This is a genomic window from Rhizobium laguerreae (genome assembly GCF_019778565.1).
Taxonomy (GTDB): Bacteria; Pseudomonadota; Alphaproteobacteria; order Rhizobiales; family Rhizobiaceae; genus Rhizobium; species Rhizobium laguerreae.
Genome location: NZ_JAAXQT010000010.1, coordinates 342,364 through 383,924, shown reverse-complemented (window position 1 = coordinate 383,924; position 41,561 = coordinate 342,364). Strand labels below are relative to the sequence as shown.

Below are 41,561 nucleotides of genomic sequence, written 5' to 3'. Positions count from 1 at the left end.
GTGTCTCGATCGCCTCATATCGAAGTTTCTCGCAGGCATCGGCCGCATTCGAAATCAGCTCACGCAGAAACACATCTCTATCCGAATAAACGGAGTGGACCATCATGTGCAGAAGGCGGGCAACGTCAGCCTCAAAGACGTGGCTTTCAGCAGTCTGTTCTGCAATCTTTGTCATGTGCTCGGGTTCTCCAGGAAAGCGAATTAGCGCCGATCAAATGGCGAAACAGGTTTGAAAAATCAAGGTGGGAACAGCCCTGATCGTGATGGAATCGCGAGCCGACCGATCCTCGCAACGTCTCTTCGAGAACCGCCTGGCGAACGCGGGCTCCAGAAGGCGTTAGCGCCCTTCACCGGAGCGGTGCAGTGTTCCGACACATCGCCGTTGCCTCCATCAACCGAGCCATCATGGGAACTCGCAGCTAGCGCCTTTGTTAATGCCGTAATGAGCCCAATGATCGAGCAAACATGAAAGGAGCCGCGTGTGGACGAGGACAGTAAGGCCCAGTTGGCTATCGAAGGGGCGGACAAAGAGCTGAACCAGGCAAAGAAGAACCCTCAAGCCGGGCCACATGCTCAAGATCATCTGACCGACGAGAGCAAAACGCCAGGCGCCGGAACATTGCCGGAGCGGGATGAAGAGACGGTCACGCCGGGATCCGGCTGATAGTACCAAAACCAATCTGGCCGCTGTGCCCATGAACCTGGGTGCGCGGTCCAGGCAGCTGTCGCAAGCGGTGCTCTGGTCGCCGATCGCCTGGTGCTGGCGAAACCTGCTTGCCGAAAACCGCGATCGAACACCGGTTGTGAGCGGACCCCGCGGCAACAAGATCGTTCGCAAGAAGAAATATTGAAAGTGTTGAGGTTTGGGACGGTGCTCATCGGCGTCAGCCATGATCCGCCACCTGAATTGGTTGGGCTGTCGAATAAGGGCAGCGCTCAATGATTGCGTTTGTGGTCAAGTAGACCCTGCAAGCGGCCGCTCCCGCTTGTGAGGGATATGTCTTTGAACAACCGCGATATGAGGCGGGGTCGCAAGCCTTGCCTCTCATCGATGAGGAGGAATGACATCCTCTTTATCTCGATCGTGATCACGCCTGCATTGTCATGGCGACGATAATTCCCGGAATCCATCGCATGGAATCCATTTTCCACCGCCCAGGCGGCTATCATATCCGCGTTCATCAAGATCCTGCTTTAGGAGATGCGGACGTGCTGTCTCTAGCTGTCCTGCTCGCGCAAATCGCTTCGCAGTCTTACGGATACCGCAGCTGAATCGCTCTAATCCAGCCAAATCCGTCCAAGATTACAGTTCCCGCTCAGGTGTTGCGAGAAAGACTCGAAACAATCATTGTAAATCGGCACGACTCAGCCGAGGCCCCGCCCGCTTAGTGCTCTCGAAGGGATCTAATTTCGAACTGTTGCGGGACATCGACCGAAATAGTGTCCCGAGCATTGCTCACCCCTCATCGACAGTGTGTTGCATAACATTGCGCAAAGGGTGGTCGACGAATCGCCATCGGCAACAAAGCTGCTACATCGTTGATGTCGACATCGACCGTCTGGCGCCGAGAGTCAAAATTGCGACAAAAGCTCGAGGCGCTTGCCTCCTATAAGACATTCATCGCGGAGAAGTCGGAACTGTTTTGCTGGGCACTCGTTAGAAAGCGCGGCGGGGAACCAGAGATGACCAGATCGAAATTTGAATGGCCTGCGCGGGCCGGATATAGCGCCCGAGGTATTGTGTTTTTGCTCGTTGCTGCGCTGGCAGTATTTTCGAGCTTCGGCGGCGGTAAGGCCGATACCAAATCAGCGCTCGACGCTGTTTTGGAGCAGCCATTCGGCCGGCTGTGGCTGGGCTTGATAGGGCTCGGGCTACTCGGCTTTGTAGCATGGCGGCTTGCCCAGTCCATCGCAAACGCAGACAACCATGACCACAGTGTGAAAAGCTACCTGATCCGTGCCGCCCTCCTCGGGAGCGCCGCGACGTATATGGGGTTGGCGGTATATGCCTTTCAGGAATCCTTTGTCGCGGCGATTTGAGCGATATCTCACGCTCGGTCAAAGCCGACCTCTGTTATTGGTTTGCGTCTATGGGCTTGTTTCCCGTGGGATCGTTTTCGTGATCGTCGGCATCTTCTTTTGCTATGCGGCCTTCACCATTGATCCGGGCCAGGCGGGAAGCATAAGCGATGCATTGGCCTTCGTGAGACAGCTTCCTTTCGGAGCTGTTCTCTACCTCGTCGTGGCTATCGGCTTGGCTGCGTTCGGTATCTATAATTTGGTCGAGGCACGATATCGAACCGTGTCGACACCAAAACTCTCGATGGTACTCGGAACTGGCAGGATCTCACAACTAAGAAGCAATTGAGACAAGTGATGTCAACCGTGATGTCCATGACGGCTTTGACTTCGGCGGCTCTGGTGCTCGTGCGTCCAACCCGCGCTTCTGCAGCGAGCGCTTGCGTTTTGAATGCCGCGGCATCGGTTTACGGGTGGTGGGACTTTTTCATTTAGGGGGATCAAACTTGAGTGCCGCGACCACGCGCCAGGATTTCAATAGCAGCAGATTTTTTTCAGGCATCGCGCGCGGTATTGCTGGAGCATTGCTTTTCGCGCTGCCCATGTTCATGACCATGGAAAGGTGGGAGCTCGGCTTCTACATGGACCGCAGCCGTCTGTTTCTCTTGTTGATCGTCAATATTCCCCTTCTTAGCACGCCGCGCGAGGCCGTTCGGTAACTGATAGCCGGCGCTCCGACAGGAGACGTCGTTATTCTCGGAGTTCTTTCGGTCAGGCCGTTCGTCCAAGGGTGGAAAGTGCATCCTGCAGTCTAAGCGCAGCTAGCGCCTCGGTTGCTTCATCCGAAGACCATCCCGCTTCCAGCGCCGCAGACAGGACCAGCGATTCCGTTTGAAGCTCGAGCTTCTCATAAAGCGGCTCGATGGCTTCGCGGGCTGTTACAACGTGCTGGTCTGGTGGGGTGATGGGTGTGGCGGCAACCGTAGGCATGAAATGCTCCTCCTATTGAACGCTAAGGTTCGAAACCCGTTAGGGGCATCCTTGTTCCATTCATATCGCCTTTTCGGTCTTCGAGCGGCGATGCGAAAGATGACGACGCCAGATATGGCGAAATTTCCTCCATCGCAGGAACGCGCGAATAATGATTGCCGGCGGGATCTTCTTGTGGTCGCCGACAGTTCCCTGCCTGGTGATAGATGCGTTCGGGTCGAGCAGAAACGCGACCAACGTGCTTGCACTCTGCGCCTCTACTTCGAGCTTGTCATCCGATAAATGCAGCCCCTGCTCCCCTTCTGCAAAGGTCTGGGTATCGACGACAACGAAACCGCTAAAGACATAGAAATAGAGCTCTCGGCCGTGTTTCTGCGGGAATTCCACCCGTATACCTGCGTCTAGCCGCATGTCGAAGATGTCGATCGCGCTTCGGACATAGAAGGGGGCGCCCTCTCCTTCCGGCCCGACCAGGTGTCGCCAGACGTTTGCAGCAGCAGCTGGCATCGGCCCGTGCTGGATCCTTGGCTCCAGATCGACCGCATAAGGGCGAACGAGGATCTGCAGCATTCGCAGAGGCGGGTCGGATGCCAGCGTCTCTTCGGAATGCCAAAAGCTTGCTCCGGCATTCATCACCACCAGATGCTCACGGTCGATCACCAACCGGCCAGCGGCCTTGTCGTCGTGACGCATGACGCCTTCGTGCACCCAGGAAATAATCTCGTCGTTCCGGTGCTCGTGCATGGCGATCTGGCGGCCAGGATCGAGGATGGATTCAACGACCATGGCGAGAGGGCCGTGGCCGTGATCGGTCGGCTTCGGCTTCAACCAGCCCGGCATGTTGACATGTGCGACGAAGCCTCCGGCATCCCGCACCACGAATGTTCGTTCGCCCTTGATCAGCATCGCATCCTCCATGCTTGCAAGGTAGTGACGACACACCCGGCCATTAGCCATCTGCTGGAAGGGCGCGTCAATGGAAAGGATGTTTGTCGGACCACGATTGACGCCGGGCAGGAAATCCGCTGAGACGTACCGTCCTAATCAGGAACCATGGTCGACGCATTCGTCCAGGCGAATGCTGCAGCGTCCTTTGCGCGTCTAAAATACGCGGCGCTGTAGTGGCAATTTGAAAAATATCGGGCGCAATCGATTCTTTGACGGGATCTGCAATGACCACCGAAGCACGTAATTCGCATCCCATCTACTTCATCGGAGCTTTTGCCACGGGCGGGCTCCTGACTTTCATGGTGCACCTCAACGGCGAGTTGGCCCGTTATGGCAATCCCCTGTTCTCATCTTGGGCGGCGCACGGCACAGGCATCATCGCAGCTGTCATTCTTCTCCTGGTGGTCCACCGCCGGCGCACGCCGTTGGTAGGTAAAGCGCCCAATGCACCTTGGTGGGCTTATCTCGGTGGGATATCCGGCGCTGCAACGGTTATTCTGACCTCGACCGCGGTCAACTCACCGCTCGGGCTCTCCGGCACCTTGGCTTTGGGTTTGGCAGGCCAGGTCGCCTTCAGCGTCGCGGCCGACAGCTGGGGACTGTTCGGTCTGCCAAAGCGGCGTCCAGATACACAAGACATCGTAGCGCTCGGCTTGGTCGTCACGGGGGCTGCGCTCATCATCCTGTTTGGGCGAGGTGCGGCGTGACAGTGTTCATTCTCCTGGCCTGCCTGGGCGGTGTGCTCGTCGGCCTCAGTCGTCAGCTCAATGGGCGGTTGAGCATATCGACCACGCCGCTGATCGCATCCTTCTGGAACCATGCCATAGGCTTTGCTGCCCTCACCTGCCTTGGTCTCGTTGTCGGAGGTCTGCTTCCCGCGGGTGCTGCCGAGGCGCCTTGGTATGCCTATCTGGGTGGTCCTATCGGCGTCATCTTCGTGGCGGCGGGCAGTTGGGTCATTGCTCGAATCGGAGCGGTGAATTCGGCTCTGCTGATCATCGGTGGCCAGATGGTAACAGGGGTAGCGTTTGATTATATCAGCGCCGTTCCAGCATCATTTTGGGCGAACGCGGCCGGAATTGTTCTCATCGTCGGCGGAATGATGGTCAGCCGGAGACGACGCAAAGCCGGCGGCTCGCAATAGCCAAGCGCCGTGCTGCGATTACGCTGCCCTTGCGACCGGGCAATTTCATCGGCCGGTCGCAAGGGGCGGATGGACGGTGGGGAATGGCTCCCCCCGCATCTGCTCGTTCACTCAGCCGTTAATTGCCGGGCCACATTCATAAGCATCCTGTCGGCGCTCCTTGCGCCGAACAAGGAAAGCGAAACATTTCCCGCGCAATTGACAATGGGGAAAGCCAGTTGTGGGCAACCGCCAAGGCCCGAGAGACACAAAAGCTTGATGCAGGCGGAACGAAATGCGGCAAAGCGTTCCGGTTCTGCATCGCGCCTTGGCGGGTTCATGGCCAAGGTCGGAAGAGCGACAACCACATTTTCACGGAGCAACGCGTCGATCTCCGCGGAAAAAAGTTCGCGGATACTGCCTGCCTCACGCACCTCTTCGTCGTCCAGGCGAGATCCTGACAGAAGACGCGCCGCAATATCGGGCGCAATGGCTTCAGGGCTCCGCTCGAAGAGTGTTCGGTTGCTTTCCCAGGCTTCCCTTTGCAGGATGGTGATGAACGCCAAAGCAAGATCGGAAAGGCTGACCGAGGCGATAGTATTGGTCCTGCGAACAGGCATGCCCGCTGATCGAAGGCTGGCGATCATCTCGTCGGCGACCGCGTCATTAATGGTTGCAAAGATATTCTCGGCAATGAGAATAGATGATGGTTGGTCATTTGCCGCGGACATCCCGACGGCGCTCATCACCGCAGCCATTGGTTCCAGGCTTCTCGTCATGAAGCCCGGCACGTCGAAGCTTGGCGCCAGCGGACGCAGCGCCCTGTCGTCGAGGCTTCCATGTGTCGGCCGCCAGCCGATGAGGCCGTTGACGGCGGCGGGCAGACGGATGGAGCCGGACGTGTCTGTTCCAAGGCCGATATCGGCGAAGCCTGCGGCAACCGCGACGGCTGAGCCCGACGACGATCCGCCGGGAATGAGGTGGGGATCGAGCGGATTGATCGGCATGCCGAAATGGATGTTGCCGCCGATCAGGGAATAGGCGAGCTCATCCGTATTGGTTTTGCCGACGAAACAAGCGCCGGCATCAAGTAGCGTCTGGACCAGGGGCGCCGTTGATGTCTTGATGCCGGAGGCAGCAAGCACCGCGGCATTGCCGGCCGCGGTCGGATAGCCGGCAACGTCGAAGAGGTCCTTGACCGCCAGGCGAAGGCCGGAAAGCGGACCGACCGCCGGGTGCCCGACATCCGCATCCGGATAGGGCATGAAAGCGTTCCATGGGTCCCGCACTTGCCCCGCTCCTTAAATCTTCAGATGTTGCAGGACACGGCTGCGGCTATCGGGACCATTGGGGCTTTCGTCTTCGATCGCCCCCAGTTTGAGAACGGCCCAGCGGTCCGCCACCGAAAGGGCGAAATCCAGGTTCTGTTCGACGAGAAGAATGGTCGTGCCGCGCTTTTCGCGGTCGTCCCTCAATGCTTTGCCGATGTTCTGGACGACGGAGGGCTGCAGGCCCTCGGAGATTTCGTCGATCAGCAGCAGTTTTGGACGCAGCATCAGCGCCCGCGCCAGGATCAGCATTTTCTGCTCCCCGCCCGATAGCGTGCCGGCCTTCTGTGCCAGCCGGTCCTTCAGGAACGGGAAATAACCGTAAACCCGCTCCAGTGCGGATGTCAGATCCCGATCGCCCTTGAGCGCCAAGCGCAGATTGTCGCGGATGGAGAGATCCTGAAACAACGGCAATTCCTGAGGAGCGTAGCCGATGCCGGAAGCGATCAGCTCCGCGGGCTTCCTGTCGGTGATACCAGCACCGTCCACCTCGATCTTGCCTTTGCCGACACGCAGGAAGCCAAGGATCGTCTTCAGCAGCGTCGTCTTGCCCATACCGTTCTTGCCCATGAGAGCGAAGATCTCGCCCGGCCGGATGGCGAGCGACACGCCATTGACGACATCGACCGTGCCATATCCGCTCGATACGCCGCTGAGCTTGAGTTTGAACGCGTCAGCCATGGGCGCCTCCTGCGTAGATGGTGCGAACCGTTTCGGAATTGACCACGTCATTCACCGTGCCGTCGAGAACGAGCTTGCCGTGGTGGAGAACCACGATGCGGCTCGATATGTCGCGCACGAAATCCAGATCGTGTTCGACCAAGATGGCGGCGAAACCCATTTCGTCCGTCAGTTTCTTGAGGATGGTTCCGATGGTCATGCGCTCGGTCTTGGTAAGACCCGCAGTCGGCTCGTCGAGAAGAATGATTCGTGGTTCCAGAGCGACGACCATCGCCAGTTCGAGAGCCTGCCTTTGACCGTGCGACAGCAGCGACACCGGCTTGTCCAGCATATCCGCCATGCCGGTGAGCGTCAGGATGTCGGCTGCCGCTGCCGGCAGCACGATCTCGCCATGCGATCGCATCGCGTTAGGTCTCTCGCGGCTGAAACGCGCCATCTTGAGGCATTCGCCGATGGTCATGCTGTCGAAGATGCTGGCAACCTGAAATTTTCGGCCGACGCCGAGGGCGACGATCCGTTCGGGTGCACGACCGGCGATATTCGTGCCGATGATGTCCACCTGACCTTCGATCTGCTGGGTACCGTCCGACAGACAACGCATCAGCGTGGTCTTGCCGGCGCCGTTGGGGCCGACCAGGCTGACGAGTTCGCCGGCGCCGATTTCAAGGTCGATGCCCTTGAGCACGGAGAAGCTGCCGTAGGACTTGCCGAGACCGCGGATCGACAGAAGGCTTTTGCCTGCCAGGGCACCATCCTTGGCGACGATGCGCGTTGACAAGGATTTCAGTGTGCTGCTGGAGTTCGCCGACTGCAGGAAACGCGTCACCAGGGAGGCGAGGCCGCCCGGCAAAAGAATGATCATGGCGACGAAGAGCGCGCCGATGATCAGTTGCCACAGGAAGGGCAGATCGCCCGAAAGGCTGGCGCTCAGATAATCGATGCCGATTGCGCCGAACAAGGGTCCAATAATCGTTCCCCGGCCACCGAGCGCCGTCCAGACGACGAGTTCGGTTCCGAATACGAAGCCGGTGTTCTCAGGTGCGACGACACCGGATGCGTTGGCAAAAAGGAAGCCAGCCAGGCCGCATACGCCAGCCAGAACGCCCGTCAGGACGATCTTCAGCCGGGCGGGGTTCATGCCCAGATAGGCAACGCGGGCTTCATTGTCGCGGATTGCGACGAGCAGACGGCCGGCGTCCGAACGGACGAAGACGATGGCAAGAACGGCCAAGACCAGCAGGCACGCGCCCGACAGACGGAAATAGCCGGGAAGCCCGAGCGGGAGGGTTTCGTAACCGACAAGGCCGCTCGAGGAACCGGTCCAGGTACCGCCGGAAAAGATGAGTTGCGTAACGACGATCGGCACGACGAGCGAGATCACGGTGGCATAGAGCGGTGTCGATCCGTGATAGAACGACAGCCAGCCGACGGCGAGGCCAAGCACGAGCGGAACGAGCACGGCGGCGACAAGGGCGACGACGAAAAGCGCCGGGCTTGCGCCGATATGGGTGAGAACCATGGCGGTGGCATAGGCGCCGACGCCAAAGAATGCAGCCTGCCCGAAGGTGAGAACACCCGTATAGCCCCACAGCAAGTCGACGGTGATCGTCAGCATGGCGTAGATCATCGAACGCGTCAGCACGTTGAGGCTGAAGCGGCCGAGAAACATCGGTCCGAAGACGATCAGCAGGAGAGCTGTGAGCGCCAGCGCCAGAAGAAGGACAAGTCGGAGTTTTTGTCTGTCACGCACGGGCAAATCCCTTCGGACGTATGCGCAGGGTGATGGCGCAGAGGACGGCCACGGTGATGCCGCCGAGGATTGGGCTGAAATAGGTGCTGACGAGCACCTGAGCGGCCCCGAAGATGAGGCAGGCGGCAGCAAGCGCAGTGAAAGAAGAGCCTGCGACCATCACCAGCATGAAGGCGCCCGTCAGCCAGGCGACGCCCATATTGGGATCGACGCTGGTCAGCGGCGCGAGCAGTACGCCGGCAAGGGCCGCAAGGCCGGTGCCAATCATGAAGGTCGCGAGCCGCACCTTTTCGGTATCGATACCGAGTCCGCGCGCCAGCGTTTCATTCATGATGACTGCCCGGGCGGAAAGGCCAAGCCTTGTCCCATCGAGCAGCAAGGTGAAGCCGAGTCCCAGACCGACTGCCGCGACAATGGCGAAAAGACGGTAGGCCGAGTAGCCGGTGCCAAAGAGATCGAAGGTGCCGGGCAGCAGCGCCGGCGTGAACTGCACGTCGCGGCCAAACCAGAGCGTGATCAGCTGGCCGATGACGATGCCAAGGCCCCAGGTTGCAAGAATGGCGTCGAGCGGGCGGCGATAGAGAGGCCGCACGATGAACCGTTCGGCAACACCGCCGAGGATGGCTCCGACCAGAAACGCGAAGGGAATGGCAAGCCACGGATTGAGGCCGACCCCGCTGACGACGACAGCGCAGTAAGCCCCGATGGTCAGCCATGCGCCATGCGCGAAATTGATGATCTTCAGCACGCCGAAGATCGCAAGCAGCCCGGCGGCAACGATGAAGAGAATGGCCGCGGTGCTGACAATATCGAGAAAGAGCGTCATTTCTAGAACTCCGATGCTGGAGGCGGGGCACCCTGCCCCGCCACGCTGGTTTCAGAGATTCGGGCACTGATCGCCGGGATCGACGTCCTTGAAGCTATCGACGACTGCAACGCTGCCATCGTCCTTTACCTGGCCAAGATACATCGTCAGCGGCGCGTGGTGCTGTTTGTTCATGGAGATCTTGCCGCGCGGACCGGTGAAGGATACGTCAGGGAGGGCTTTGAGCACGTCCGCCGTATCCGTGCTGCCGGCCTTTTCGACGGCTGCCTTGTAAAGGTAGATCGCTTCATATTGCGGCACGGAAAGATCGTTCGGCGTGCGCAGTTCCTTGCCGAACTTCTTGTCCATGGCCGAGAGAAAAGCCTTGTTTTCCGGGCTGTCGATGCCGGTGACGTAGGATGCCGAGAGGAAGATGTCCTTGGCATCCGCGCCCATGCTCTTGGCGGTCCCTTCGTCAACGGCGAGATTGCCGTAAGGCAGGGTGACGCCAGACGAGCGCAATTGCTTGGTCAAGGTCACGTTCGGTGCGCCGCCGGCTGTCGAGGTGATGATGGCGTCGGCGCCGGAGGAGCGGACCTTGGAGATGATGGCCGTCCAGTCGCTGCCGTCCATCGGCAGATATTCCTCGCCGACGATCTGAGCGCCGGCCTTTTCGATATAGCCCTTGGCGAAGGTCAGCATGCCGCGTCCGAAAGCGTAATCCGAACCGATCAGGAAAAACTTCTTTGCGCCCTGTTTGCTGATAAAATTGTCGACGACAGGCGGCACCTGCTGTTCAGGAACCCAGGCATCGACGAAAAGATTGGCATTGCAGGATTTGCCTTCGTAGAACGACGTGTAGATGTATGGCACGTCACCCTTGGAAATGATCGGCAGCCCGGCATTGCGCGCAGCGCTCGTCTCCATCGAGATGACGACGTTCACCTCCTTCTGAAAAATCAGGGAATCGAAGGCCTTTTGCGCGCCGGCCGCCCCTGATGCGTCGTCGGCGATCTCAAGCTGCAGAGGCCGCCCGAGCACGCCGCCTTTGGCATTGATCTCTTCGACGGCAAGCTCGGCAGCTTGGACGACGGACGGCGCGACCACGCTATTTGCACCAGACAGCCCGACCGGCACGCCGATCTTGATCGGTTCCTCGGCGAAAGCTGCGGTGGCGAGTGCCGCAGATGCCAGCGTCAGGATTATGGTTTTCATTTGCATTTTGTTCCCCTTTCTTGAGTGGGTCGTTGTTACCCGTAGACATCGGCTCGGCGGTCGCCGAGCAGATGATTGAAGCTGTTCAGCGTGCGGGTTTCCGTCACGCTCGACAGATCGATTTGCGCAAGGAGGATCTCCTCGCGATCGGCACTGGCCGGACCGGATACGGGCCAGCCTTGCGGGCCGACGATAAGGCTGCGGCCGATGAAGGACTGGCCGCGCTCGATGCCGATCCGGTCGGCGCAGGCAATGTAAAGACCATTGGTGTGGGCGGCCGCCTTGTGCAGGATATTGGCCATCGGCTCGGGAACGCTTTCCGCACCGGCCATCGGTACCCAGTTGGTGGGGACGCAGACCAGGTCGGCGCCGGCCAGGGCCAACTGACGAAACGTTTCCGGAAACCACCCGTCGTAGCAGATAGCGATGCCGATACGGCCGAAGGGCAGGTCGAATACCGGCAGCCCGAGATCGCCTTTTCTGAAAAGGCGGGTTTCGTTGTTCCACAGATGAAGCTTGCGGTATTTGCCGATATATCCCTCGGGGCCACAGAGAAGAGCGCTGTTGTAAAACCGGTCGCCATCCTGCTCGGCAACGCCGCTGACGACGTAAAGGCCAAGCTCCCCCGCAAGACGGCAGAGCGTCTCAGCACTCGGGCCGCCGGGTACCGGGCCGGCCAATGCCGCAACCTCGTCGCCGTCACGGAAGTTATAGCCGCTATCGGCGAGTTCCGGCAGAACGACGATCTCCGCGCCCCTGGTCTTTGCCGACCTCACCAGCCGATCGATAGCCGCAAGATTACCGGCGCGATCACCGACGATCGGTTCGAATTGGACGGTTGCGACGGTTACCGTCCGTGCGGCTGAGGTCTTGACGGTCAATCTTGTCTCCAAACGCAAAAAACCTCTGGCACGGAATTCAATCCGTGAACCAGAGGCTACATAGCCATGATGTGAATGCGGCAGCCCTGCCGCCGAGCAAACCTGCTCGTTGTCTTTAGGCTTGCACGAAAGAATGTGACCGTCAAGCCGCTTTAGCAGGCATTTTCAGGGTGCACAGGTTCGGCGACTTAAGGTTGAGTTTTTGCGCCGATGGAAAGTCCGAGGCTTTTCATGGTGTCTTGCGCGGCAATGATGGATTCGGCAATCGTCGCCATCGGAACGCGCTTTGACGTCGCCTGATCGCGCAACAGCTTATAGGCCGCCTCCTCGTCAAGACCATTCATCACCTGCAACGCCGAAACGGCTTTTTCGACCAGCCGGCGACTTTTCAAGGTTTCCTCGAGTTTCTGCACCTTGCCGGCGAGCCGTTTTTCGTAGCTATGCCGATAACGTGCAAGCGCAAATTGCGTCAGGATGCCGAGCGGCCGCAACGGTTTGCTGATAACGCCGTGGGCATTGAGATCGATGATCGCCTGGAGAGCGGTCGGGCTCTCATAGGTTACGATGGCGATGATCGCCGTCTGCTGGAGGTCGATGATCTCAAGCGCGTGCTCGACATGCACATCCTCGACGTGCAGGAATACGGTGTCTACGTCAGGAGGCAAGGCTGGCGGAAGCGGCCAGATCGCCCGGACCTCGCAGCCAAGGCGCTTGAGGTGGGCGATCAGCACGTCGCCGTCCTCGTCGCGCGGATGGACGACCAGAACGCGTGCGCGCCGCAGATCCTGAACGATCCTGCTCGGTCCCGCCATCTCAGGCCTCCAGCCAAACGTCTTCGAACCGCGAAGCCGTCAGGTAGGGATCCGGCCGGATCGGGCCAGGCGCCTGCCAGGCAATGTCGAAAAGTCCATCGGCGCGCGCCACGCCAATGCGGGGATGCAGCCAGAGGTGGCGGGTATCGGCGTCGAAATTGATCCGGCCCTCCGGAGCAAGAAAATCTTCCAGGAGAATTTCTTCGGAAATGCGATGGGTTTCAAGCGAGCCGGCCCGGGCAAGCGCGCGGGCGAAAAGGTGAACCTGCGCATAGGCCGGCTGCGACCAGACGCTCGTGGTGAAGTCCTGACCGAAGCGGGCTTTGAATGCCCCTACGAAGCGCTCATTCGCCTCGTTCTCCACCGTCTGGAAATAGGTCGCCGAGAGAATATGGCCGGTGCAGGCGTCGGCTCCGATCTCGCGAATCTCGCTCTCGGCCATGGTAAGACTGGCAATCGGGACGCGCGTTCGATCGATCCCGGCCTCGGCATACATGCGATAAAAACGCTGCGCCGGCCGGCCGATGATCGTCGAGAAAATGGCATCGGGCTTGAGACGGACGATATCGGAAATAACCGAACGCAAGGTTTGTTCGTCGGCATGAAGAGGAAGATATCGCTCGCTGACGACTTCACCGCCCTTTGCCTCGACCACGTCCCGCATCACCCGATTGGATTCGCGCGGATAAATATAATCCGCACCGACAAAGAGGATCCGGCGTCCATGGTGGCGGAGAAGGTATTCCGCGAGCGCGAAAGTATTCTGATTGAGGGTGGCGCCGGTATAGACCACATTCTCCGAATATTCGAAACCTTCATACATCGACGGATAAAACAGCAGTCCGTTGTGCCGCTCGACGATCGGCAGGACCGCCTTTCGGCTGGCCGACATCGACGCACCGAAAATGATGTTGACGTCGTCATCGGCCAGAAGTCGCCGTGCCAGATTGCGATAGGCGGTTTGATCCCCGCCCGGATCATAAGCAATCGGAACGATGGGCTTGCCGAGCACGCCGCCCGATGCATTGACTTCCTCGATCGCAAGTGCGGTGCCAAGAAAGTGCTCGGTTTCCGTAATTTCGCTAATTCCGCTTCTGGAAAACAGCACTCCCACCCGCCATTCGGAGCTTGTCATCTTTGCCTTTTCCGAGGTGTTGGAGGTTCGAAAGCGGTGAATGCCTCAGTTCCGCGCTTTCGACTTCCATACCCTTAGTGCTTTTTCATGGGATACTGCAAGCGGGTGCGATGCAGGTCGCTGTCACAGTAGACGCAGACGGGTACTACCGGCTGTGAACCGTCGCGGGCATCACATCGTCGGGGATCGGGCACACATAGGCTTTGCCGCTGGTCTTTTCCCGCCACTCGGCCTTCGCGGCTGCCAGAAGGTCGGATGACGACATCAGGGCGAAGCCCGTCGTGGCAAGCGTCTTGGCCGCATGCGCCATGGCTTTGTGTGCGGCCGGGCTTTTTCCCTGCGCGACGACCTGCCAGGTATGGGGATTGGTGCCGATTGCCCAGGCTGGCGCCCAGCATTGCGCGGTCGGCGTCACCCAGCTGACATCGCCGACATCGGTCGATCCGGCCCGAAAATGCGATTGTCCCTCGAAATCGCGCAGACCGGTGTGCAAGGGCGTCGAGCCATCGACCTTGGCGTTGGAGAACACATCGCCCTTGATCTGATAGAGGCGGATGCTGCTCCGGATCGCTTCGGGTGTGAAGGTATCCTGGATTCTCTTGGCGAAGGCGATGTCGGCCTCGTCGAAGGCTATCGGCCCGAGCGCGACCATATTCTCGTGCATCGCCGTTTCGAGCGTGATGTTGGGAAGAAGGTTCGTCGAGGCCGTATCGAACACGATCTCGACCGCGGTTTCGGTCATCATCGCCGCACCGCGTGCAACTTTCTCGACGCGCCCGGCAAGCTCAAGCGCCTGCGGCATGTCAGGCGCCCTGATCAGATAGAGAACCTCGGCGCTGGCCTGCACGACATTGGCGGCCCTGCCGCCGGCGTCGGTGATCGCGTAGTGAACGCGACAATCCTGCGGCATGTGTTCGCGCAGGAAATTGACGCCGACATTCATCAGTTCGACCGCATCGAGCGCCGACCGGCCGAGATGGGCGCTGTTGGCAGCATGGGCCGCGACACCCCTGAAGCGATAGTAATATTCGAGAACGGCAAGATTGTTCGTCGAGCGAACACCGTTGAACGGAGCCGGATGCCAGGTCAGGGCGGCATCGACGTCATCGAATGCGCCGGCACGAACCATGAAGGTCTTGCCGGAACCGCCCTCTTCTCCTGGGCAGCCGTAATAGCGCACCGTTCCGGGCAGCTTGTTCTCCTTGAGGTGGCGGGCAAGCGCAACCGCCGCCATCAGCGATCCGACGCCAAGCAGATTGTGCCCGCAGCCGTGACCGGTTGCTCCCGCCGCCTCGGGAAGAGGCTCGGCCAGGTCGGCGGTCTGGCTCATTCCGGCCAGGGCATCGAATTCGCCGAGGAAAGCAATCACCGGCTTGCCGCTGCCGGCTTGGCCGATGAAGGCCGTTTCCATGCCTGCGACGCCGCGGCGCACGGCAAAGCCGTTTTCCTCGAGCGTCCTTGCCAGCAATTGCGACGAGCGCCGCTCCTCGAACTTCAACTCTGCGAAATTCCAGATACTGTCGCTGAGGGCAGTATAGTCCGGCTTCATCTTTTCGATCGTCGCGGCAATGGAGCTGATCGCGTCAAGATTCATGGTATTCCTCGCTGTCTGCCCCGCCGCCACAGGGATGTGTTGCACCGGACCCGGCAGACTGCCTGCCGGATCTCCTGTTGACTGTCGAAACGGGATGGCGGCGCCCGACCCACCGGGCGCGGCAGTTCAGGCTCAATTGTCGAGCGAAACTTCCCAAAGACGGGCATTCGATTGCCAGACGGGCTGGCCCTTCAGCTTCTTGGTCGCGCCCCAGACATCGACCATGTCATAGAGAAAGATGCCCGGCATTTCCTTGAGCATCAGCGTGTGAAACTCGTCGAAAATCGCCTGACGCTTCGTCTGGTCGGGTTCCGCATAGGCGGCCTTCATCAGCTCGACGGCCTTCGGATCATCCCACATCAAGGACGCATTCTTGTCCTTGTTGCCGACATAGAAACCGTACATCAGCGCCGGATCGAGGCGCGGTGCGACCGATTGCGAGATGATCTGGTAGTTGCCGGACCGGCGGCGGTCGACCTGCGTCGCATAGTCGAGTACCTCTATCTGCACATTGAGACCTGCCTGCTGCATCATGGCCTGCGCCATCACCGCGGCCGGGAAGCTCGGCACGTTGCTGCGCTTGTTGGCGATGATGGTAATCGGCTCGCCCTTGTAGCCGGCCGTCGCAAGCTCTTTCTTCGCGGCCTCGATGTCGTAGGGCAGACGCTCCTTCTGGACATCGTCGAAATAGAGCGAGTCTTGCGAAACCATCGAACCGTTGGCTGCGCCGGTGCCATTGGAGGCGGCCTCGACGAGCTGGTCGAGATCGAGCGCCATCGCCATGGCGCGGCGCACGCCGGGATTGCTCAGAACCTTGTCGCGCGTCTGGATGTAGAAGAGGTTTTTGCCGTTGTTGCGGGCCACGATCAGCTGCATCGTGTCGCTCGTCTTGAATTCGGGAATGAGATCCGGCGAAATCTCCGCGGTATCGAGCACGCCGGACTGAAGGCCGGCCTTTACGGTCGATGCATCGGGAATGACCATGAACTTGATGCCATCGACGAGAGGGCGCTTGGAGCCGACCATGCCGTCGGGCTTGCCGGCATTCTCTGGCGAGATATAATCATCGAACTTGGCGAGATGGATATACTCGCCCTTCTTCCATTCATCCCATTTGAAGGGACCGGTGCCGATCGGCTTGACGAAGCTTCCGTCCGCGCCGACCGATTCCGGGGAGATCATCCCGGTGTAACCGCATTCGGGGCGCGACATCAGGCCAAGGAAAACCGCGGATGGCTTTTCCAGCGTGATGGTGACGGTGGAAGCATCGACTGCCTTAACCCCGGTAACATGTACGCTGCCGCTGCCGTCGAAGTCAGGAAGGCAGGTCCATTTCGTTTCGGGCTTGAGATAGCGGTTCCAGTTCCACACGACGTCATCGGCGGTCAATGTCTTGCCGTTGTGGAATTTGACGTCGTCCCGCAGTTTGAAGCTGTAGGTCAGCCCATCCGCCGAGACTTCGAAGGTCTTTGCCAGCAGCGGCTTGACCTCGCCGTTGTTGGCATAGCCGACGAGCCCCTCGACGATATGCAGGATGACGCCATCGGTATTGCCGTCGCGATTGACGCCCGGATTGTTGCTGCGCAGATCGGAACTTTGAGCCACGACGATGTCGCGAGCGTCGACCACGCCGGTCATCGCCATCAACATGGTGCCTGCAAGAAGAAGCTTGTGCATTGTTCTACCCTCTTTTTACGATCTTTAGGATTGGAATTCATCCCAGCAGGCGCGTGAAAGCCTGCCGATGGTTTCAAGCGCAACCGTGTAGCCGGGGGTGCCGTCCGGCATTTCCTGCGGCACGTCGTCGGTAAAGGCGGCGATGATGAAGAAGGGGGAGCCGTCGCGATAGACGATACCGGCATTCATGCGGCCGCGCTTTCCTGTGCCGCCCTTGTGGGCGACGAGCACACCGAAGGGCAGCCGGGAAGGAATGGCATAACGCAGGATCTGGTTCTTCAGGGTTTGAAGCGCGTAGGCGCAAAGCGCCTGCGAGCAGCCGAGCCGGTCCGCGGCTTCCTGCGAATCCTGCGCATCCAGGATGGTCTGCAGCAGATAGACCTGATCCCGCGCCGTCGTCGTGGTGACGGCCTTCAATGAATGATCAGGCGACAGCGCCAAGGGAGGGATGAGGAAGCGATGGTTGGTGCCCGTCATGCCGATCGACTTGCAATAGCTGTCGACCTCTTCGAGCGTCAGCCTTTCGAAGACCATCTTGGTGCAGACATTGTCGCTCAGCACCATCATGCCGGTAATGGCGTCGCGCAGCGATATGACGATACCAGGCGTCAGATAGCGGAACATCCCGCTCGCCACTTCCTCGGCGAAACGTTTTTCGTAGGTGATCCGTTCGTCGAGGTCCAGGCGGCCTTCATGCGCGGCCTTCAGGGCCGCCATCATGATCGAGGTCTTTCGGGTGCTGGCGGAAGGCGTTTCCTCGTCCGCACCCCTGCCGATCGTTTCGCCGCTGCCAAGCGCACGCACCATGAAGCGCGTTACGAAGGGCTGGGCATCGCAGATCGCGTTCAATCGCTCCGCGAGCTTTCCGGTTTCAATCATCGTCGTCATATCAGTTCTCCAGGCGCCATTTGAGGATCACGCCGCCCTGAGCATTGTGGTCCAGAGCGGGGATGGCCGAGAGAAGCCTTTGCGTATAGGCCTCCTTCGGGCTGTCGAAAACCGTATCGCGGTCGCCTTCCTCGATGATCCGGCCGTCCTGCATGACGACGACGCGATCGGCCACCTGTTCGACCACGCCGAGATCATGGCTGATGAACAGGCAGGAAAAGCCGTAGCGTTTTTGCAGATCGGACAGGAGTTCGAGCACCTGCGCCCGGACCGTCACGTCAAGTGCCGATACCGGTTCGTCGGCGATCAGGAATTTCGGCCGGCGCGCGATGGCGCGGGCAATCGCCACGCGCTGCCGCTGGCCGCCCGAAAGCTCATGCGGGTAGCGCCCGGCATAGTCGGACCCAAGGCCGACTTCCTCCAGCGTCTCCAGCGCGCGCTTGCGCTTAGCCATGGAGTCGAGATCGGGAACGAGCCGCAGCGCTTCTTCCACGAGCGCGAGGATGGTCATGCGCGGATCGAGCGAGGAATAAGGATCTTGAAACACCATCTGGCAATTCAGCCGATAGTCCATCCAGTCGGCGGCGCGGCTGCGTCCCTTGAACCGGATATCGCCTTCGCTCTCGCGGACCAGTCCGGCAATGGTGCGGCCGAGCGTGGTCTTGCCGGAACCCGAACCGCCGACCAGGGCCACGACTTCGCCCTCGTGGATATCGATGCTGACGCCATGCAGCGCCCGTTTCGGCGTTGCCTTCTTCATCAGCGACCGCCGGCCCGGATAGTCGACGACGATATCGCGCGCCGAGACCATCGGCGCCCTGGTCTTGTCGATCGTCCGCGTCTCTCCGCGGAACGGCAGGGAGGAAAGCAGTTTCTTCGTATAGGCACGCTGCGGTGCGTGGAGCAGATCGGCGGTGCGTCCTTCTTCGACGATCACGCCCTTTTCCATGACGACGATGCGGTTCGTGTAACGGGCAACCATCGGCAGGTCGTGACTGATCAGGAGCACGGCGGTGCCTTCCGCCTGTGTCAGTTCCACCATCAATTCCATGACATCGCGCTGGATCACGGCATCGAGCGCCGTCGTCGGCTCGTCGGCGATCAAGAGAGCCGGTTTCAAGAGCATCACCGATGCCAGCATGATGCGCTGGCGCATGCCGCCTGAGAATTCATGCGGATAGGACGTGAGCGCCCCGGCGGGGTTGCGAATCCCGACCCGGTTCAGCATGTCGAGGATCCGGCTGCGCCGGTCTTCCTTCGAAAGTTTCGTATGCAGCTGCAAGCCTTCTTCGAGTTGGCGGCCGACGGTCATCGAGGGATTGAGCGAGGTCATCGGCTCCTGGAAGACGACACCGATTTCCGCACCACGCAATTGGCGCAATTGCGCGTCGTTCATGGAAAGCACGTCGCGTCCCTTGTAGGCAACGGAGCCGCCGAACACCTTGATGGGTGCCGGCAGCAGCGAGATCAGGGCGCGTGTTGCCAGCGTCTTGCCCGATCCGCTTTCTCCGACGATGCCGAAGATCTCGCCTGGCGCGATGTCGAAGCTGACGCCCTTGACAACCTGCACACCGGTCCCAGTCACCTGAAGCCACAGGTTGCGGACATTCAAAAGCGTACCATTGGTCATTTCAGCCCCCTCATCCGCGGATCAAGCTTGTCCCGAAGAGCGTCGCCCAGAAGATTGATGCCAAGGAGCGTCAGGGCGATCGCCAGGCCCGGGAAGAGACCCAGCCAGACAGCCTGCTCGATGAATGGTCGCCCGGCAGCCAGCATGTTGCCCCAGGTCGGCGCCGGTGGCGGAACGCCGAGGCCGAGAAAGCTGAGCGCGCTTTCCGAAAGGATCGCCCAGCTGAACATCGAGGTCGCCAGCACGGTGATCGGCGCGATGCAATTGGGGAGGACATGGCGGAACATGGTGTAGAGCTCGCCATTGCCCATCACCTTGGAGGCCTCGATGAATTCCCGCTCGCGCAGCGACAGGACGGCGCCCCGGACCACGCGGGCCATGGATGGAGAATAGGCAATGCCCAGCGCGAAGATGATGCCATATTGATTGGCGCCGAAGACGGCGAGCAATCCCAGCGCCAGAAGGATGCCTGGAAAGGCGAGAAGCGCATTGTTGACGGCCATGATGACGGCATCGATCCAACCGCGGGCGTAACCGCTGACGAGACCGATCAGCGTGCCGCAGACCGTCGCGAATGTGACCGTCAAGGTGCCGATCCAGACGCTCGCCCGGGCGCCGACGATCAGGCGGCTGAGCACGTCGCGGCCGAATTCGTCGGTTCCGAGCCAGTGGGCGCTGCTGGGTGCCGCCAGCCGTGCGGTGAAGCCGAGCTTCATCGGATCATAGGGAGTCCAGAAAAGGCCGATCGCAGCGGAGATGAGCAAGGCGGCAATCAGAATGCTGCCAATGAAGCCGTTGAACGTGACGTTTTTCATCCGGCGACTACCCGCGGATCGAACAACGGATAGAGCAGGTCGACGACCAAATTGACCAGCACATAGGAAAGCGAGACGAACAGCAGGCAACCCTGGATCACGGGGTAGTCGCGAGCAAAAATACTGTCGACCATCAGTCGCCCGAGCCCCGGAATGGTGAAGACCGTCTCGATGACGGCAATGCCGCCGAGCAGATTGCCGAGGATCAGACCGATGACTGTCCAGGTCGGGCCGAAGGCATTCTTGAAGGCGTGCCGCCAGAGGACGGCGCTCTCGGAAAGCCCCTTGGCCCGGGCGTGGGTGATATAGTCGAGACGTAGCACTTCCAGCGTCGAGGCGCGTGCCATGCGGATCAACACACCCATCTCGTGAATGACCAGGGTCATGATCGGCAGCACGAGGTAGAGCAGGCCGCCGGTGACGTTGCTGCCGATCGAGACATAGCCAAGGACCGGTAGCCAGCTGAGTTTCAAGCCGAAGAAAAGGAGAAGCAGGAGGCCGAGCCAGAATGTCGGGATCGACAGCAGGATCGTGGCCGTGCCGACCAGCGCAAGGTCCGTCAGACTGTTCTGTCGCCAGGCGGCGATGACACCCGCCGGCACGGCGATGAGGCTCGCGAGAAGAACGGCGACCACGACGACTTCAGCGCTGACCAGAAAGCGCGATGCGACGAGCGGCAGAACCGGCTCGTCATTGACGATCGAGCGGCCGAAATCACCCTGGACGACATTGGTGGTCCAGATCAGGAACTGTTCCGGCAGCGATTTGTCGAGGCCGAGTTCCGAGCGCATCGCCGCGATCTGCTCCGGCTCGGCCATATCACCCAGCATCAGCGCCGCCGGATCGCCGGGTATGAAGCGGATCAGCGTGAAGACGGTCACCGAAACGAGGACGATCGTCGGCAATGCCATCAACAGGCGGTTCAGAACGAATTTCAGCATTTTTGTTCCCCGCGATTGGCGACGGACAGTGCCCGGCGCCATCGGTTTCGTTGCCGCAGACTATGATTGAATGAAGAAATATCCGCAATATTATGCGATTCCGTCATAAGTCTATGCGGAATATGGCCGCAACCAAAACGGCTGTCTTGGCGTAAGGGTTCAGGATAAAAATTTGATTTTAAACGTCTTTTTGCGAAAGCCGGATCTGTCGCTTCAAAGCATCGCTGAGAGCATGGGCGGCAATCGAGAGTGGCGTCCCGACCGCCCTCGCCAATCCGAATTCCTGGGTCGCGCGTGGCACGAAAGGACGGTGAACCACCGGCAGGTGGCGATAGAGATTCGCATAAAAGCTGCTGATTATCGTGACACCCAGGCCATGCGCGACGTAGGAACAGGCGGAGCTGTTGGTATGCGTCTCGATCTTGACGATCTGCTTGACGCCGGCCCGCCGGAAGGTCTGGTCGAGCGCCATGCGGTTCGGCCGTTGGCGGCCGATCAGAATGAGGGGCACGTCGCGCAAATTCCTGACTGTGATTTCCTCCAGTTTCGCAAGAGGATGATCCTTCGGAACGACGCAGACGCTTTCGCCGGTGGCGACCCGCTCGACCTCGATGCCCGGTCCGCTCTCGCCCTCCATCCGCAGAAACCCGAAATCGATCACCCTCTGCTCGACGAGCTTGTTGATCGCGGTCGTCGTCTCGAAGAAGGTTTCGATCCGCACACCGGGGAAATCGCTGATGTAATCGGCCAGCATCGCCGGCGCGAAATGCTCCCACATGCTGCTCGGCAGGCCGACGCGGACGATCTCCGGGCCGGCGGCGCCGCTTCTTAAGTCCTCAGCGTGGCCCGACATCCGATCGACCGCGAGCAAGATGGTCTCGGCATCGCGGGCAAGAAGCAGAGCCTCGGGGGTGGGGATGAGACGGCCTTTGTCGCGCACGAAAAGCGACATCGAAAGGTCTGCCTCGAGCTGCTGGAGGAGGCGGCTGACGCCGGACTGACTGAGCCCCATCGTCTTGGCCGTGGCAATCGTCGACCCCGTCGCCAGAAGCGTGCGCAGGACTTCCAGTTGTTTGATATTCATGCGTTTGCGATCCCCCGGGACGGTTCAGGCACCGTCATCATGCCCAGTCCGAAATGCTTTGAAGGAAGAGGCTGGCGGCCTTGGGCATCGGAAATTTCTCTCCGCTGATCAGCGCGTAAGCAACCGGCAGTTCCGGTTCGAGCGGAATGAACTGCAGCGGCAGCGTCGCATATTCGCGGGCGATGATCTCGCCGACCAGCGCGATGCCGAGACCCTGCGCGGCCAGCGCGCAGGCACTCGCCACCGAATGCGCTTCGAGCAGGGGGCGTTGGCGGATGCCGGCCTTGTAGAACAACGCCTCAAGCTCGTGGCGAACCGGTCGCTCCCTGTTCAGCATGATAAGATCCTGCCCCTTCAGGTCGGCGACCGACAATTGGCGGCTGCCGGCCTTGGGATGATCCTTGTGCAGGGCGCAAATGACCCGCGACGACAGGATCTTCTCCTGTTTCAATCCCGGGCTCATCAGCGGCAGACGCGCGAAGCCGAGATCGGCCTCGCCGTCGGCCACCATCCGTTCAATTGCCAGATAGCTGCCGGATGCGACTTCGACGCGCATTGGACCATTCGCCGCGAGAAAGTTCTTCACGAGCTTCGGAATGCGCGTCGAGGAAAGACTGGAGGGAAAGGCGAGCCGCAGCATGATCTCGCGCGACCGACCGCTCTCGAGCTCCATCGCCGCCGTTTTCAAGGCGCGTAGCCGGTCGGAAATGGCACGGATTTCCGGGCCGAGCTGCAGCCCCTCGCGGGTCGGTTGCAGCCGGTTCTTTTCCCGGTCGAAAAGCCGGACGCCGAGATAGTCTTCCAGTTGCTGCAACAAACGACTGGCGTTCGATTGCGAGATCCCAAGCTCGACGGAAGCGGCAATCGTCGAGCCCGTCGCGGCGATGGCGTCATAGGCTTCGATATGCTTCAGGCTGATCGCCGCACTCGTGTCTCGCGCCATTCTATCTCCAATGTCGATAGCCCTACCCGCAAACCGCATAAGATTGCGGACCTGCGGAAAGTTGAACATTTTCCGCTGAGAACCAAACTCACGGGAAGACTTTCGTCAATGGCCACCATTCTCCGGAAGATCGCGGAACAGGTCCTGTCGCGAACGACGTTCTCAAACGTCGCCATGGACCGGGCAAAAGATGCCGTGGTGGATACCATCGGCTGTATGATTGCAGGCAGCAGCGATGAAAGCGTTGCCGCGCTCACCCGCGCCTTCGACGGGGAAATCGCCGAAGGCGGCGCAGCTCGGCTCGTCACCGGCGGCTCCGCCTCGCCCTCTTTCGCCGCACTCATCAACGCAACGGCGGCTCATGCGCTCGATTTCGATGACAATTTCCATCCGGCGAGAGCGCATGCTTCCGCAGTGCTGGTGCCTGCGCTGCTGGCGGTTCTGACGAGCGGCAAGGCGGCAAGCGGAAGACGGTTTCTCGAGGCCTACCTGGCCGGGCTGGAAGCGCAGGCGGCGGTCGGCTTTGGCGTCAACCCCTCTCACTACAACAGGGGCTGGCACGCGACGGCGACGGTCGGCAGCATCGGGGCTGCGGCTGGCGTGGCACGGCTTCTCGGCGCCGACGAAGAGAGCCTAATCGCGGCGATGAGCCTCGCGACGAGCTTCGCCTGCGGCCCGAAAGGGCAGTTCGGCACGACCGCCAAACCGCTTCACGCTGGCATTGCCGCGCGCAATGCCGTGGACGCGGCGCGCATGGCGCTTGCGGGCATGAGCGGGCGGCCGGATATCCTCGAGCGGCCGCAAGGCTTCCTCGATCTTTTCGGCGGCGATGATGCCAAGGGCTGGGAGGGACTGACATTCGAGGAGGAGCATATCATCGAAAGCCGGGGCGTGGTGACCAAGCGCCATCCCTGCTGCGCCTCCACCCATCGCGCCATCGACGCGCTTCTGGATCTGAAGCAGGAGCATGGGCTTTTGGCGGACGACATTGCCAGGATCGAGACGAAAGTCGGCATATCCGCTGCCCGCAACCTCGCTTATCCCGAGCCCACCGACGAGATGCAGGCCCGCTTCTCAATGCAATATTGCCTGGCGACAGCTTTGCTCAAAGGCTCCCTTAGCCTTTCGGACTTTACACGGCAGGAGATTGGGCGAGCGGAAATCCGGGAATTCATGCCGCGCATCGAAATGCAGTCCTATTCGGCTGACGAGGAAAAAGGCGTGGAGCGCCTCCCGCATGTCGTCACGGTCACGATGCGCGACGGGCGCATTTTGAACAAGTCTCGCTTGCATGCGAAGGGATCGCTCGAAGCGCCGATGAGCGTTCATGAACGTGAAGCCAAATTCATGGACTGCTTGCGCTGGGGAAATCGGAATGTGTTCGGCGCCTCTTTCCTGCAGCTTCGCAGGCTTGCCGATTCTGAAAACCTGTCCGGCGACGATCACTTCTGGAGCCTGATCGCGGACTGTTAGTCGCCTTGACAAGCCGCGGGACGGAAAAGCGGCGGGGAATGGCTCCCCGCCGCAGCTCGTGCAAATCCGGCCTTCTCAGGCGAGGTATTTCGTAAACCAGTCGACCGTCCGCTGCCAAGCGAGCTTGGCTGCCGCTTCGTCGTAGCGGGGCGTGGAATCATTGTGAAAGCCGTGATTGACGTCCGGATAGATGTGGGCCTCGAATGTTTTCCCCGATGACTTCAGCGCAGCTTCATAGGCCGGCCAGCCTTCGTTGATCCCCTTGTCCAGACCGGCATAGTGGATAAGCAATGGCGCCTTGATCTTCGGCACGTCTTCGGCGCGCGGCTGCCTACCGTAGAACGGCACGGCTGCGGCAAGCTCCGGATAGGCCACCGCCGCAGCGTTGGCGACGCCGCCGCCGTAGCAGAAGCCGGTGATGCCGACCTTGCCTGTGGTGAGATCGTTGTTCATCAAGTATTCGACCGCCGCGAAGAAGTCGTTCATCAGCTTTTCTGGGTCGACTTTCTGCTGGAGTTCGCGTCCCTTTTCGTCGTTGCCGGGGTAGCCTCCGACCGAGGTGAGGCCATCCGGCGCAAGAGCGATGAAACCCGCCTTTGCCACGCGCCGCGCCACATCTTCGATATAGGGGTTCAGACCTCTGTTCTCGTGCACGACCACCACAGCCGCAACTTTGCCGGTCGTGTTTTTTGGGCGGACGAGATAGCCGCGGACATCGCCATTTCCCTTCGGAGAGGGGTAGGTAATGTATTCGGCTGATATATCGGGGTCGGTGAACTCGACCTGGGTCGCCAGCGCATAGTCAGGGCTCAGCGATGAAAGAATAGCGGCTGCCGTAACGCCGCCGACGGCGAATTTGCCGGCCCGGTCGAGAAACTCGCGCTTGGTAATCCTCCCATGCGCGTAGTAATCGTAGAGTTCGAGAAGTTCCTGAGGGAAATCCTTGGCTGTCATACGGGTCATGATGGCTCCTCCTGCCTACGGGTTGTCGCCTCATCCTACACACGTAAACTCGCGGCTCTTTTCAACATTTCGCGAGTTCCGCGTGAGCTTGCCGGGGCGATCGTCGACTGCACCACAGTCGCTGTATTCGCCGCCCCCGGCGTTAAGAGATGCGCACACTTCGCTTGTGCAATCCGTGTCCGGCCGGTCGCAGCCGGCAATCGACCGCCGGCTATCGATCTATGAAAATTAATTTCATGCTTGCGCTTCGATGCCCGTTTTCTATTGACGCCTCCCGATTTTTGTCCCAACTTAAAGAAAATAAATTACTAAATGGGAACCTGATCGGCATGAAAGTGGGAATCATCGGGCTAGGATTCCGGCTCGGCTATCTCGGCTATGTTTTCAAGGCAATCGATAGCAGCTTCGACATTGTCGGCTATGTGGATCCGGAACCCGCCGGACTTCCCGGATTGACGGAAAAGGGAATTTCAGTCGGCAAGGCCTATGGTTCGCCGGAAGAACTCCTCGCCTCCGAAAAACTCGATCTGCTGATGATCGGCTCCCCCAATCACCTGCATCTCGACCATATCAGGCTCGGGCTCCAAGCCGGTCTCAAGGTCTTTTGCGAAAAGCCGATCGTCACGACGATCGCCGAAAGCATCGAGCTTGCCCATCTGATGGCAAAATTCGGTCATGAGCGACTGATGGTCGGTCTCGTGTTGCGCTATTCTCCTCTTTATAAGGACCTCCGCGCCATCCAGGCCGAGGGCAAGCTTGGTCAGATCGTGTCGATCGAGGCCTCCGAACATATCGAGCCTTATCACGGCGCTTTCTTCATGCGCGACTGGCGCCGCTATGAGCGCTATTCCGGCAGCTTCATGCTGGAGAAATGCTGCCACGACCTCGATCTCTATAATGGTGTCGCCGGCGCGCGGCCGGAGCGCGTCGCAAGTTTCGGCGGCCGCAAGAGCTTCACTCCGGCCAACGACCCGGCGCGCGAGGGTATCAACGACCTCGAGCTTTTCCACCGCAAGCCGAGCGGATGGATGGGATCGGACAAGGTCTTCGACAGCGATGCCGATATCATCGACTATCAGGTGGCCATCGTCGAATATGCCAATGGCGTCGGCATGAACTTTCACACCAATCTCAACGTGCCCGACCAGTTCCGCCGTTTCGCCATCATGGGCTCGCGCGGCATGGCCGAAGGCGATTTCGTTCGCGGCTATCTCGACGTTCACGAACAGCTGACCGGCAACAAGGTGGTCGAGAACAAATATGCCGCCACCGAGCTTTCTCAGCATTATGGCGCCGATGAACAGATGGCGAGCGACCTGCTTGAAAGCGTACGCACCGGGCTCGAACTTCCTGTTTCCACCCTGAATGCACTCGAAGCCGGCATCCTCGCCCTGGCGATGGACGAAGCGAGGATGAAGAAAGCTGTCGTCGATCTCAGACCCGTCTGGGACCGCTTCGACGAAGCCCTTCACGCAAGAGCGGCTTGAGGGGGGCGGCAGGATGAGTGTTCAAAGAAGCACCTTCATCTTCGCTTGCATCCTTCTTCTTCCGGCTGTGCTCTATGTTCTGGCGATCGTCGCCTATCCGCTGGTCGATACCTTCATTCTCTCCTTCACCGACGCGTCGCTGAGGAAGACCACCAACTGGGTCGGCTGGGCTAATTACGAGAAGATCTTCAACGAGCGGTTTGCGGAAGTGATCATCCGCACCTTCGTCTGGACCTTCTTCTCCGTTGCCCTGAAAATGGTGATCGGCACCTTCGGCGCATGCATGCTGAATGCCGCGGTCCCCGGCCGCTCGCTGTTCCGGCTTTTGACCATGCCGCCGTGGATCGTGCCGATGGCGATCGGCATCTTCATGTGGGGCTGGATGTATAATGGCCAGTTCGGGATGATATCGGGCCTGTTGCAGCGCTTCGGTCTCGTCGACGGACCGGTCGCCTTCCTTGCCTACGGAAGTACCGCCTTCTGGGCAACGATCATCACCGACGTTTGGATCGGCGTGCCACTGGTGACGATCTACTTCCTGGCAGCGATCCAATCCATTCCGAAGGATCTCTACGAGGCCGCCTGGACCGACGGCGCCGGCCGCTGGTACCGCTTCCGCCGCATCACGCTGCCGCTGATGGTTCCGGCGATCATCACCATGTCGATGCTCTCGCTGATCGCCACCTTCAACTCGTTCGACATCATCTGGATCCTGACGCAGGGCGGACCGAGCGGCGAGACGACGACGATGATCATCGATACCTATCAGACCGCGATCGGCTCGAAGAAATACGGTGAAGGTGCAGCGCGCGCCGTTTCGATCTGCATCTTCCTGTCGCTCTTCTGCTTCGCCTATTTCCGCGTCACCCGCCGCCTCAATCCGGAGAAGCGCGCATGAGCAACGCAGCCATGATCGACCGTTACCGCTGGTGGGAAATCATCCTGATCTATTGCGGCATCGCGCTGTTTCTTTTCTTCGTGCTGTCGCCCTTCGTCGAAGGTTTCCTGGTTTCGCTGAAGCCGCTCAGCCAACTCTTCTCCTCGCCCTATCGTTTCTGGCCGGAGAACGGCTCGTTTGAAGCCTACCGGACGATGTGGATCAGCGTGCCGGGCTTCGGGCGCTATATCTTCAACTCGTTCTTCATCTCGATCATCGTCACGCTGATCGTGCTCTGCCTCGTCATTCCAGCGGCTTATGCCTTTGCGAAGTTCGAATTCAGGGGCATGGGCATCCTGCTCGGTGCCTTCCTGACGGTGAACATGTTTTCCGGCGCCGTGCTGTTGATCCCGCTCTTCCGGCTGATGCGCAGCATCGGCGTGCTCAACACCTATCTCGCCATGATCGTGCCGGGCGTCGCCTTCCTGATCCCCTCGGCGATCTGGCTGCTGCGTACCTACATGATCCGTATCCCGCAGGAACTCAACGAAGCGGCCTACATGGATGGCGCCAGCCATTTCTACACGCTGCGCCGGGTCATCCTGCCCATTGCGATGCCGGGGATTATCGTCGTCGCCATCACCACCTTCATCGGCGCTTACGCCCAGCAATTCATCTTCGCGCTGACGTTCAACTCGAAGACCGAATACATGCCCTTGCCGGTGGGGCTCTTTGCTTACTTCGGCAAGCAGGAGGTCATCTGGAACGAACTGATGGCGGCTTCCTTCGTCGGTATCGCGCCGGCGATGGTCGTCATCTTCTTCCTTCAGCGCTACCTTGTCGGCGGGCTGACCGCCGGTGCGGTGAAACAATAAGACCAAAAAACGAGTGAACAGCTAACACAAGAATGGGAGTCACGACGTGAGCATATCAATCAAGACAGGCCTTATGGCGCTCGCCCTGCTCGGTTCGACGGCACTGACCGCCGTCACTGCCCAGGCGGCCGACAAGGAAATCAGCTGGATCTATTGCGGCGACACGATCGACCCGGTCCACACCAAATACATCAAGCAATGGGAAGAAAAGAACGCGGGCTGGAAGGTCGCCCCCGAGGTCGTCGGATGGGCGCAGTGCCAGGACAAGGCAACGACGCTTGCCGCCGCCGGCACGCCGGTGGCGATGGCCTATGTCGGCTCGCGCACGCTGAAGGAATTTGCGCAGAACGACCTGATCGTTCCGGTGCCGATGACGGACGACGAGAAGAAGACCTACTATCCGAACATCGTCAACACTGTGACCTTCGAGGGCACGCAGTGGGGCGTTCCGATCGCTTTCTCCACCAAGGCGCTTTACTGGAACAAAGATCTTTTCAAGCAGGCCGGCCTCGATCCCGAGACGCCGCCGAAGACTTGGGCTGAAGAAATCGAGATGGCGAAGACCATCAAGGAAAAGACCGGCATTCCCGGCTTCGGTCTCTCCGCCAAGACCTTCGACAACACGATGCACCAGTTCATGCATTGGGTTTACACCAACAACGGCACGGTGATCGATGCGGACGGTAAAGTTACGCTCGACAGCCCGCAGATTCTCGCCGCGCTGAAGGCCTACAAGGATATCGTCCCCTACTCCGAAGAAGGCCCGACGGCCTACGAGCAGAACGAAGTCCGCGCCATCTTCCTCGACGGCAAGGTGGCGATGATCCAGGCCGGCTCGGGTGCAGCCGACCGCCTGAAGGCGACGAAGATCAGCTGGGGCATTACCACGCTGCCGCTCGGCCCCGACGCCAAGGGTCCCGGCACGCTGCTGATCACCGACAGCTTGGCGATCTTCAAGGGCTCGGGTGTCGAGGACAAGGCGACGGAATTTGCCAAGTTCATCACGTCGCCGGATGTGCAGTCCGAATATGAACTGCAGGGCGGCGCCGGCCTCACACCGCTGCGTCCGTCGCCCAAGGTCGATGAATTCGTCGCCAAGGATCCGCACTGGAAGCCTTTGATCGAAGGCATCAGCTACGGCGGCCCGGAGCCGCTCTTCACCGACTATAAAGGCTTCCAGAACTCGATGATCGAGATGATCCAATCCGTCGTGACGGGCAAGGCCGAACCGGAAGCCGCGCTCAAGAAGGCGGCGGGCGAAATCGAAGCCTTCAAATAAGCCCCTCGGGCTCTCTGGGATCGCGGGATGTGACATCCGCGATCCCTTCCCTGACGATGAACGCGCGACCAAGGCCGCCGGTGGAGACAGATTTTTGGGACAACTCCTTCTCAACAAAGTTCAGAAATTCTATGGCGATTACGAAGTTCTGAAGGGCGTGCAGCTCGAGGTGCGGAACGGCGAGTTCGTCGTCTTCGTCGGACCGTCGGGCTGCGGCAAGTCCACGCTCTTGCGCATGATCGCAGGTCTCGACGCGACGACCGCCGGCGACATCGTCATTAATGGCGTCAGGGTCAACGATCTGCCGCCGGTCAAGCGCGGCATCGCCATGGTGTTCCAGTCCTACGCGCTTTATCCACACATGACGGTCTTCGAGAACATCGCCTTCCCGCTTCGGGTCGAAAGGATGGAAGAGGAAAAGCTCAAGGCCAAGGTGGAGAACGCGGCGCGCATCCTGCATCTCGAACAGCGGCTGCAGCAGAAACCCGGCATGCTGTCCGGCGGCCAGCGCCAGCGCGTCGCGATCGGCCGCGCCATCGTGCGCGAGCCAAAGATATTCCTGTTCGATGAACCGCTCTCTAACCTGGACGCAGCACTTCGCGCCGACATGCGTATCGAGCTTGCCAAGCTGCACAGGCAGTTGAAGGCGACGATGATCTATGTGACGCACGACCAGGTCGAGGCGATGACCATGGCCGACCGTATCGTCGTGCTGGATTCCGGCGACATCTCCCAGACGGGCGCGCCGCTGGAGCTTTATCACAAGCCTGCAAACCAGTTCGTCGCCGGCTTCATCGGCAATCCGAAAATGAATTTTCTTCCCGTGACCTGCAAGGGCGTCAGCGCCAATGGCGTCGAGGTGGATTATCAAGGCCAGACAGCCGTTCTGCCCGTGACGCCGCGCGACGGCATGGCCGGCAAGGCTTTGACGCTCGGCATCCGGCCGGAGCATATCCAGCTTGGCGGCGGCGATATCGTCTTTACCGTGACCCCGACGGTCATCGAGCGCCTCGGCGCAAATACGGTCGCCTATGCCTCGCTCAACGGAGAGTCCGAGAATTTCTGCGCCATGCTGCCGGGCAGCGTTGGCATCCGTGCGGACGCGCCGGTCGCGACCGGCATCAATGCCGCAGATTGCCACCTCTTCGACGAGGCGGGCATAGCCTTCGAGCGGCGCGTTGAGCTGACCGAAATCGATATGAACGTGATCAACCCGACGGCGGCTTGAACCGACTGGCTCCGTTTCAGAGGTTCGGGCGTCGGCAGTATGGCGGCGTTGCGCCTCTCGTTCAGCGATTTCTGGGGCGACATGTTACGAACTTAGGAAAGGCCAGCCGCGCCCCGAAGCATTCGGACCGTTTCGCGTGACTGTCATCAACCGAGCCGCGCCCGGCGACGAGCGCTTTAGTCCGCAACCCGCGCGCGTAGGCGGGGCAATATCCAATCGAGGAAGCAGCGCACCTTCAGCGACAGCGGATCGGCTGGTCCATGCATCACGTTCACAGGTAGCGGTTCCGGCGCGAACTCCGTCAGCAATTCCTGCAGAGCGCCGGAGCGCAGCTGATCGGAAATCTGGTAAGACAGTACGCGGATAATGCCGATACCGGCCATTGCAGCCTGAATGGCCGCCTCCGTCGTGTTGACCGCGAGTTTGGGGTGCGGCTCGATGGCGAAGGCCGGACCGTCGCGGCGGTAGCGCCATTCCGGCGCGGTCGCAAAGCCCTGGAAGCTTATACCGTCATGTCGTGCGAGGTCTTCCGGCTGACGCGGCACGCCTCGCCGGGCCAGATATTCGGGGCTGGCGCAGATCACCCGGCGGACACTGCCGACGCGTGTTGTGATCAGGGCACTGTCCGTCAGGTGGCCAATTCTAAGAGCCACGTCAACCTGCTCGTCCGCCAGATTGATCTGCCGATCGACCAGCGTCAGGCGCAGGTTGATATTGGGTTGCTCCTTCAAGAATTGCAGCGAGATTGGCAGCAGATGACGCTCGCCGAAGGCAACAGGTGCGGTCACATGGAGCCCGCCACGCAGCGCCCCATGGTCGCCGCTCGCCTGCCGCTCGGCCGCGTCCAGCTCCTCAAGGATACGGCGTGAGGCGGCGACAAAGGCGCGCCCCTCTTCGGTCAGCGACAGGCCCCGACGAGTGCGCAGCACCAAGGGCACGCCGAGGTGCTTTTCAAGATCGGCGACCTTGCGGCTGACCGTGGCAAGCGGGGCACGCAGTTGCCGCGCCCCGGCAGAAAGGCTGCCGGCATCGACCACCGCCAGCAGTACCGACATCGCGTCAAAACGATCCATGCAATCCTTCCGTTATCTGAGAGGAATGTTCCCAAAATGGAAGGATAGCCTACTGTTTTTGGATATCATAGCCTCACGTCGTTTCACCGGCGTTGTTCGGTTTCCGGTATTGCCAATGATCAGGAAGGACGTCATGCCCAAACTTTCGCGCCGTGCCTTTGCAAGCGCTCTCCCACTCGGCTTGCTCGGGGGAAGCCTCTTCGGCGGAGGAATGATCGAAGACGCGTCCGCGCTTGCCGCGACACCGGCTACGGCCAAAGCGCCGGTCAGCATTACGCCGCTCGCGCAGATCCGCATCGGTCGTTTCACGGTGACGGCGTTGACGGACGGCTATGCGGATATGCCCTATGATTATTTTCCGGGGCGAACCGCGGCGGAGGTCGAACAGGCGGCAGTCGCGCAGTTCACCGCCCGCGCGGGCGGGGTGCGGTTCCTGTTCAACCAGTATCTCGTCGAGGATGGCGAACGTCGCATCCTGATCGATGCCGGTGCGGCAGGCTCGATCGGGCAGACCGGCCAACTGCCGCAGGCGCTCGCCGCGCTCGGCCTGCAGCCCGACCAGATCGACGCGGTGATCGTTACGCATATGCATCAGGACCACATGGGCGGTCTGATCCTCGGAGGCAAGAACAACTATCCCAAGGCGGAACTCTATATAGATCGCCGCGACGTCGCCCATTGGACTGATCCGGCCAAGCGCAGCGGCGCACCCAATTATCTGCAGACCAGCTTTAAGATGGCCGACGAGGTCGTGCGCCTCTATCCGAGACTTCAGGCGATCGACGGAGAGCGAGAAATCGTGCCGGGCGTCTCAATTGTCGACCTGACCGGCCATACACCCGGCCATATCGGCGTGCGGGTCGAAGATGGCGGACAGAGCCTCATCATGGTCTCGGATATGATCTTTCCCGTCGTTCATCCTGGGGCGACCGACGTGTTCTTCCTGTTCGAGCAGGATCCTGCCGCGGCCAAAGCCATGCGCGACCGGTTCCTTCCTCGCGCCGCTTCGGAAGGCGCGCTCATCGCCGCCACGCACATGCCCTTCCCAGGGCTCGGCCGTGTCGTCGCCGACCGCGGGCAGATGCGTTGGCAGGTAGCGGATTGGGCCCTGCAGAACTGAGGTCTGCTTGGCGGTCGCAAGGGCAGTGATCGCCATGACCGCTTCCGTGGGGCTGCGCCGCGATAAAGCCGCGTCCCCTCAACCGCGGGCCCGCGACATTCTCGATGCGGCGTTGCGTGCCGCCATGCCCATCGCGCTCGCCAAGCTGCACAGGCAGTTGAAGGCGACGATGATCTATGTGACGCACGACCAGGTCGAGGCGATGACCATGGCCGATCGTATCGTCGTGCTGGATTCCGGCGATATCTCCCAGACGGGGGCGCCGCTGGAGCTTTATCACAAGCCCGCAAACCAGTTCGTCGCCGGCTTCATCGGCAACCCGAAAATGAATATTCTTCCCGTAACCTGCAAGGGCGTCAGCGCCAATGGCGTCGAGGTGGATTATCAAGGCCAGACAGCCGTTCTGCCCGTGACGCCGCGCGACGGCATGGCCGGCAAGGCTTTGACGCTCGACATCCGGCCGGAGCATATCCAGCTTGGCGGCGGCGATATCGTCTTCAAGGTGACGCCGACGGTCATCGAGCGCCTCGGGGCAAATACGGTCGCTTACGCCTCGCTGAATGGAGAGTCCGAGAATTTCTGCGCGATGCTGCCAGGCAGCGTCGGCATCCGCGCGGACGCCCCTGTCGCAACCGGCATCAATGCTGCAGATTGCCACCTCTTCGACGAGGCGGGCATAGCCTTTGAGCGGCGCGTCGAACTGACCGAAATCGATATGAACGTGATCAACCCGACGGCGGCTTGAATCGACCTGCTCCGTTTCAGCGGTTCGTCCTGCCAGGTCGATTCCAGGGAGCGACATGACACGCGAAGCGATTGCGGCCGCCCGCCAGTAGAGTTCGGGTGATTTTCAGTCCACCGACGTCGTTGGGCAATCTCACTCCAGATACCAGGGTTCCAACCCATTGCGGAGCTTGTCATTGAGGGAACAATGACCAAAAGCTGCCGTTAGGGGACAAAGCTAGCGGAGGTAATTGTGATCCACCATGTCTCGGTTGGGACGAATGATGTTGCGCGTTCGAAGCGCTTCTACGACGCCGTTTTGCCCATCGTCGGCATTGTGCCGATGGCCGAGGACGAAGGTGGACTTGGTTACGGCAGTGGTACGTTTCATTTCAGCGTCCAGGTTCCGATTGATGGAAAACCAGCGACCGTGGGCAATGGCACTCATATCGCCTTTGCTGTCGAGGACCGTTCGATGGTCAATCGATTTTACGCAGCCGCACTGAAATATGGCGGCAGCGACGATGGCGCTCCGGGGCTGCGGCCGAGCTATGATGCGAACTATTATGGTGCCTTCGTCCGCGATCCGGACGGTCACAAGATCGAGGCCGTGACCTACTCCGCAAAATGACTCGCTAACGGAGGCGCGCATGCCAACCCTTCCCTATGCAATTCTCGAAGCCCCCTCTACGCTGGGCTTGGCGACCGAAGGTGTGGAGCGCTTGCCCGACCAGCTCCTGGCCCTCGGACTTGCGGAGCGCATTCATGCGCACCGAGCCGAGCGGCTGGCGGTGCCTCCGAAGGACCCTATGCCCAATCCCGAGACCGGCATCCTGAATGCCAGGGCAATCGTGGCGTGGTCGCCCAAGCTCGCCGACGCGGTGGAAGCGGTGCTTGACTCCGGCAGATTTCCGGTTGTGCTGGGCGGCGATTGCACGATCCTAATGGGCTCGATGCTCGCGTTTCGACGGCGCGGCCGCTACGGCCTGTTCTTCATCGACGGCAACGCCGATTTCTTCCAGCCCGAGGCGGAGCCCCATGGCGAGGGCGCCTCGATGGACCTTGCCTTGGTCACCGGTCGCGGCCCGTCGCTCCTCACCGACATCGAAGGGCGCGGTCCTTTGGTCCGTTCCGAAGACGCCGTCGCCTTCGCATATCGCGATCATAAGGATCAGGAGGAGTACGGAAGCCAGCCGCTTCCCAAGGAGCTCAAGGCGATTGACCTTCCCGCCGTGCGCGCGATGGGCATCGAGGCGGCCGCGCGCGAAGCAGTCGACCACCTGACGCGAGAGGAATTAGACGGCTTCTTCATCCATCTCGACGCCGATTGCCTCGACGACGTCATCATGCCGGCTGTCGATTTCCGCGTGCCGGACGGGTTGTCATGGGTCGAGCTAGAAACCGCGCTTCGGGTTGCCTTGGCGAGCGGCAAGGCAGTCGGTATCGAGATCACCATCTACAATCCGCGCCTTGATGAGGACGGCAGCGCCGGCCGCGGCCTGGCCGACGTACTAGCCGCAGCGCTCGGAGCAGCAGCGCAATGAACACGGCGAGCACGTCTGTTTTCCGCCGCGGTCACACATGGCAGACCTTCCGCCACCGGCCCGCTCTGGCCGTAAAGGCCGGTGGAGACACTTCCTAAGAGCAGACGTTCCCTCCGAGGCGAGTTTCCCGACCCCGCGCTACTCGCCTATGCTGGAAAGGCACTTCATCGAGCTGTTCCAGTTTCTCCGGCAACGCGGCCGCCCCGACGGCGTCCGCAAACAACTGCGATGCGTGGTGATCCAGCAACGCGTCAGTGCGCCCGGCAGTCGTAATGCAAGGCTGCTATATCCGAGCCTGCGAGCTTGCGCTGGCCCAGCAGCTTGAACGGCGCACTCAAGCCAGGCTCGAATGTACGCACGCCCTCACCCAACACGACGTTGCCCACCAGAAGGTGAAACTCGTCGACAAAGCCATGCGCAAGCAAGTTATTGAAGAGAATACTGCTGCCAAAGATCAGCAGGTCGTCACCGGCCTGAGCCTTGAGTTCAGCCAGCCGCGCATGCACGCGTGTCCTGCTGACAACCTCGGTGCCGGCCCAAGGAGAGGTTTTTGCCAGAACCAGCGTGTCGCTGGCGACGAGCTTGCGTGCAGCGTCGACACGCTCGGCGATCTCGCTTTGCACCGGGTCGTTGGTCGGACTGCGATCGACATTCGGCCAATAGGCCTCGAACATGGGGAACGTGACTGCACCGAAGAGCAGCGTGCCCGCGTTGCGCAAGAGTTCAAGATTGTGGGCGTCGAACGCCTCCCCCATTGGCAGCATGTCAAGCCGGCCATCCGGGCCGGCGCAGTAGTTGTCGAGGGAGCTCAGAATGCTAACGACGAGCTTGGCCATCGCGAATGTCCTTCTGCTGAACGAGTGATGCAGTCCCGAACCTTTCGGGCCTGTCGTTCCCTTAGAGACATAGCGATGCGGAAACTCATCGCTCCGTGGCGAAAATTCCTAGTGAAACTCGTCGCACATTCCGAACCGGCTGCAGACTGCAGGGTCAAGAAAGCTGTCGATGGCAGTAATGTGGCCGTCGTACACGCTCAGCAGCACGACGCCACCCGGCCGGAAGCGGTCGTCACCAGCTTGCTTCAGATAGCAGGCGAATCCGGGCTGGCCGTTGCCGCGTAAAGAGTGGAGCCGCCAGGGAGTCTCGAACACGCGTTCTGCGAAGAATTTTCCGACAAACTCGCGACCACTGAACCATGCCGGCAGCGGCGGCATTGTGAAGCGGACATCATCGGCTAGTAGGTTCACCATTGCTGTGACGTCGCGGCGTTCCCAAGCGGATACGAAGGCATGCAGCAGGAGTTCGAGCCCCTGCGCATCAACTTGCAGCATCTCGCTCGACTGCACGGTTGCGGGCTTCTTCGCCCTCACCGTTTGTCGAGAGCGCTGCAGCGCACTGTTGACTGAGGCCACGGTGGTTCCAAGGATGTCGGCGGTCTCGGTGGCCGAGTACCCAAGCACCTCGCGTAGCAGCAGTACGGCGCGCTGCGTGCCGGGCAAGTGCTGTAACATGGCAACGAATGCAAGTCCTATGTATTCGCGACGCAGCAGTATCGCTGCTGGATCTTCGTTGGGCGCACTCCCGTACAGCAGTTCGCTATCCGGCATTGGTTCCAGCCACACAGGCCCCTGCACCGGCTCGCCCAGTTCGGCTGTGGACCGAAGCGGCGGAGCGAGATCGCCTGACGCTAGACGCCGAGGGCGTCTCGAAATCATGCGAAGGCAAATGCGCGTGGCGATGCTGTTGAGCCACGTGCCGAGCGAACTGCGTGCCTCGAAAGACCCTAGGCCACGCCATGCACCCAGTAGTGTCTCCTGCAGAGCATCGTCGGCATCAAAGGGCGAGCCGAGCATGCGATAGCAATGCGTGTGTAGCGGCTTGCGATAGGGCTTCATGAGCTGGTCGAATGCCGATGTGTCACCAGCTCTTGCTTGCTGCAGCCACTCGCTTTCAGCTGGATCGGCCGCGTTCTTTACCACCACCTGTCGCACCGTGTGCTGTGACATGTCGAAGACCATGGGTTGGGCGCGCTATGGCCAGAATATTCGCTCTCCGATGGGCACCTTAGTCTGGACGTTCGCTTCCGAGAAGGTACGTATCTTACCGCTGCGAGCTTCCCCGACTGGCACATGACGTCACGCTTGCCGCTATTTGGACGCCAGGAGCCGCCTGATCGCGAGTAATTCATCGACAGCCGCGGCCTTTGGCGATCAGGGCCATTTCGCCCTCAGCCGCAACCGCCTCCTACCAGACGAGACCGCGGGCCGCGACATCCTCGACGCGGGTGACGATGCCGCCCCGATGGAAGACCATCGTATCGAACAGATTGGAGACCACACAGGTATGGTTCGGGATGATGAAGAGCTTCTGGCCGATCTGCGGCCGGGGGCCGGTGCAATTCGAAAGATCGATCACGCCGTGTTCTTCCGAGAGGCTGCTGATCCGCGCCTCTTGATAACCGACGATCAGGCCGTAATCGCTAAAACCCTGAAGATCCGATGTCAGCGCCTTCGAACCGGCATCGATGACGGCGCGGTCGGCGTTTGGCCGCGACACGACGGTCGCCAGCACGTGCATGGCGCAATCGTCCTCGGTACAATGGCCCATGCGCACCATCTGGCGATCATTATAGATATAGGTGCCGGCGCGGTGTTCCGTGACTGAGGTGACGAGATGCGCCTCGAAGAGGCTGGGCGTCCCGCCATTGCTGACGATCGGGCAGGTTATGCCTTCCGATGTCAGTTGTTCGAGTGCCTCGGTGATGAAGGCTTCGACGGCGGCGGCCGATTGCGGCTTCGGGTAGGTCACGATGCCGCCGAAGGTGAGGCCGTCGGCAGCGGCGATGCGCCTGGCGAGCGAGGCCGCCTCACCCGGTGTCTGCACGCCACAGCGGCCGCCGCCGGTATCGCATTCGACCAGCACGTTCAGCGGCTTGTGGCCGGAGAAATGTGCTGCCAGCCCGTCGACCGTCACTTCGCTGTCGGCGACGACCTTGAGGGCCGAAATTCTCTCGTTCAACCTGGCCAGCCGCTCGAGTTTCTGCGGTCCGAGGATGTTGAAGGTGATGAGGATGTCCTCGAAGCCGGCTTCGGCAAAGACTTCGGCTTCCGTCACCTTCTGGCAATTGATGCCCTTGGCGCCCGCGGCAACCTGCGCGACGGCGAGAGCCGGGATCTTATGCGTCTTGATATGCGGGCGGAAGTTCAGCCCGTGCTGATCCATATAGGATTGAACGCGGTCTATGTTTGCCGCCAGCCGGTCTTCGTCGATCACAGGACGCGGCGTCGACAGATCGGCGATTCTGTCGCCTGCCTTGGCGATGACGGCAAACCGGTTGTCATGCATCTAGGCGGCTCCGCGTTCTGGTCCGTGTGGATCGGCGACGATCGGCCATATGGTCTTCGGTGCCCGCCGGTACGGCGTCGTCGCCGGATTATTGGGATAGGGCGTTCCGGCCGAGCAGTAAAGGATCTCCGCCGCGATCTTCGAGAAGGACGCGAAGAAGTGGTTGGTGGATTTGATCACCAGGATCTTCTGCCTTGCGGGGTCGACGCCCATCGCCGAAAAAAGGCTCGGATCGAAGCTTTGAGCGCGCGTCGAATTGAGGATAATGTCGATGCCGTCAAGCACGATATGTGCGGCATCGCCGAAAGGTGCGAGGCTCTCGCCGAACTGCATCTCTGCATTCTTCACCAGCTTGACGATCTTGACGGTGCCGTCGACGGGATTGCCGGTGCCGGGCGCCGACTTGGCGCCGAAGCGCAACGGAATTTCCGCCCCCTCGCCCGCCGCAAAACAAATCTGGACGGCCATCGGATCCCAGATGGTGCCGATCGCAGCACTCGTGACGCCGCGGGCCATGAGCTCCCCGAGGATAACAGTCGCATCCCCTGCTGTGCCGCCGCCCGGATTGTCCCAGACATCGGCGATAACGACCGGCCATGCGGTGGCAGTCATCGCGCGCGCGACGGCTTCTTTCTCGTCGATCTGCGGAACCATGAAGGTGCCGCGCTTCGAAAACAGTTCAAGGCCGAGTTCGCGCGCCAAATCCGCGCCCTTTTCCGGCTTATTGTCCGTCACGACAAGCAGCTTCGTTCCCATTTCGGGAACGTCGCCCACCATGAAGCCGTGGATCACCGAAATCGACAGGATGTCCGGATCATCCTTCTCGATCTGCATGATCTTGTCGACGAAGGAGCGCATGGGTTCGCGCGATGTCGGGAAGACGTCGATCATCCGGCAGTCGAACACCGACATGACCGGCCTGACATGGCCCTCGAGCGTCTCGACCGCAATGCGCCAGAGGTCCTCGGCGCGGTCGACGAAGTCCGTGTGCGGAAACTCTTTGAAATAGACGGCGAAATCGAGAGCGGCGACGCGTTTTGCGGTGAGATGGCTGTGCGGATCGAGCTCGGCGCAGATGAGGACATCGGGCCCGACGATCTCGCGGATGCGTGAGAGAAGATCGCCTTCCGTATCCTCGTATCCGGCTGCCACCATGGCGCCGTGCAGACCCATGACAACGGCGTCGACAGGCATCGCCGCATTGAGTTGGCCGAGGATTTCGTCACGCAATTCCTCGTAGGTCGCCCGGTTGACGAGGCCTGCGGGGTCGGCCCAGGTGGCGGTTCCCTCAATCAGTTCCCAATCCTTTTCCCGGGTGACGCGCCTTCCGACGGTGATCGGCGCAGTGCACAGCGTCGGCGTTTCGGGATGTTGACCGGGGGGTGCATAAAGCGAGGCTTCGAATGCGCGGCGATCCACGCAGATCGGGGAAAAGGTGTTGGTCTCGGTCGCCAGTGCCGCCGTGAAAATGCGCAAGTAAGTCGCTTTCGTGTTGTCGGCTCTGCTCTACCCCATCGGGTTCGGCAGGTAGCCGGTGAAACCTGAGATTTTCCAGCGTCCTCGGTGAAGCCTGCAATAATAGAGCGTCTGCCATTGCAGGACGTCCCGGGTATCGTCGCTCTTGGTAATGCCGCCGTCGAATTTCTTGCGAACGAGGGCCATTTCGCCCTCGATTTCGATATCCTCAAGGGTCGTTGTGGTGAAGATCGCCGTGCGCGCATCTTCTGCGAAACTCTGCTCGGCGAAATCGTTTGCCTGCCTCAGCCATTCCTGGCGATAGGCCGACAGCGTCGGAAATGCCAGACGCCACCTGTCGGGGCTGACCTGCTTCTGGGCATCGATACCGATAAAGCCCTCTTCGACGAAGTCATGTTCCACCATCGACCAATCGGCCGCCAGAAACGCATCGATATCGCGCGCAACGAGCATTTCCCAGATGGCATGCCGGGCGCTGTCGGACGGGAATGGATTCTGGAAAGGATCGCGCATATCAGCCCAGGATTGAAATTCTTTTCATAAATCGCGTTTTTCACTGGTCAAATTCTGCTTTCTATGGTCACTTGTCAACTTATCAAGAAAATAATTTGCAAGGACTCCAGCATGCCGATCAAGCGCTATGGCACTGTTCAAACGGGCGCCGGCGGCAAGGCGCTGCCTTTCGCACGTGCGGTCGAAGCCGACGGATGGCTGTATGTTTCCGGCCAGGTTGCGATGGAAAATGGCGAAATCATCGACGGCAATATTATCGCCCAGACCCACAAGACGATTGCCAACATCCTTTCGATCCTCGATGAGGCCGGATACGGCGTCGAGGA

General features: G+C 60.3%; 40 protein-coding genes and 3 pseudogenes (1 of these 43 running past the window's edge). 17 read left to right on the top strand and 26 right to left on the bottom strand.

The features are described from left to right. The first annotated feature begins 481 nt into the window (after positions 1 to 481). Together HFO71_RS28540 and HFO71_RS28535 are read left to right on the top strand one after the other, a co-directional pair. Positions 482 to 664: a hypothetical protein gene (locus HFO71_RS28540; protein ID WP_025397998.1), complete on the top strand. Its 183-nt coding sequence runs from the start codon at positions 482 to 484 to the stop codon at positions 662 to 664. 27 nt (positions 665 to 691) lie between these two features. Further along, positions 692 to 851, top strand: a pseudogene (locus HFO71_RS28535) (ribosome small subunit-dependent GTPase A); the annotation flags it as partial. An 85-nt stretch (positions 852 to 936) separates the two neighbouring features. Here the strand turns inward: HFO71_RS28535 and HFO71_RS35990 are convergent. Next, entirely contained in the window at positions 937 to 1,182 is a 246-nt protein-coding gene (locus HFO71_RS35990; RefSeq protein WP_077980722.1) for a hypothetical protein, read from the bottom strand. Between the two features lie 501 nt (positions 1,183 to 1,683). On the opposite strand from HFO71_RS35990, the pseudogene HFO71_RS28530 reads away from it, so the two are divergent. Continuing rightward, positions 1,684 to 2,357 (top strand): annotated as a pseudogene (locus HFO71_RS28530) (DUF1206 domain-containing protein). A 168-nt stretch (positions 2,358 to 2,525) separates the two neighbouring features. Further along, positions 2,526 to 2,738 carry a DUF2391 family protein gene (locus HFO71_RS28525; protein ID WP_276522913.1) on the top strand — a complete coding sequence of 71 codons (213 nt, stop codon included), beginning with the start codon at positions 2,526 to 2,528 and terminating at the stop codon, positions 2,736 to 2,738. Positions 2,739 to 2,790: 52 nt separating this feature from the next. Here HFO71_RS28525 and HFO71_RS28520 read toward each other — a convergent pair whose 3' ends face one another. Both HFO71_RS28520 and HFO71_RS28515 read right to left on the bottom strand, forming a co-directional pair. Then, on the bottom strand, positions 2,791 to 3,009 hold the full coding sequence (locus tag HFO71_RS28520) for a hypothetical protein (protein ID WP_003547964.1): 219 nt from the start codon (positions 3,007 to 3,009) through the stop codon (positions 2,791 to 2,793). Between the two features lie 60 nt (positions 3,010 to 3,069). Continuing rightward, entirely contained in the window at positions 3,070 to 3,915 is an 846-nt protein-coding gene (locus HFO71_RS28515) for a pirin family protein (protein WP_221959925.1), read from the bottom strand. 266 nt (positions 3,916 to 4,181) lie between these two features. Between HFO71_RS28515 and HFO71_RS28510 the strand changes: the two genes are divergently transcribed. Together HFO71_RS28510 and HFO71_RS28505 are read left to right on the top strand one after the other, a co-directional pair. Next, positions 4,182 to 4,664, top strand: a complete 483-nt coding sequence (locus HFO71_RS28510; protein ID WP_131640574.1) for a DMT family transporter — start codon at positions 4,182 to 4,184, stop codon at positions 4,662 to 4,664. Beyond that, positions 4,661 to 5,101 carry a DMT family transporter gene (locus HFO71_RS28505; protein WP_131640575.1) on the top strand — a complete coding sequence of 147 codons (441 nt, stop codon included), beginning with the start codon at positions 4,661 to 4,663 and terminating at the stop codon, positions 5,099 to 5,101. Before HFO71_RS28510 ends, HFO71_RS28505 begins: the two co-directional genes overlap by 4 nt. 107 nt (positions 5,102 to 5,208) lie before the next feature. Here the strand turns inward: HFO71_RS28505 and HFO71_RS28500 are convergent, their stop codons facing one another. The 16 genes from HFO71_RS28500 to HFO71_RS28425 form a co-directional block, all read right to left on the bottom strand. Further along, positions 5,209 to 6,369 (bottom strand): amidase family protein, encoded by a 1,161-nt coding sequence (locus tag HFO71_RS28500; RefSeq protein WP_168256105.1) that lies wholly within the window; start codon positions 6,367 to 6,369, stop codon positions 5,209 to 5,211. 12 nt (positions 6,370 to 6,381) lie between these two features. Further along, positions 6,382 to 7,089, bottom strand: a complete 708-nt coding sequence (locus HFO71_RS28495; RefSeq protein WP_131640577.1) for an ABC transporter ATP-binding protein — start codon at positions 7,087 to 7,089, stop codon at positions 6,382 to 6,384. After that, positions 7,082 to 8,839 carry a branched-chain amino acid ABC transporter ATP-binding protein/permease gene (locus HFO71_RS28490; protein ID WP_168287204.1) on the bottom strand — a complete coding sequence of 586 codons (1,758 nt, stop codon included), beginning with the start codon at positions 8,837 to 8,839 and terminating at the stop codon, positions 7,082 to 7,084. The genes HFO71_RS28495 and HFO71_RS28490 overlap by 8 nt, the downstream gene beginning before the upstream one ends. Continuing rightward, positions 8,832 to 9,665, bottom strand: a complete 834-nt coding sequence (locus HFO71_RS28485; RefSeq protein ID WP_131640579.1) for a branched-chain amino acid ABC transporter permease — start codon at positions 9,663 to 9,665, stop codon at positions 8,832 to 8,834. Before HFO71_RS28485 ends, HFO71_RS28490 begins: the two co-directional genes overlap by 8 nt. Before the next feature lie 51 nt (positions 9,666 to 9,716). Further along, positions 9,717 to 10,865 carry a substrate-binding protein gene (locus tag HFO71_RS28480; protein WP_221988742.1) on the bottom strand — a complete coding sequence of 383 codons (1,149 nt, stop codon included), beginning with the start codon at positions 10,863 to 10,865 and terminating at the stop codon, positions 9,717 to 9,719. Between the two features lie 29 nt (positions 10,866 to 10,894). Beyond that, the gene (locus tag HFO71_RS28475) at positions 10,895 to 11,740 is read right to left on the bottom strand and encodes a nitrilase family protein (protein WP_221988741.1); all 846 of its coding nucleotides are present in this window, start codon (positions 11,738 to 11,740) and stop codon (positions 10,895 to 10,897) included. Between the two features lie 188 nt (positions 11,741 to 11,928). After that, a complete protein-coding gene (locus HFO71_RS28470; RefSeq protein ID WP_221988740.1) occupies positions 11,929 to 12,552 on the bottom strand; it encodes an ANTAR domain-containing response regulator in 624 nt (207 codons plus the stop codon). A gap of 1 nt (position 12,553) precedes the next feature. Continuing rightward, the gene (locus HFO71_RS28465; RefSeq protein WP_221988739.1) at positions 12,554 to 13,687 is read right to left on the bottom strand and encodes a transporter substrate-binding domain-containing protein; all 1,134 of its coding nucleotides are present in this window, start codon (positions 13,685 to 13,687) and stop codon (positions 12,554 to 12,556) included. 145 nt (positions 13,688 to 13,832) lie between these two features. Further along, complete coding sequence (locus tag HFO71_RS28460) at positions 13,833 to 15,281, bottom strand: M20 family metallopeptidase (RefSeq protein WP_221988738.1); 1,449 nt, start codon at positions 15,279 to 15,281, stop codon at positions 13,833 to 13,835. A gap of 132 nt (positions 15,282 to 15,413) precedes the next feature. Beyond that, positions 15,414 to 16,958, bottom strand: a complete 1,545-nt coding sequence (locus HFO71_RS28455; RefSeq protein ID WP_221988737.1) for an ABC transporter substrate-binding protein — start codon at positions 16,956 to 16,958, stop codon at positions 15,414 to 15,416. Between the two features lie 24 nt (positions 16,959 to 16,982). Continuing rightward, on the bottom strand, positions 16,983 to 17,846 hold the full coding sequence (locus tag HFO71_RS28450) for a serine hydrolase (RefSeq protein ID WP_131640586.1): 864 nt from the start codon (positions 17,844 to 17,846) through the stop codon (positions 16,983 to 16,985). Position 17,847: 1 nt separating this feature from the next. After that, complete coding sequence (locus HFO71_RS28445) at positions 17,848 to 19,476, bottom strand: ABC transporter ATP-binding protein (protein ID WP_221988736.1); 1,629 nt, start codon at positions 19,474 to 19,476, stop codon at positions 17,848 to 17,850. Beyond that, positions 19,473 to 20,291 (bottom strand): ABC transporter permease, encoded by an 819-nt coding sequence (locus HFO71_RS28440; RefSeq protein WP_221988735.1) that lies wholly within the window; start codon positions 20,289 to 20,291, stop codon positions 19,473 to 19,475. The genes HFO71_RS28445 and HFO71_RS28440 overlap by 4 nt, the downstream gene beginning before the upstream one ends. Continuing rightward, positions 20,288 to 21,232: an ABC transporter permease gene (locus HFO71_RS28435; RefSeq protein WP_221988734.1), complete on the bottom strand. Its 945-nt coding sequence runs from the start codon at positions 21,230 to 21,232 to the stop codon at positions 20,288 to 20,290. The genes HFO71_RS28440 and HFO71_RS28435 overlap by 4 nt, the downstream gene beginning before the upstream one ends. 178 nt (positions 21,233 to 21,410) lie before the next feature. Next, complete coding sequence (locus tag HFO71_RS28430) at positions 21,411 to 22,316, bottom strand: LysR family transcriptional regulator (RefSeq protein ID WP_221988733.1); 906 nt, start codon at positions 22,314 to 22,316, stop codon at positions 21,411 to 21,413. 37 nt (positions 22,317 to 22,353) lie between these two features. Beyond that, positions 22,354 to 23,328 carry a LysR family transcriptional regulator gene (locus HFO71_RS28425; protein ID WP_221988732.1) on the bottom strand — a complete coding sequence of 325 codons (975 nt, stop codon included), beginning with the start codon at positions 23,326 to 23,328 and terminating at the stop codon, positions 22,354 to 22,356. Positions 23,329 to 23,367: 39 nt separating this feature from the next. Between HFO71_RS28425 and HFO71_RS28420 the strand changes: the two genes are divergently transcribed. After that, complete coding sequence (locus HFO71_RS28420) at positions 23,368 to 24,732, top strand: MmgE/PrpD family protein (protein WP_221988731.1); 1,365 nt, start codon at positions 23,368 to 23,370, stop codon at positions 24,730 to 24,732. A 75-nt stretch (positions 24,733 to 24,807) separates the two neighbouring features. Here the strand turns inward: HFO71_RS28420 and yghX are convergent, their stop codons facing one another. Further along, on the bottom strand, positions 24,808 to 25,695 hold the full coding sequence (gene yghX / locus HFO71_RS28415) for a YghX family hydrolase (protein ID WP_077980076.1): 888 nt from the start codon (positions 25,693 to 25,695) through the stop codon (positions 24,808 to 24,810). Between the two features lie 329 nt (positions 25,696 to 26,024). Here yghX and HFO71_RS28410 point away from each other — a divergent pair, with 329 nt between their 5' ends. The 5 genes from HFO71_RS28410 to HFO71_RS28390 all read left to right on the top strand — a co-directional run bounded on the left by HFO71_RS28410 (position 26,025) and on the right by HFO71_RS28390 (position 31,441). Continuing rightward, positions 26,025 to 27,182, top strand: coding sequence for a Gfo/Idh/MocA family protein (locus HFO71_RS28410; RefSeq protein ID WP_221988730.1), 1,158 nt, complete (start codon positions 26,025 to 26,027; stop codon positions 27,180 to 27,182). 13 nt (positions 27,183 to 27,195) lie between these two features. Further along, positions 27,196 to 28,080, top strand: a complete 885-nt coding sequence (locus tag HFO71_RS28405) for a carbohydrate ABC transporter permease (protein ID WP_221988728.1) — start codon at positions 27,196 to 27,198, stop codon at positions 28,078 to 28,080. Then, positions 28,077 to 28,934 (top strand): carbohydrate ABC transporter permease, encoded by an 858-nt coding sequence (locus HFO71_RS28400; protein WP_003553169.1) that lies wholly within the window; start codon positions 28,077 to 28,079, stop codon positions 28,932 to 28,934. Before HFO71_RS28405 ends, HFO71_RS28400 begins: the two co-directional genes overlap by 4 nt. A 73-nt stretch (positions 28,935 to 29,007) precedes the next feature. Then, the gene (locus HFO71_RS28395) at positions 29,008 to 30,213 is read left to right on the top strand and encodes an ABC transporter substrate-binding protein (protein WP_017958116.1); all 1,206 of its coding nucleotides are present in this window, start codon (positions 29,008 to 29,010) and stop codon (positions 30,211 to 30,213) included. Positions 30,214 to 30,307: 94 nt separating this feature from the next. Further along, positions 30,308 to 31,441, top strand: coding sequence for an ABC transporter ATP-binding protein (locus HFO71_RS28390; RefSeq protein WP_072641704.1), 1,134 nt, complete (start codon positions 30,308 to 30,310; stop codon positions 31,439 to 31,441). Between the two features lie 176 nt (positions 31,442 to 31,617). Here HFO71_RS28390 and HFO71_RS28385 read toward each other — a convergent pair whose 3' ends face one another. After that, positions 31,618 to 32,514, bottom strand: a complete 897-nt coding sequence (locus HFO71_RS28385; RefSeq protein ID WP_221986262.1) for a LysR family transcriptional regulator — start codon at positions 32,512 to 32,514, stop codon at positions 31,618 to 31,620. 133 nt (positions 32,515 to 32,647) lie between these two features. Here HFO71_RS28385 and HFO71_RS28380 point away from each other — a divergent pair, with 133 nt between their 5' ends. From HFO71_RS28380 to HFO71_RS28365, 4 genes and pseudogenes are all read left to right on the top strand, one after another. Next, a complete protein-coding gene (locus HFO71_RS28380) occupies positions 32,648 to 33,634 on the top strand; it encodes an MBL fold metallo-hydrolase (RefSeq protein ID WP_221988726.1) in 987 nt (328 codons plus the stop codon). 100 nt (positions 33,635 to 33,734) lie between these two features. After that, positions 33,735 to 34,379 (top strand): annotated as a pseudogene (locus HFO71_RS28375) (ABC transporter ATP-binding protein); the annotation flags it as partial. Positions 34,380 to 34,610: 231 nt separating this feature from the next. Next, positions 34,611 to 34,988, top strand: a complete 378-nt coding sequence (locus HFO71_RS28370) for a VOC family protein (protein ID WP_025397571.1) — start codon at positions 34,611 to 34,613, stop codon at positions 34,986 to 34,988. Positions 34,989 to 35,007: 19 nt separating this feature from the next. Continuing rightward, the gene (locus tag HFO71_RS28365) at positions 35,008 to 35,901 is read left to right on the top strand and encodes an arginase family protein (RefSeq protein WP_221988724.1); all 894 of its coding nucleotides are present in this window, start codon (positions 35,008 to 35,010) and stop codon (positions 35,899 to 35,901) included. 251 nt (positions 35,902 to 36,152) lie between these two features. Here the strand turns inward: HFO71_RS28365 and HFO71_RS28360 are convergent, their stop codons facing one another. The 5 genes from HFO71_RS28360 to HFO71_RS28340 all read right to left on the bottom strand — a co-directional run bounded on the left by HFO71_RS28360 (position 36,153) and on the right by HFO71_RS28340 (position 41,235). After that, complete coding sequence (locus HFO71_RS28360; protein ID WP_077980069.1) at positions 36,153 to 36,737, bottom strand: dihydrofolate reductase family protein; 585 nt, start codon at positions 36,735 to 36,737, stop codon at positions 36,153 to 36,155. Between the two features lie 108 nt (positions 36,738 to 36,845). Further along, the gene (locus HFO71_RS28355; protein WP_206112632.1) at positions 36,846 to 37,919 is read right to left on the bottom strand and encodes an RNA polymerase subunit sigma-70; all 1,074 of its coding nucleotides are present in this window, start codon (positions 37,917 to 37,919) and stop codon (positions 36,846 to 36,848) included. 226 nt (positions 37,920 to 38,145) lie between these two features. After that, the gene (locus tag HFO71_RS28350) at positions 38,146 to 39,246 is read right to left on the bottom strand and encodes a D-TA family PLP-dependent enzyme (RefSeq protein ID WP_077980068.1); all 1,101 of its coding nucleotides are present in this window, start codon (positions 39,244 to 39,246) and stop codon (positions 38,146 to 38,148) included. Further along, on the bottom strand, positions 39,247 to 40,722 hold the full coding sequence (locus tag HFO71_RS28345) for a M81 family metallopeptidase (RefSeq protein ID WP_077980067.1): 1,476 nt from the start codon (positions 40,720 to 40,722) through the stop codon (positions 39,247 to 39,249). It abuts the gene before it with no gap. 30 nt (positions 40,723 to 40,752) lie between these two features. Beyond that, the gene (locus HFO71_RS28340; RefSeq protein ID WP_077980066.1) at positions 40,753 to 41,235 is read right to left on the bottom strand and encodes a hypothetical protein; all 483 of its coding nucleotides are present in this window, start codon (positions 41,233 to 41,235) and stop codon (positions 40,753 to 40,755) included. 111 nt (positions 41,236 to 41,346) lie between these two features. Between HFO71_RS28340 and HFO71_RS28335 the strand changes: the two genes are divergently transcribed. Further along, a protein-coding gene (locus tag HFO71_RS28335; RefSeq protein WP_077980065.1) for a RidA family protein crosses the window boundary here: on the top strand, positions 41,347 to 41,561 show its 5' portion. The gene runs 175 nt beyond the window's last position; 215 of the gene's 390 nt are visible here — the first part of the coding sequence; the start codon lies at positions 41,347 to 41,349; the stop codon falls past the right edge of the window.

Bases quoted from the DNA above. Each gene is read 5' to 3' on its own strand.
- HFO71_RS35990 (WP_077980722.1), bottom strand. From the start codon at position 1,182: ATGAACGCGGATATGATAGCCGCCTGGGCGGTGGAAAATGGATTCCAT.
- HFO71_RS28520 (WP_003547964.1), bottom strand. From the start codon at position 3,009: ATGCCTACGGTTGCCGCCACACCCATCACCCCACCAGACCAGCACGTT.
- HFO71_RS28515 (WP_221959925.1), bottom strand. From the start codon at position 3,915: ATGCTGATCAAGGGCGAACGAACATTCGTGGTGCGGGATGCCGGAGGC.
- HFO71_RS28510 (WP_131640574.1), top strand. From the start codon at position 4,182: ATGACCACCGAAGCACGTAATTCGCATCCCATCTACTTCATCGGAGCT.
- HFO71_RS28495 (WP_131640577.1), bottom strand. From the start codon at position 7,089: ATGGCTGACGCGTTCAAACTCAAGCTCAGCGGCGTATCGAGCGGATAT.
- HFO71_RS28485 (WP_131640579.1), bottom strand. From the start codon at position 9,665: ATGACGCTCTTTCTCGATATTGTCAGCACCGCGGCCATTCTCTTCATC.
- HFO71_RS28480 (WP_221988742.1), bottom strand. From the start codon at position 10,865: ATGCAAATGAAAACCATAATCCTGACGCTGGCATCTGCGGCACTCGCC.
- HFO71_RS28470 (WP_221988740.1), bottom strand. From the start codon at position 12,552: ATGGCGGGACCGAGCAGGATCGTTCAGGATCTGCGGCGCGCACGCGTT.
- HFO71_RS28465 (WP_221988739.1), bottom strand. From the start codon at position 13,687: ATGACAAGCTCCGAATGGCGGGTGGGAGTGCTGTTTTCCAGAAGCGGA.
- HFO71_RS28460 (WP_221988738.1), bottom strand. From the start codon at position 15,281: ATGAATCTTGACGCGATCAGCTCCATTGCCGCGACGATCGAAAAGATG.
- HFO71_RS28455 (WP_221988737.1), bottom strand. From the start codon at position 16,958: ATGCACAAGCTTCTTCTTGCAGGCACCATGTTGATGGCGATGACCGGC.
- HFO71_RS28450 (WP_131640586.1), bottom strand. From the start codon at position 17,846: ATGACGACGATGATTGAAACCGGAAAGCTCGCGGAGCGATTGAACGCG.
- HFO71_RS28445 (WP_221988736.1), bottom strand. From the start codon at position 19,476: ATGACCAATGGTACGCTTTTGAATGTCCGCAACCTGTGGCTTCAGGTG.
- HFO71_RS28440 (WP_221988735.1), bottom strand. From the start codon at position 20,291: ATGAAAAACGTCACGTTCAACGGCTTCATTGGCAGCATTCTGATTGCC.
- HFO71_RS28435 (WP_221988734.1), bottom strand. From the start codon at position 21,232: ATGCTGAAATTCGTTCTGAACCGCCTGTTGATGGCATTGCCGACGATC.
- HFO71_RS28430 (WP_221988733.1), bottom strand. From the start codon at position 22,316: ATGAATATCAAACAACTGGAAGTCCTGCGCACGCTTCTGGCGACGGGG.
- HFO71_RS28425 (WP_221988732.1), bottom strand. From the start codon at position 23,328: ATGTTCAACTTTCCGCAGGTCCGCAATCTTATGCGGTTTGCGGGTAGG.
- HFO71_RS28420 (WP_221988731.1), top strand. From the start codon at position 23,368: ATGGCCACCATTCTCCGGAAGATCGCGGAACAGGTCCTGTCGCGAACG.
- yghX (WP_077980076.1), bottom strand. From the start codon at position 25,695: ATGACCCGTATGACAGCCAAGGATTTCCCTCAGGAACTTCTCGAACTC.
- HFO71_RS28410 (WP_221988730.1), top strand. From the start codon at position 26,025: ATGAAAGTGGGAATCATCGGGCTAGGATTCCGGCTCGGCTATCTCGGC.
- HFO71_RS28405 (WP_221988728.1), top strand. From the start codon at position 27,196: ATGAGTGTTCAAAGAAGCACCTTCATCTTCGCTTGCATCCTTCTTCTT.
- HFO71_RS28400 (WP_003553169.1), top strand. From the start codon at position 28,077: ATGAGCAACGCAGCCATGATCGACCGTTACCGCTGGTGGGAAATCATC.
- HFO71_RS28395 (WP_017958116.1), top strand. From the start codon at position 29,008: ATGGCGCTCGCCCTGCTCGGTTCGACGGCACTGACCGCCGTCACTGCC.
- HFO71_RS28385 (WP_221986262.1), bottom strand. From the start codon at position 32,514: ATGGATCGTTTTGACGCGATGTCGGTACTGCTGGCGGTGGTCGATGCC.
- HFO71_RS28380 (WP_221988726.1), top strand. From the start codon at position 32,648: ATGCCCAAACTTTCGCGCCGTGCCTTTGCAAGCGCTCTCCCACTCGGC.
- HFO71_RS28365 (WP_221988724.1), top strand. From the start codon at position 35,008: ATGCCAACCCTTCCCTATGCAATTCTCGAAGCCCCCTCTACGCTGGGC.
- HFO71_RS28360 (WP_077980069.1), bottom strand. From the start codon at position 36,737: ATGGCCAAGCTCGTCGTTAGCATTCTGAGCTCCCTCGACAACTACTGC.
- HFO71_RS28355 (WP_206112632.1), bottom strand. From the start codon at position 37,919: ATGGTCTTCGACATGTCACAGCACACGGTGCGACAGGTGGTGGTAAAG.
- HFO71_RS28350 (WP_077980068.1), bottom strand. From the start codon at position 39,246: ATGCATGACAACCGGTTTGCCGTCATCGCCAAGGCAGGCGACAGAATC.
- HFO71_RS28340 (WP_077980066.1), bottom strand. From the start codon at position 41,235: ATGCGCGATCCTTTCCAGAATCCATTCCCGTCCGACAGCGCCCGGCAT.